Source organism: Shewanella sp. c952 (assembly GCF_019654975.1).
GTDB lineage: Bacteria > Pseudomonadota > Gammaproteobacteria > Enterobacterales > Shewanellaceae > Shewanella.
Genome location: NZ_BPEW01000006.1, coordinates 57,672 through 115,342, shown reverse-complemented (window position 1 = coordinate 115,342; position 57,671 = coordinate 57,672). Strand labels below are relative to the sequence as shown.

The following is a 57,671-nucleotide window of genomic DNA, read 5'->3' as shown; positions in this document are numbered from 1 at the left end:
TTATTGGCGCAGCCTTTTCACCCCTATACCGAAGCCCTAATTGAAAATGCGCCCGATTATTCTGGTGAGTTAGCCCATAAATCAATGATGCAAACATTGCCGGGCTCGGCGCCCGCTTTACAACACTTGCCCATAGGTTGTCGGTTAGGCCCTCGTTGCCCTCAAGCGCAGAAAAAGTGTGTGAGTCAACCTAGCCTATGTCATAAAAAAGATCGCTATTTCGCTTGCCATTTCCCATACCATAATGAGTCTTGTAATGACGACACCTCTTCTTAAAGTAACCAACCTGAGTAAAAGTTACTATACCGGTTATAAGCGTTTCAAGCGTCAGTATAACCAGGCATTGTCACCGATATCGTTTGAACTGAAAACCGGTGAAACACTGGCTATAGTCGGTGAAGCAGGCTCGGGTAAAAGTACCCTTGCGCGTATATTGGTTGGCGCAGAAATAAGAAGTGGTGGTGACATTTTCTTTGAAGGCGATTCACTTGATAAGCATGACTTAAAACAACGTTGTCGAATGATCAGGATGATTTTCCAAGATCCAAATACTTCATTAAATCCAAGACTAACCATTGGCGACTTGCTCGATGAGCCACTCAAGTTTAATACCGACCTCCCTGAAAGTGAAAGACGTGCATTAGTGGTCGATAAGCTTAGGAAAGTAGGTTTACTTTCAGAACATGTCGACTTTTATCCGCACATGATCTCCGAAGGACAAAAGCAACGAGTGGCGGTAGCTCGTGCATTAATGCTCGATCCGAAGATCATCATTGCTGATGAAGCACTCACCGCGTTAGATTTATCTGTTCGTGCACAGATATTAAATCTGCTACTCGAATTGCAAAAAGAGATGGGACTTTCTTACATATTTGTATCACACAATATGAATATTATTCGCCATGTCAGTGACAAAATTATGGTATTAAAAAAAGGCGAGCTCATTGAAAAAGCCACCACCGAACAACTGTTTAATGCGCCACAACACGAATACACCCAGCGCCTAATACAGGAACAAAGCCTATTTACCCGTAAGAAGTAATACCGACTAATTAAATATGCTTGTTTCTTTTAAAATCGATATTACGCATTCGTGGCCTTCTGAGAGATCCATACTGTGCATGATAAAACGCTAGATACGACTACATGCACGTAGATGCCGTCCGCTGATGCTTACAAGGCTTAGCCTCCACAGAACAATCAGATATTTGATCAGATTAGTATAACTGCTCCAACCACTGATAAAATCACACAAATTAGCGAAAATTAAGTGTCATTTGGTGTGGGTTTATTTATCCTAGATACAATTTTTTCAGAGAAATAGAAAATATGATTATCAAACCTAGAATCCGTGGCTTTATTTGTACAACAACTCACCCTGTTGGTTGTGAAGCCAATGTACTTGAACAGATCAACATTACCAAAGCTAAAGGCAAAATTGCTAATGGCCCAAAAAAGGTATTAGTTATTGGTTCTTCAAGTGGTTACGGTCTTTCTTCGCGGATCACTGCAGCATTCGGTAGTGACGCGGCCACCTTAGGTGTATTTTTTGAAAAACCAAGTTCAGAGAAAAAACCAGGAACAGCTGGTTGGTATAACTCTGCTGCATTCGACAAGTTCGCTAAAGCTGAAGGCCTATACTCAAAGAGTATTAACTGTGATGCCTTTAGCCATGAAGCTAAACAAAAGGCCATTGAACTAATTAAAGAAGACTTAGACCAAGTCGATATGGTTGTTTACTCGCTAGCTTCTCCTGTACGAAAACTTCCTGATAGCGGTGAGCTTATTCGCTCATCTTTAAAGCCAATCGGTGAGCCTTATAAAGCGACAGCTGTAGACACCAATAAAGATATCATTATTGAAGCAAGCGTTGAGCCTGCTACAGAACAAGAGATTAATGATACCGTTACAGTCATGGGCGGCGAAGATTGGGAATTATGGATGCAAGCACTCGCAGAAGCGGGCGTATTGGCTGATGGTTGTAAAACCGTTGCTTATAGCTATATTGGTACCGAACTTACATGGCCAATCTATTGGCACGGCGCACTAGGTAAAGCAAAAATGGACCTAGACCGTGCAGCACACGCATTAGATGATAAACTGTCAGCAACTGGCGGCAGCGCAAATGTAGCAGTACTGAAAAGTGTTGTTACCCAAGCAAGTTCAGCAATTCCAGTCATGCCACTGTATATTGCTATGGTATTTAAGAAGATGCGAGCTGAAGGCCTTCACGAAGGTTGTATTGAACAAATTAACCGTATGTTCAGTGAGCGTCTCTATAAAGCCGATGGTAGTGCTGCAGAAGTAGATGACAGCAATCGTCTACGTTTAGATGATTGGGAGCTTCGCGAAGAGATCCAGCAGCATTGCCGTGATATGTGGCCTCAAGTGACTTCAGAAAACCTTGCTGAACTAACAGATTACCGTGAATATAAAGAAGAGTTCTTGAAGCTGTTCGGCTTCGGTATTGAAGGCATCGATTACGAGCAAGATGTTGACCCTAATGTTGAGTTTGATGTGGTTTCTATCTAAATTTAGATAAATCCTATAGAACTGTCGAAACGTCGCTAAATGCGGCGTTTTTTTTTGCTTAAAATCAACAACACTATTTTGATCCTTCCCTACATACTGCTGTCAGATCAAAGTAAATGTTGGGGTTCACCTTCATACAACTAAGCTGACAACTACCTATAAAGGCACAGGAACAAGCCGTCATTGATCGCCCTCCCAAAAACTAGCCGCTGTATAACCTGTTCATTAAAAGTTGCTTTATATCCGCTCAGTTAAATCTAAGAATTAGTACTGATTAATACCAATTCCATTAAGGATATACTCAGTTCAGAGCTTTCTCAGAGTTTTCAATTAAAGGCGCGTTGTGGAAGAAAGGGTTACTCCCTTTTGAGACAAGTCCTGAGACGCTCACAACGTGCGGCTGATATTAAAGGCATGAGGAAATCACTTAATACAGCGCATGTGGCATTCCATATACGACTAAATGGTTTATTTTGTTCCATACAAAATAAGACATTGCGGCCCTCCTTGGCAGTCAGATTTAGGAGGTACGAGACCCAGCATGGTCGAAGATAGAATAATGCAGTAGCAATTATCGAGAGCGGAGCAGGATGCCAGAGCCGAGAATAACTATTAGCGATTACTTGTCTAAAGTGATTTTAACTGCCGCAAAATGAGCAACTCTTTAATGGAGTTGGTAGAACACCACAGACACACATCTCCTCGCTAATTGCTGTCAAATCAATAAAAGCCTTACACGGGTCAAATTTCAGGCACAAAAAAGCCGGCTATTGCCGGCTTTAATTATTGATGAAGTCGCTTATTGCTTATTCAACAACGGGGTAAAGTACTTCACCCTTAGCTTTTAAGCCTGCAATCACTGCACGGTAATCGTTTTCAGTGTATTGCGAGTTCAAACGCTGCTTTAATGCATCAATAAGGTTTGCATCGACGCCTTCAGCTGCGTTTACCTTATTGAGTACAACAACTGCGTAACCAGTAGCAAGTGCTACAGTATCAACGGTAGCTGTATCTGTAGGCTGCGTCATTGCAAATGCCTTGCTAACAACAGCGCCATCAATGTCTTGCTCAAAACGTGCTAACTTGTCTTTAACCAAGTAGCCTGCAGTTACGCCGTCAGCTTTAAATGCAGCCATTGCATCTTGTGCTTGTTGACGTGCATTTTCATTTGCTTGCTCTTGCTTTAAGCGTCCAGCAATACCGTCTCGAACTTCAGCAAGCTCCATAGTGCCAGCTGCTTTATGCGAGTTAACGCGGATAACAACAACATGATTAGCTTCAACTTCTAGCACGTCACTGTTCATGCCATCAAGTAACACATTTGAAGAGAACGCTTCTTTTAGGATAGCTGGCTTTGAAAACAGAGCTGGCGCGCTATTACGAGTGAATTCTGGCGTTGTTTTAACTTCAACACCCAGCTCTCTCGCCGCTTCAGACAAAGTATCTGGAACTTCATAGCTTGTATCTGCAAGCACTTGCTGTAACTCGTAGAACTTATCTACAGATTGTTGCTCTTGCAGTTGAGCAATGATTTTCTCTTTCACGTCAGCAAAAGGAGCTTCTGCACCAGCTTGAATATCTAGCGCCTTGATAATGTGGTAACCAAAGTTAGTCTTAACCACATTTGAGTAGCTACCTTTATCTAATGCAAATAGCGCAGCATCAAACTCAGGCTCCATGACGCCAGCTTCGAACCAATCTAGCTGTCCGCCCAGCTCGCCGCTAAATGTGTCTTGCGACTCAGCTTTAGCAAGTGCTGCGAAATCTTCACCATTTTGTAGCTTTTGGTAAATAGCTTCAGCTTTCTCTTCGGCATTATCATCGTCTAGACCAATAAGAATATGTGCAGCTAAACGCTTTTCAGGCTGTAAATATTGAACTTTGTTTTCGTCGTAGTACGCTTGAGCATCAGCTTCAGTCACTGTGACATCTGCTGCTAACTGCTTAGCATCAAGTTCAATATAGTTGAGACTTACTATCTCAGGTCTTACAAATTGACCAAGATTAGAGTTGTAATAAGTCTGGATCTGCTCGTCAGTCACACTCGCCGCAGCAAGGAACGGGGTAGAGTCGATAACCAAATAATTAATGTCGCGAGTTTGCCCTTGGATATTAGCCAAATATTCAGCTTCACCTGGTAACACAAATTCTGAGCCGACTAAAGTTGCGACTAACTGACGACGGGTCATATCAACACGCATCATGTCTCTGAATGAATTGGCTTGGTAACCCAATTGACGCAAAATAGCTTGATAACGATCGTTATCAAATCTACCGTCAGTTTGGAATGCAGGTTCCTGCATAATCGCAGTGCGGATCTGTTCATCAGATACACGAAGTCCAAGCTCAGCAGCATTTTGATCAAGTAACTTTTCAGCCACAAGACGCTCTAATACACTTTGCTTAACGCTTTGCATATAGTTGTCGTCGGCCGATAAAGTCGAGAACATGTCACCGAGCTGTTGCTCAAGACGACCACGTTCATTCTCATATGCTTGTTCTAACGCTGAGTTGCTGATCTCTTCACCATTTACGGTAGCAGCTGCAACCTCAGTTGAAGAACCTAAATAACTACTCACGCCCGTAAATGCAAATGAAAGTATCACTAAGACTAAAATGCTCTTTGCAATTACGCCTTGCGACCCTTCACGAATCTTTTCTAACATCAGACTTCTCGCTGGTTGCGATTAATAAAATAAAAAGGCGCATCACTCGTTGGATGCGCCTTTTTGTAATTTAATAGTAAAGAGACCTACGTCTCTTTACTCTTTTGACTATCACTAAGTAAATACTTAGCCATTGTCTTTTTATTCGTAAAAGCACTATCAAATAGTGCTTTATACAATAACCTTACAAAAGCTGCAGTTAACGAATTTCTTAGTTAACAGCGTCTTTGAGCGCTTTACCAGCTTTGAATGCTGGAATGTTTGCTGCAGCGATCTTGATCTCTTTACCCGTTTGAGGGTTACGACCAGTGCGCTCTGCACGTTGACGCACTTCGAAAGTACCGAAACCAACAAGAGCAATCTTATCGCCTTCTTTTAGGCCGTCAGTAACAGCGCCGATGAAAGAATCTAATGCACGGCCAGCAGCGGCTTTAGAAATGTCAGCACCAGAAGCGATTTTCTCGATTAGTTCAGATTTGTTCATGTCATCCCCTTGAATGTAATTTTTGTACCGCACCCAAATCCATGTCTAGAGCGGTCTGCGGAGGCTTTTTATAACAAGCTTGGAACCAAAGTTCAAGCCTTATAGGAAAACCAAATAAATATTTTAGGATACTGCTCAAAACCAGTCACTCCAAGGGCTGGAGCGACTGACTCTCCACTGACTTAGGCTACCACAGCTAGGGGCTTTGGTAAGCCCCTTTTTACACTTTTTTTGTGCAATACTGCAATTTATTGCGTTAGCCCACGTTTTCCACTACTTCGAAGCCTTCAACCGGGCGTTCTAACGCGTGTTTCAGGACTTCTTCAACCCATTTCACTGGATAAATTTTCAAGTCAGCGATTACATTTGCTGGGATCTCTTCCAAATCTCGTTCATTTTCCTTTGGAATTAGAACGACTTTGGTTCCACCACGATGGGCAGCAAGCAATTTTTCCTTTAAACCGCCGATAGGTAGCACTTCACCACGAAGTGTGATTTCACCGGTCATGGCTACATCGGCTCGAACAGGGTTACCCGTTAAACTAGACACTAGCGCCGTGCACATAGCAGCACCTGCAGAAGGCCCATCTTTTGGCGTCGCTCCTTCAGGAACATGCACATGAATGTCGCGCTTTTCATAAAAATCTGGGTTAATACCCATCTGCTCAGCACGAGCGCGAACAACCGTCATTGCCGCTTGAATCGACTCTTGCATTACATCACCAAGAGAACCGGTATAGGACAGCTTACCTTTACCCGGTACAGACGTTGCTTCAATCGTTAGCAAATCGCCACCAACCTCAGTCCATGCCAGACCTGTTACTTGGCCAATCTGGTTGTTTGACTCTGCTTTACCATAGTCACAACGCTGCACACCCAAGAATGACTTGAGGTTGTCTTGATTCACCTCAACATGCTTAATACTCTTATCAAGCAAGATCTGTTTAACAACTTTACGACAGATTTTTGAAAGTTCACGTTCAAGCGCACGCACACCCGCTTCACGTGTGTAGTAGCGAATAATGCCAATGATGGCGCTATCGTCAACTGTCACTTCTTTCGTTTTTAGTCCGTTACGTTCAATCTGCTTTGGCAACAAGTGCTGCTTGGCAATATTCAGTTTTTCATCTTCGGTATAACCCGACAAACGAATCACTTCCATACGGTCTAAAAGAGGCCCAGGTATGTTCATTGAATTCGATGTAGCAACAAACATTACATCAGACAGGTCATAATCGACCTCCATGTAATGGTCACTAAATGTCGCATTTTGCTCTGGATCAAGGACTTCAAGTAATGCCGATGCTGGATCGCCACGCATGTCGCTACTCATCTTGTCGATTTCATCAAGCAAGAACAGTGGATTTTTCACACCCACTTTTGACATTTTTTGAATCACTTTACCTGGCATTGAACCGATATAAGTACGGCGATGACCACGAATTTCAGCTTCATCTCTAACACCACCAAGAGCAACTCGCACGTACTTACGCCCTGTTGCTTTGGCGATAGATTGCCCTAAAGATGTTTTACCAACACCTGGAGGTCCAACTAAACAAAGAATTGGTCCTTTTAGCTGCTTAACTCGGCTTTGAACTGCTAGGTATTCTAAAATGCGTTCTTTAACTTTCTCAAGACCAAAATGGTCCGTATCAAGTACATCTTGCGCCTTGGCTAAATCACGTTTAATTTTTGAGCGCTTATGCCACGGGACGGATACCATCCACTCGACATAACTTCTTACCACTGTCGCCTCAGCTGACATTGGTGACATCATCTTTAACTTGTTGAGTTCAGCTTTCGCTTTTTCCTGAGCTTCCTCAGGCATCTTGGCTTCTTCTATCTTTTTCGCCAAGCTTTCAAACTCGTCGTGAGACTCGTCAATATCACCCAGTTCTTTTTGAATAGCTTTCATTTGCTCATTCAAATAGTACTCGCGCTGACTTTTTTCCATCTGTTTTTTAACGCGACCACGAATACGCTTCTCAACTTGTAATAAGTCGATTTCAGATTCCATCATCGCCATCAAATACTCGATGCGCTCTCCCACATCAACCATCTCAAGCACAGATTGTTTATCTTCTAGCTTGAGTGGCATATGCGCTGCCATAGTATCGGCTAGGCGTGCAGCCTCATCAATGCCAGACAAAGATGTCAGCACTTCAGGTGGGATCTTCTTGTTTAACTTGATATAACCTTCAAACTGACCCACTGCTGAGCGAACAAGCACCTCTTCCTCTTTTTCTGTAAGAGGCTCTGACTCTAGATAATGAGCCGTAGCTTGGAAGATATCATCCTGTTCAGAGTAGTTATCAATGCGCGCACGTTGACCCCCTTCGACCAGCACTTTTACGGTGCCGTCAGGGAGTTTTAAAAGTTGCAGGATTGAAGCTACTGTACCAACGTCGAAAATATCGTCGCTGCTTGGGTCATCGAGTTCAGCATCACGCTGAGCGACCAAAATAATTTGCTTGCCTTGATCCATTGCTTTTTCTAAGCAACGAATGGACTTTTCTCGTCCTACGAATAACGGAATTACCATATGAGGATAAACCACCACATCTCTCAGTGGCAGTACGGGTAGTTCGATTCGCGTATCACGCTCTTGAGTCATAGCTCGATTCCGTTTTATATGAATACTTAAGAGTATATTGGGATGATTCGATAGGTTTCAATGGCGAATAACAATTAAATAATAAACTGCACAAAAAAGGAGCCATAAAGGCTCCTTTTCGATACGCTGATGCTATTTAAGCAATGACTTATTCAGCCGTTGCCGTTTGAGCTTCATTTGTCGCGTAGATAAGTATAGGTGTTGATTCGCCTTTCACGACCGACTCATCGACAACCACTTTAACCACATCATCTGTTGACGGTAAGTCATACATGATATCGAGTAAAATGCCTTCAACGATAGAGCGTAAACCACGAGCACCGGTTTTACGGGTCTGTGCTTTAAGAGCAATCGCTTTAAGTGCATCTTCTCTAAACTCTAGCTCAACATCTTCCATTTCAAACAAAGCAGCAAACTGCTTTGTTATCGCATTTTTAGGCTCAGAAAGAATTTGAATAAGTGCAGCATCATCAAGTTCAGCTAACGTAGCTAGAACAGGAAGACGACCAATAAACTCTGGAATTAGACCAAACTTCACCAGATCTTCAGGCTCTACTTGCAATAACGTGTCTGAAATTGTCGCTTTGTCAGCTTCGCCTTTAACTTCAGCGCCAAAACCAATACCAGTACCCACATGAGAACGTTGTTCAATCACTTTCTCTAGGCCTGCAAAGGCACCACCACAGACGAACAGGATTTTAGAGGTATCTACCTGTAAAAACTCCTGCTGTGGATGCTTACGGCCGCCTTGAGGTGGAACCGCAGCAACAGTACCTTCGATAAGTTTAAGCAAAGCTTGTTGAACGCCTTCACCAGAAACATCACGAGTAATTGATGGATTGTCAGACTTACGACTGATTTTATCAATTTCATCGATATAGACGATTCCGCGCTGGGCTTTCTCTACATCGTAGTCGCACTTTTGCAATAATTTTTGAATGATGTTCTCGACATCTTCACCCACATAACCCGCTTCAGTTAGCGTAGTTGCATCGGCCATTGTAAACGGTACATTCAAGAAACGAGCAAGCGTCTCTGCAAGTAATGTTTTACCACTACCTGTTGGACCAATCAGCAAGATATTACTCTTACCCAGCTCAACCCCATCTTTAGGACTGGCATTTTTAAGACGTTTGTAATGGTTATATACCGCTACAGATAACACCTTTTTAGCTTTGTCTTGGCCAATAACATAATCGTCCAAGTGCGCTCGTAATTCATGCGGTGTTGGCAACTTGTCTTGATCTTGCTTAGGAGAGATCTCTTTGATCTCTTCTCTAATAATGTCGTTACAGAGTTCTACACATTCATCGCAAACATATACAGAAGGTCCAGCAATAAGTTTTCTTACTTCATGCTGGCTCTTTCCACAAAAAGAGCAGTACAGCAGTTTGCCGCCGTCACCTTTGTTCTCGCTCATTACCTTACCTCTGTTTGCAGCCTATCGGCTGCAGAATTCTTTATTTCACTACTTTACTCAGCATAGCTCAGCAGAAAGTAAAAATCAGCCTCGTTTTGCTAAAACTGAATCAACTAGCCCGTATTCAGCTGCTTCGTCAGCACTCATAAAGTTATCGCGGTCAGTATCACGCTCAATAACTTCAAGTGGCTGACCAGTATGTTCTGCCAACATAGTGTTTAATTTGTTCTTTATGCCTAAGATCTCTTGCGCATGAATGGCAATATCTGATGCTTGACCTTGGAACCCACCTAATGGTTGATGGATCATAACACGTGAATTAGGTAAACAATGACGTTTTCCTTCAGCTCCACCTGCTAGTAAGAATGCGCCCATGCTTGCCGCTTGGCCGATACAAACTGTACTTACGTTTGGCTTGATAAACTGCATAGTGTCGTAAATAGCCATACCCGCTGTAACTGAACCACCTGGCGAGTTGATGTATAGGTAGATATCCTTATCTGGGCTTTCAGACTCCAAAAACAGTAACTGAGCCACGATAAGGTTCGCCATATGCTCTTCAACTTGACCAACTAAAAAGATCACTCGCTCTTTTAAAAGACGAGAATAGATATCGTATGAGCGTTCACCTTTAGCTGTTTGTTCAACAACCATAGGCACAAGTGCATTAAGTACTGATTCTGGTGCTTTGTGCATGATTAACTTCCCTAAATAAAAATGGCTCGCATGAGGAACCTCATACGAGCCATTATAAATGGCTAATAGCCATTTAAGTCAAGCGATCGTTATGCGCGACCGGTAGCCTTGTTCATAAATTCTTCAAAATTGACTTCTTTTTCAGTCAAAGTTGCAGTTTTAAGTAACTCTTCTACTGCTTGCTCTTCAAGTGCAACGTTACGCATGTTTTGCATAAGCTCTTCGTTACCATTGTAGTAAGCAACAACTTCACTTGGATCTTCGTATGCAGACGCCATTGAAGCGATTAAACCTTGAACACGTTCGTCTTCAGCTTTAAGTTCGCTAGTCTTGATAACTTCACCAAGTAGCAAACCAACTTTAACGCGACGCTCAGCTTGTTCAGTGAACAAGTCAGCTGGCAGTTCAGGCATGCTTGCAGCTTGATCACCAAAACGTTGCATAGCTTGCTTACGCAATACTTCTACTTCGCCTTCGATCAATGCTTTTGGTAGTTCCAAAGCATTTTGCTCAACTAAGCCGTTAAGAACTTGCTCTTTAACATTCGCCTTAAGCGCTTGCTCAAGTTCACGACCCATGTTCTTGCTGATTTCAGCACGTAACGCGTCGATTCCGCCTTCGTTAACACCAAACAGTGTTGCGAACTCGTCATTAACTTCAGGAAGGTCAGCGCCTTGAACTTCAGTCAAAGTAATAACAAACTTAGCTGCTTTACCCTTCAAGTTCTCTGCGTGGTAATCTTCAGGGAAAGTCACTTCGATTTCGAACTCTTCACCGGCTTTATGGCCTTCAACACCAGATTCGAAACCTGGGATCATACGGCCGCTGCCTAGTTGTAGTTCGAAGTCATCAGCTTTTCCGCCTTCAAACTCTTCACCGTCAACTGAACCAACGAAGTTGATTTTAGCTTTGTCGCCTTCAGCGGCAGCGCGCTCAACAACTTCAAAAGAAGCGTGTTGGTTACGTAGCGTTTCAATCATTGCGTCAACATCAGCTTCAGTTACTTCAGCTTTAGGTTGCTCAACAGCAATTGACTCTAGACCTTTAAGCTCTACTTCTGGGTAGATTTCAAAAGTAGCTACAAACTCAAAGCTCTCGCCTTCAGCAGCACCAGGAGTTAAAGTTGGTGCACCCGCTGGGTTCAACTTTTCAGCAATGATAGCTTCAACAAAGTTGCGCTGCATCACTTCACCAGTGATATCTTGACGAATAGCTTTACCATAACGCTTATTAATAACGCTTACAGGTACTTTTCCTGGACGGAAACCTGGGATACGAGCACGCTTAGCTTCACTTTTTAATGCTTCTTTAACTGTATTTTCGATCTGCTCAGCAGGTACCGAAATAGTTAGGCGACGCTCTAGGCCTTGTGTGGTTTCTACAGAAACTTGCATTTTTTTACCTCGAAATATGTCTATCGTCCTTTGTAATAGTCGAAATTTCAACTATTAAGGTATTCGTTTCTTGACTCGTAAATTTAACCAAAATGCCCATAAACGCTGACGTTCGGCACTGGTCACTCTTAGTTGATAATGTTCAAGACGCGACATTATAGCTATCGAATGCGCTGGAGTCGAGCCTCAAAGCATGATTTACAGACGTAAAAAAAGCGACCTAGGGTCGCTTTTTGAACTTCTTTACAGAATGAGTGGGGTGACTGATGGGGCTCGAACCCACGACAACCGGAATCACAATCCGGGGCTCTACCAACTGAGCTACAATCACCACAAAAATGGTACGCCCGGCAGGATTCGAACCTGCGGCCACCCGCTTAGAAGGCGGGTGCTCTATCCAACTGAGCTACGGGCGCTCGGCAATGAAATAATTTCATTTCCTGAACTGGGCAACTAACGTTCCACGTTAGCTTAAAAATGTGGTCGGTGATAGAGGATTCGAACCTCTGACCCTCTGGTCCCAAACCAGATGCGCTACCGGGCTGCGCTAATCACCGAAATTGAAACTTAGTGAAAATACATATTTGGGAAATATTTTCAGTTTCTGTTTCCAACGAGCTGACTCGTTGAGAACGGAGCGCATAGTAGCCCCTAGCCTAAAAGTCGTCAACGACTTTTTTAAAAAAATCATTTGCCTGCCTATTTTACACGCTATAGAACCATTCGTTGATGTCTTCCTAAACAATGTGTTCAACATAACATCAATTCGCTCCACAAGTTAATATAGCGGTTTATCAAGCAGAGGCGACTTCTAATCCTTAAATTTATTTCAATTATGCTTTTAATTTGTGGCGTAACGATAAAACCATCGTCATCTAACGAGATTAGACCAATCAAGTCATCCTTGCGAAATAGGTCGACTCGTCTAAATATCAGCTCACTGTGGTCTCAATTAATCAATTAAAACCAACAATAACCATTAGTTTTACCAACTATCGCTTGGACCCCATTTTAATCAGCGGTGCAATTTTATTAGCTGCCTAAAAATGCATACTTTCTACAACTTACAACTAAGTCATTATCCGTATTTAAGAACTGATTGTTAGCAACCTAAATCAATGACACCTCGGACATGTCCTGTTAAAATGTCGCCGTTTTCCATTATCGTGCCGTATAAAGGACACCTTGCCCCATGACCGCTCAAAACATCGATGGTAAAGCTATCGCTCAAGCCATTCGAACTAAGCTCAAAGACAAAGTCACCGCCCGTAAAGAGGCTGGTCAAAGAGTACCAGGTTTAGCTGTAATTCTCGTTGGAGCGGATCCTGCTTCACAAGTGTACGTAGGCAGCAAACGCAGAGCATGTGAAGAGTTAGGCTTTATTTCACGCTCTTACGACTTAGACAGTTCAACCTCAGAAGACGCCCTGCTATCTCTCATTGATGAATGCAATGAAGATCAGAGTATTGATGGTATTTTGGTTCAGCTTCCACTGCCAGAGCATATTGAAGAGTCAAAGGTTATCGAGCGCATCCGCCCTGATAAAGATGTCGACGGCTTCCACCCATATAACGTCGGTCGACTCGCTCAACGTATTCCAGTACTGCGTTCATGCACACCAATGGGCATTATGACTCTTATTCAGTCGACAGGTGTCGATACCTATGGTTTAGATGCGGTGGTGGTTGGTGCATCAAATATCGTCGGTCGTCCTATGTCATTAGAGCTACTTCTCGCTGGTTGCACGACAACAACCTGTCATCGCTTCACTCGTAATCTTGAGCAAAAGGTAAGACAAGCAGATTTAGTTGTAGTTGCTGTCGGCAAGCCTGGATTTATTCCTGGTGAGTGGATTAAGCCTGGCGCGATTGTTATAGATGTGGGCATTAACCGTCTAGAAAACGGTAAGCTCGTTGGTGATATTCAATTTGAGAAAGCGGCAGAAAATGCAAGCTTCATCACGCCAGTACCAGGTGGTGTTGGTCCAATGACGATTGCTAGCTTGTTAGAGAATACACTTTACGCCTGTGAGCAATATCACGACCACGACTGATGCCTTGCTAGGTGTATAAATGTTCCAGACCTGATATCTCAAAAATGACCACACCTTTCCATCCATGGGGTGTGGCATAAATGTTCCAGACATAAAAAAGCCTGCATCAGCAGGCTTTTTTGTTTTCAATGCTTAATCGCAATAGATTTACTTCTTACGCCAAGTTGTGCCTTCTGGCCCATCTTCAAGAATAACCCCTAACGCATTAAGTCCATCTCGCGCCACATCTGCTGCAGGCCAATCTTTCTCTGTACGTGCTCGGTTACGTTCAACAATCAGCGCTTCAATCTCAGCCACTTCATCATCACTACCTTCGCCTTTAAAGAAAGTATCCACATCTTGGCCAAGGATCCCTAGCACATCAGCCAGTTGCTTTAACGCAACACCCAAAGCAGAAGCTTGCGCCATATCAGTCAATTTAAGACGGTTTATTTCACGTACCATTTCAAACAGTACTGAATAGGCTTCAGGTGTATTAAAGTCATCATCCATCGCACGTTTAAATTGCGCGACAAACTCTTCTGCTGTTGCGGCATCTACCGTAAGGTCTAGATCTTTAAGCGCGGTGTAAATACGCTCTAATCCAGATTTTGCCTGTTTTAGATTATCTTCAGAGTAATTAAGCTGACTACGATAGTGACCCGACAACAAGAAATAACGCACTGTCGCTGCATCATAATGATTTAATACGTCACGGATGGTGAAGAAGTTGTTCAACGATTTTGACATCTTCTCTTTATCGACCATCACCATACCGGTATGCATCCAATAGTTCACATACTGGGTATCGTGTGCACAGCAAGACTGAGCAATTTCATTCTCATGATGCGGGAACTGCAGATCAGAGCCTCCACCGTGAATATCAAAATGGTTACCCAGGTGCTTGCTATTCATTGCTGAACATTCAATATGCCAACCTGGACGGCCTGCTCCCCATGGAGAATCCCAAGTAGGCTCTCCTGGCTTAGACATTTTCCAAAGAACAAAGTCCATCGGATCGCGCTTAGCATCTTCAACTTCGACTCGAGCGCCAGCTTGTAACTGCTCTAGGTTTTGCCCTGATAAGCGACCATATTCAGGGAAAGAAGATACGCTAAATAAAACATCACCGTTGGATGCCACATACGCGTGATCACGGGCAATAAGCTTCTCAACCATATCGATGATTTCTGGCATATGCAGCGTAGCACGAGGTTCAAAATCTGGACGCGCCATATTAAGAGAATCAAAATCTCGGTGCATCTCACCAATTAGACGCTCTGTTAATGAGTCACAACTTTCATTGTTCTCGTTAGCACGCTTGATAATTTTGTCATCAACATCGGTGATATTACGCTGAAAATTAACGTCATAACCGCTATATCTCAAGTACCTTACAATCATGTCAAATGAAACAAAAGTACGACCATGACCGATATGACATAAATCATAAATGGTCACCCCACACACATACATGCCTATTTTTCCGGGCTGTATCGGTACAAACTGTTCTTTTTGGCGGGTAAGCGTATTGTAAAGCTTCAACATTGATTATTCTCTTCAACGGCTATATTCAGAAATAGGTCGTTCAGTCTACCATTGCAAAACTCGCGGTTCCAAGCAGTTTTCCTATACCAAGTACGCAAAATCATGCAGAACTGGTTAATATTGTCTATAAAGCGTTCTCAAGTAGGACTTCACCGCATAATTAGGGTTAATCAGTACCTTTTAGCAGTGTAATAAACGGCTTGCCAACGGTGCTTTTTACAGCGACAAATCACGCAACACTTTATGCTGCAGCGCAATTACGTTAGAATCCAGCCATTATTTACCATGTGTTAATTTGCGAGAGTAAAAATTATGATCACACTTCATACCAATCACGGCGAAATCAAGCTTTCTCTTGACGCTGAAAAAGCACCAAAAACTGCAGCTAACTTTGAAAAATACGTCAAAGAAGGTTTTTACGATGGAACCGTTTTTCACCGTGTTATTGACGGCTTTATGGTTCAAGGTGGTGGTTTTACTGAAGATATGGAGCAGAAGCGTAGTGGCGAGACCATTGAGAACGAAGCAAACAATGGCCTTTCGAATAAAGTAGGTACTATTGCTATGGCACGTACTTCAGATCCGCATTCAGCAACGGCTCAGTTTTTTATCAACATCAACGATAACACTTTCCTAGACTTCAAGTCTGAATCAGCACAAGGTTGGGGTTACTGTGTATTCGGTGAAGTTGCTGAAGGCATGGACGTTGTTAATAAAATTAAAGCGGTAAGCACAGGCAACCGTGGCATGCATCAAGATGTCCCTCTTGACGCTGTTATCATCGAAAAAGTGACTATCGAAGAGTAAAACTGACTCGATGCGCACACTTTTTGTGGGCGATCTGCACTTAAGTGCTGATCGTCCCGATATTACCCAAGCTTTTCTTACTTTCTTAGAGACTCAGCTTACCGATACCTCAGCACTCTATATCCTAGGCGATCTGTTTGAAGTTTGGGTGGGAGATGATATTGCAGAGCCATTTGCAAATCAGTTAGCCGACGCCATTAAATTAGCCTCAAAAAAGCTACCCATTTTCTTTATTCACGGCAACAGAGACTTTCTTATCGGCGGTGCATTTGCACAGCGCAGCGGCATGACCTTGTTACCCGAGGTTTATACAATCAATTTGTATGGCATTGAAACCGTTATTCTGCACGGTGACAGCCTCTGTACCCTAGATAAACCCTACCAGCGCTTTAGAAAGTTTCGCAATTTTGCATGGGCAAAGTGGTTATATGCACACCTACCAAAATCCAAAAGACTTGGGATTGCAGCAAAATTAAGAAGTAACAGCCAAAGTAGTAATCAACATAAAAGCTATAGCATTATGGATGTTGAACCCGATGCGGTGCTTGAGCTGCTTGATAGCACGAATACGCAGCAGATGATCCATGGTCATACGCACCGCCCCGCTATCCATCAGCTCACTAATGGAAAACGTCGGATCGTTGTCGGTGATTGGTATGAACAAGGCAGCATGCTATGTATTGACCAAGACAGTGTTGAGCTAATAGAACTGCCTTTCGGCAAGTAATCCTCTACTTGCCTCTCTGCTTTTTCGCCGCTTTTAAACAGCTTTAATGATCGATGGCGCACCACTGTGAAACTTAAAATCCTCATCTGCTGATGAGATAAGCTCAGCTTCTACTGCGGCAAAGTGGGCAACTCGGTCAGCAATGTCAGTGGTTGAAATAGCCTGTGCAAGTTTTAAATAGTCTTGGTAATGGCGAGCTTCAGAGCGCAATAGAGAGATATAGAACTTCTTCAACTCGTCATCTAAGTGAGGAGCAAGCTTGGCAAAGCGTTCACAAGAGCGAGCTTCAATAAATGCGCCAACAATGAGTTTATCGATTAGCGTGGCCGGCTCATGGGTTCTTACCTGTTTCATCATGCCCTTTGCATAACGACCTGCTCGGGCATTTCTATACTCTATGCCACGACTATGCATAATCTCTAACACTTGCTCAAAATGGTGGAACTCCTCTTTGATCAGGCGCACCATCTTCTGAATAAGATCATCACTATGAGCAAAGTCCTTACGAGCAACAAGCTCGCCTGCTAACTCATTTTTCTTGCTGTCTTTCGACAAAAACGCAGCCACATCTCGCTCTTTAATATAGACGAAATCTTCATAGGGCTTTGCCCAAGCCAATAAAATCTTCCCACTTGGTTTATCAATGGCATATTTACGCACCAAAAACATCGCAGTCTGCGCCGCTTTTAACTCACAGTTACAGTGGTCAATCAGCAAACCTTTTAGCTGTTCAGGCTTTTTTGCTTCTTCAATCCAACTATCGGGGGTTTCACATTTCAAAAATGAGTAAATAGGGGCAAGTAACTGCTGCATGCTAAGGCTCTTTGCGCTGTTCGTTAGGCCAACTATTTTATCAGTAATTTCCAGCACAATCCTAGCTTAACATCTATGCTTAAGATGATTGGCTTGACTCTTGGTTAGTTTTGTTCAATAAATAGCCTTAGAGCTGTAAAAAGTTCGTCTGCAGTTTGGCGAGCCAATTTAATCTAAAAGTTAAATGCTAAACAAGGATAACTATAATGATATTGAATCACTTAATGGGGCTATACACTCATCCAAAAGAAGAGTGGCAAACAATTGAAAAAAACCACGAAGCGCTTAGAAGTAGCCTGAGCCATATCTTAATCGTTGCGCTTATTCCTGCTATATGCACATTTTTTGCCACGTCACAAATTGGTTGGGATCTCGGTGTTGGCGAACGCCAATTCTTAACGGCTGAAAGCGCACTAATCATGTCTACGGGTATGTATTTCGGCCTCATCGCCGGTGTTTTCGCACTGGCTTACCTTGCTTTTTGGATGGCCAAAACCTTCGATGCAACTCCGAGTTACACCCAAGCATTAGAGTTAGCAGCATATACTGCAACCCCATTATTTATGGTGGGCTTAGCAACACTATATCCAACATTGTGGTTCATCATGGTAGTAGGCTTAGCTGGTTTAGCTTATTCGGTTTATCTGCTCTATACCGGCGTCCCCATCATCATGAATATTCCAGAAGAGAAAGGCTTCATCTATGCAAGTTCAGTTGTGACTGCAGGTCTAGTACTACTCGTCGGGTTGATGGCATCGAGTGTGATTTTATGGAGCGTTGGGTTCGGTCCTATGTACCAATAGAGTCGATATTTTCCGCTGACAAAAAAGCCGACATTCGTCGGCTTTTTTGATCATTGAGTTTATTAACTCAAACGAATACCTAGCAGTATAAAACGATTACGCGAAGGTATCACGTAGTGGTACTGTTAGGTTAAACACTAAAGCGTCTTTAGTAGAATCTTTATTGTCTGCACAGAAGTAACCTTCACGCTCAAACTGATAAGCTTTTTCCGCTTCAGCATTAACAAGTCCAGCTTCAACAAATCCATGCTTAACCGTTAACGATTGCGGATTGAGCACCTCATCTACAGATTCTGCAGCAGCTGGGTTAGCATCATTAAATAAACGCTCATACAAACGGAATTCAGCAGGTTTAGCAGTCGTTGCTTCAACCCAATGGATCACGCCTTTAACCTTACGACCGTCACTTGGGTTTTTGCCCAATGTTTCATCATCATAGGTACAGTAAATTGTTGTCACGTTGCCATCAGCATCTTTATCACAGCGTTCAGCTTTAATTACATAAGCATTACGTAAGCGAACTTCTTTGCCTTGCACTAAGCGTTTGAACTTCTTATTTGCTTCTTCGCGGAAATCATCTGCGTCGATGTAAAGTTCGCGCCCGAATGACAGTGGGCGCTTACCCATCTCTTCATTACTTGGGTGTATAGGTGCTTGAACTATTTCAACTTGGTTTTCAGGATAGTTTTCAATCACGACCTTAACTGGGTTAATAACAGCCATCGCGCGTGGAGCATGTTCATTTAGCTCTTCACGGATACAAGCATCTAGCATGGCAACTTCAATCATGTTCTCTTGCTTAGTCACGCCTATACGCTTACAAAATTCACGAATTGAAGCAGCGGTATAACCTCGACGTCTAAAGCCTGCAATCGTTGGCATACGAGCATCATCCCAACCAGAGACGATGTTTCGTACCACAAGGTCGTTCAGCTTACGCTTAGACATTAGCGTGTACTCAAGGTTTAATCTTGAGAACTCATACTGACGTGTGCGACTTGGAGACTGAAAATCATCTAAATGATCCAACACCCAATCATACAACCTGCGGTTATCTTGAAACTCTAGAGTACAAAGCGAGTGGCTAATGTCCTCAATCGCATCAGAGATACAGTGAGTAAAGTCGTACATAGGGTATATGCACCACTTATCACCCGTTTGATGATGATGTGCAAAGCGTACCCGATAAATAATCGGATCGCGCATACACATGAATGGCGACGCCATATCAATCTTTGCTCTTAACGCACATTCACCCTCTTTGAACTCACCATTACGCATTTTTTCAAATAGCGCTAAGTTCTCTTCTGGTGTTGTATCGCGGTAAGGACTATTTTTACCCGGCTCTTTTAACGTGCCGCGGTACTCTCGAGTTTGCTCTGCATTTAAAAAACAAACATAAGCTAAGCCCTTAGTGATCAATTCAACGGCATATTGATGCAACTGATCAAAGTAGTTTGAAGAGTAACGAATATCGCCACTCCACTGGAAACCGAGCCACTGCACATCATTCTGAATAGAGTGGACATAATCAATGTCCTCTTTTTCAGGATTGGTATCGTCAAAACGTAAGTTACATTGACCTTGGTAGTCTTGTGCGATGCCAAAGTTTAGGCAGATTGACTTGGCGTGGCCGATATGAAGAAAACCGTTTGGTTCTGGCGGAAAACGGGTATGCACAGCACTGTGCTTACCGCTGGCAAGATCTTCATCTATGATACTACGTATGAAGTTACTAGGACGTACTTCAGTGTCCACATGACTCATGGAATTCCTCTTTGCGAACGATGATTAATGGCGAAAAAGCATAATCCTACAGATCCCTAGTAGGGTCAACGGTTCACGCTTAAAAACACGGGTTAATGGTTACAGCATAGCCATTTAAAGGCAAAAAAGCAGCGAATCATCGCTGCTTTTATCTATACACTCAGATTATACGCTAATACTGCTATTCCGTAATCACTTTAATACCAGGAATAATGGTTTGCGTTTTTCGCCCTTTCCTCTTCAGCCATACATAAAATACAACTAACGCGATAGTAAAGAAGCCAATCCATAAACTTGATTGCAAAGGGTGCTGAGCAAACGTAGCGCCTTGGTAGAATACCGTCGCAGTGCCATATGCTAGACCAAAGGTCCACAGTCCTGCGAATGCAGCCCAGCGTCCGCCAAACTCGTTCACAAGTGCACCCATTGCAGCAACACACGGAGTGTAAAGCAATATAAACAATAAGTAGGCAAATGCTGCTATTACCCCAGAAAAACCAGCCTGCAGCGCACTAAAGGTTGAAGTATCAACTTCTAGTTCTTCTGACGCAGCTTCAACTGAAGAGACATCACCAACAGATATAGACAATGGATCTTCAGGTGAAATACCAAATAGATTCTCAGGGATAGTTGCAAAAGCTTCAGCAAAGGTCTCAGATAGCGGCGCTAAGTCTTCATCGCCTGCACTGTTGTCAGAGTAAAGACTATTCAAAGTCCCAACCACTGCCTCTTTTGCAAAGATACCGGTGATAATACCTACGGTTGCAGGCCAGTTATCTTGCTCTACACCCATAGGTGCAAATAACGGAGTAACTTTTTGGCTTGCAACACTGAGTACTGACTCAGAGCTATCTTCGTGACCAAATGTTCCATCAATACCAATAGCATTAACGAAGTTGAGCAAGGTGACAACGATAACAATCGTCTTACCCGCGCCCATAATAAAGCTCTTTGTTCGCTTACCTGTTCGCGCCATTACTGTTTTGAACTTAGGCTTTTCATAGCTAGGTAGCTCCATTACTACCGCACTGCTTGAGCCTGGCAGTAAAGTGGAACGTAGCAATAAGCCGGTGCCAATCGCAGCAAAAATACCAATCATATATAGCAAGAACACTAAATTCTGACCCGATTCAGGGAAGAAAGCAGCTGCAAATAATGCATATACAGGAAGGCGTGCACCACATGACATAAACGGCGCCATCATTCCAGTGACAATACGTTCACGCTCACTACCTAGCGTACGAGTTGCCATAATCGCTGGCACTGAACAACCAAAGCCAACAATCATAGGCACAAAAGCACGTCCAGGAAGACCAATGCGGCGCATCAACCCATCAACAACAAACGCTGCTCGCGCCATGTAACCAGAACCTTCAAGTACTGATAAGGCTAAAAATAGCGCCGCAATAACCGGAATAAACGTGGCAACCGTTTGAATACCTTGGCCAACACCACCGGCTACAATAGTCACTAACCATTCAGGTGAACCTAGGCTGGACATTAATGCGCCGAAATGGTCAACAAAAATAGCCCCTGCTGCGATATCAAAGAAGTCGATAAAAGAGCTACCAACATTGATACTGAACATAAACATTAAATACATCACAAACAAGAACACAGGGATCCCTGCAACTGGGTGAAGTACCACTTTATCTAGTTTATCGGTTAATGTTTCGGCATTGTCACTTTTGACTGAACCAGTAAACACCTGCTCAACGAAGTTGAAGCGTGTGGTGGCCACCATAATTTCAATATCTTTACCTTGAGCAGACAGTGCTTGAGAGTATTGCTCTACTTCACTAACCATTTGACTGTTTTTACACTTACCACAGCCTAATCCATTAGCGAGCATCGCAAGTGCACGCCCTCGACTCAACTTGTCATCGGCAGCAAGCAGGTTACTAACACCAGACTCAATTTCATTATCGTAATCAAGTACTAGAGGCGCTTCAGAAACTTTACCATCGAGTAAAGCAACAAATTGTTGTTTCACCTTCTCAATGTCTTGTTCATCGCGAGAGCACACGGCCACAACTGGACAACCTAGCTCTTTGCTCATCTGTGCGACATCAATATGAATACCACGACTAATCGCAGCATCTATTTTGTTCAGCACTACAACTAACGGAATACCAAGTTCACGCAGTTGTACGGTTAAGTACAAGTGACGTTCAATATTGGTCGCATCAACAAGGTTAATAATTCCGTCGATTGGCTGATCTGCAAGATATTGCTGCGCTATTTGTTCATCTAAAGAACAGTCGCAACTGTTACCAGCAGGTAATAAATCATAAATACCGGGAAGGTCAGTAAGAAAAACATCGGTACCTTGCAGCGCGAATTGCCCTGTTTTCTTTTCAACAGTAACTCCAGACCAGTTACCTACTTGTTGGTTAGAGCCAGTAAGAGCATTAAAAAGTGTCGACTTACCCGCGTTCGGGTTACCGACGGTGACGCAATTAAATTGCTTATCCATTCGCTTTTTCAACCTCTATAATATCTGCTAAATCGCGACGCATGCATAATTTACTGCCTCGGATATCTAATTCTACGCCCGAGCCCATTGGCGCTCTGCGGATCAAAGAAAATCGAGTGTTGGGAGTGATCCCCATCGATAGGAGTTTGCGTTTAACAACTGCTGGTAGGTCAATTTGCCCTACTTGAGAAATTCTGGCGAAATCGCCCGGATTTAGTTCACTTAACTTCATTGTGCATCCCACCTAATTACAGGCCTCAACTTTCTTTGAATTGATACTGATTCTAAAGGACTGTTGATCTCAATAACTTTACCTAGATCAACATTTCAGACTGTAAACGATAATAATTTTCAATTGTGTTCTCTATTATGTGACAAATCTCTCAACTAATAAATGACCTCATACCAGATAAATGAGTAATGGCTTATACCCCTTAAATAGTAATGGTTATTATTTACACTAAATTCAAATAAATGGAGGAACCCAAGGCGTGTGACCTAGCTCACACTTTAATGAATACACCTTAAAGATCAGCGTTAAAAACTGCATGAACCCACTTAAATGTTATGGGTTTGTCATGTTTATGTTCTATTATTTTATGTTAGTAATTTACACAATTACTAATGTAGCACTCTAAAAAAAGAACGCTTTAAAAGCGAATGGAATGGGAATGACATGATGAACAAGACCACAGGATGGTTCTCTACAAAGCTAGTGAACTTGCTAATGCTTACGACGATGGCATTTTGCTTTAATGTCATGTCAGCCCCATGGGACGATCAACCACCTAAAGAGGTTGAAGCTCTATTAGATAAAAAGTTTGCTGAAGGAAAGTATTCATCGAAGGGTGCTGATACCTGCCTAATGTGTCACAGAAAGAGCCCTAAAGTGATGGAACTATTCGACGGTGTTCACGGTAATGCCGATGTAAAAGGTTCGCCAATGGCAGATCTTCAATGCGAAGCATGTCACGGTCCACTAGGATCACATAACCGTGGTGGTAAAGAGCCAATGATTACATTTGGTTCAAATTCACCCGTTCCCGCTGAAAAACAAAACAGCGTTTGTATGAGTTGCCATAACGATGATGAACGCATGGCTTGGAGCGGCAATCATCACGACAATGCTGATGTCAGCTGTGCCAACTGTCATCAAGTCCATACTGGACACGACCCTATCGCAGATAGAGCAACTGAAGTTGCTGTATGCACCAATTGCCACACTCAGCAAAAAGCTGACATGAATAAACGTTCTTCTCACCCACTTAAATGGCAACAGATGGTATGTAGTGACTGCCACAACCCACATGGTTCGCTTGCAGATGCCAGCTTAAAGCAGATGAGCGTCAATGAAAATTGTTACTCATGCCATGCCGAAAAACGTGGACCAAAATTATGGGAACATGCGCCGGTTACAGAAGATTGTGCGTCTTGTCATAATCCACATGGCAGCGTCAACGAAGCGATGCTGATAAGTAAACCGCCTATGTTATGTCAACAATGTCACGCATCTGTTGGACACACCTCAAATGCCGTATTCGGTGGAAACCCCAACGCATTTAATGCGGGCCAAAGCTGTATGAACTGCCATTCACAAGTACATGGCTCTAACCATCCATCTGGCAAGCTGCTACAGCGCTAACAAGGAGTGGCAATGATGAAAAGTATACAGTTCCATATCAATAAGCCGTTGCAGCTTTCTCTAATAGCGTTGGCTGTCAGCGCATCTATAACATCGGTGCATGCAACAGGTTACGGCGTCCAGAATGCCAACCGCGACAAAGCAAAAGTCGAAAAGTGGGAGTGCAAACGCTGCGTAACAACCTCAGGCTTTAATGGCAGTGTGGGCATAGGCGCCGCCTATAATGATGCTGGTGACATTCATTTTGGTAATACGACCGGAACAGATACAGACGGTGCAGTTGGGCATATAGAGGCTGACCTTAATTATCAATCAGAAAATGGTTATCAAACCAAAATAACAGCAGACAAACTGGGGTATGACACTGGCAGCGCGGCAATAGAGACTGGCCGTAAAGGCCAATATTCCATCGCTTTAGGTTATCGAGGACTAGCGAACTACGACACCAATGCGGCGCTAACACCCTATATGAATAGTGGCGATCAGCTTTTTCTGCCCGATGATTGGCAAGCAGGTGCAACCACGGGGCAAATGTCGAACCTAAATGACGACATTTCCGATACAGCGTTAAAAACTCAACGTGATAGGTTTTTATTAGAAGCTGACTATAAAGGTAGCTTCTACAAGGCTGATATTAATTACCAGCATGAAAAGCGTGAAGGTAAACGTACTTTTTCCGGTAATTTACTCACCAATAGTGCCATGCTAGCCCAGCCTATTGAAGATACAACCGATGAATTTGGTGCAAAAATCTACTTTAACGGTAAAGGTTGGTTAGTCGGCATAGACTCTTCTTTTAGCCAGTACAAGAATGATCATCAAGCCGTTAGTTGGGAGTCAGCCTTTACACCCACATTTGGTGCAGCCTATGCAGGACAAAGTGCTGCGGCACCTGATAATAAAGCCTATCGAGTTGGCGCAAATGCACAACTGAATGGCAACGGTCATCAAGTGTTCATGAACTTAAGTGTTGCCAGCTTTACTCAAGATCAAGCTTTCCTACCCGCAACGATAAATGGTCCCTCCCCCGCACTGCCAACCAGTAGCCTTGACGGTCAGGTTGATACCACCGACATGAAACTTAAATACTCTGGCCGACCTTTACGAGGCTTAAGCGTAAGAGCGCGTTATGACTACTCAGATCGAGACAATAAAACAGCACTGAATGCCTATCCACAAGTCATCACCGATAGTTATTATGCAGGCACCGCTGTTAACCCAGAGTATGATCGTACTAAGCAGTTAGTCGATGTTGGCGCGAAATACCGTTTCAACCGCAGTATATACGTAGATGGCGGCTATCGTTATGACCATAACGACTATAGCGATTTAGACCGAGACTCTCTGCAGCAAAATAGCCTCTATGCAAAGCTAAACTACCGAATCTCTCCCGCTTGGTCTGCTTGGTTAAAAGCCGAAGCGAGTGATAGAACAGGAAGTACCTATAAAGCTGTAACGACGACATCAAGTCCGAGTAATCCATATTTAAGAAAGTCATACCTTGCAGATAGACAGCGTCAAGAATATAAACTTAACGTGGCCTACAGTGGCTCAACAGCATTTTCTGCTAGTGCCAACTTGCATGCTAGCTATGACGATTATAACGATACAGAAATTGGTTTAACTCGGGTTGATACCCAAGGCTACGATATATCAGCCAATTACATGATAAGCGAGAATTTCAATCTTAACGCCTACCTCAACCAAGATTGGCGTGACAGTGACCAAGCTGGTAGCTCAAACTTTGGCTTAGCTAATTGGTATGCCAACACCGATGAGCAATCCACATTAGTCGGTGCAGGGTTAACTTACCAAAACTTGTTAGATAGCAAACTCAATCTTGGCCTAGATTACTCATACGCCGACGGGCAAAGCGATACCAATGTTATTCAAGGGATCACTTCTCCTTACGGTGATTACTTCTCCGAAAAACACAATATTAATGCCTTCGCTAAGTATCAGCTCGCTGAGAAAATGGCGTTACGCTTTGATTGGATTTTCGAGAACTATAAAGACTCTGATTGGTTGAACCAAGGTTTATCCGTCGACTCAATCCCCAACGTGCTGACTTTTGGCGATTTAAGCCACGACTATAACGCTCACTATTTTGGCCTGACATTTAGCTACCAAATGTAGCTCTGTCAATAAAAGGAATTCAAGGAAATAAAAATGAAACTGATCACCCAATCACGACTTCATAAAAGTATTCCTCTAGGTCTAATCGCCATATTAGCCGCTTGTGGCGGCGACGACGGTTCACCCGGCAACCCAGGAGAACCGGGAGGACCGCCCGCGTCAGTGATTACCGAGCTAAATATCACAGTCAAAGACGTAGCTTTCGATGCTGGTATTGCCACGGTTAATTACCGCATCACGAATGAGGAAGATGAGCCAGTAGTCGGTATCCCTTCTGCAACTTACCTTGCGGCACAACTGCTACCTATGGGCTACACCAATGCAGGTAATGCGAGTCAATGGCAGTACTTTACCTCGGAGTCTTGTTCAGACGTTTGTGACGGCGAATTTGTCGACCATAAAAACGGTCAATATAGCTACACCTTCAGTGGTGCATTTGACGGCATGAATGACGTCAGCTTTATGCCAGGCGGCACCCAACGTGTGGTCATAAAAATTGGCGGCGATTCTCTACCCGATGGTACAGCACTGCCAATAACCAACCAACATTATGATTGGCAAGATAAAGGTGACACCCCTGCCTACACGCGAAACCTCATCGAGATGGAAACTTGTAACAGCTGTCACAGTGATCTCGCTTTCCATGGTAGTAAATACAACGAGGTTGAAACCTGCGTAACTTGTCATAACACCGATAAGGTCAGTAACCCAGATAATGTTTTTGCTCCTATGGTTCACGGCAAGCATTTAACTGGATTTCCAGGCTCACTAGCAGATTGTCAAACATGTCATGTCGCTGATGAAGCATTAACTGAAAACATGAACTGGGCGCGTGTTCCTACAATGGAAGCATGTGGTAGCTGTCACACTAATATTGACTTCCCTGCTGGGCAGGGTCACCCAACTCAGCAAGACAACAGCAATTGTGTCGCTTGTCATAACTCAGGTTGGACCATGAGTGCCCATAGCCAAGCAGATACTGATGCCGTTCTTGGCCAATTTAATGTTGAAATTGTCAGCGCTTCTTTAAATAGCACCACGGTTGATTTAGCGGTGAGGTTATCTAATCCAGCCACTAACGAGATCTATAGCGATAGCGCCGACAAGCTTAACTTTGTCAATGACCTTAGGGTTTATGCCAACTGGGGCGTAAGTGTTGATTATACAACTCGAAGCGCTAAGTCTATTAAGTTACAAGATATAACGCCTATCTCTGGTAGTGATGGCATCTTTAATTATCAGATAATGGGCTTAACTGTTCCAGCTGAACTTGCGGATGACAAAGGTACCTTAGCTATTCAAGGTAAATTATGTAGTGATGACGATATGCTGGCAAATTGTGCAGAGACAGACAACACAACCAACCTTAAATCTAGCCATCAATTCTTTAGTGCCACTGCAATTACAGATGTTGGTCGCCGAGTTGTTGTGACTAACGAGACGTGCTCAAGCTGTCATCTGCTCTCTGCCTTAAAAATACATAATGGAGAGAGAAACGATGCAGAGGGTCAATGTCAGCTCTGTCACAACAACTTTAAGATAGCTGATGAAACCGCTAAGAATCCGCAAGCAACAACAAGCGACTACAAACATTTAGCTCACACTCTGCATGCAGGGTCACGTGAAAGCTACCCAGATATTAACTACCCAGCCAACATAGGTAACTGCGCCCAATGCCACACCGAAGATGCTGCAGGCGTGCTTACGGCAGCGCTGCCACTTAATAGTGCAGTGCAGCCATTAGCCTTTGACGACGGCAGTTTTACTAGCCCTACATCAGCCATCTGTAGCGCCTGTCATACCAGCGACACATCTAAGAGTCATATGACCCAGCAAGGAGGTGTGTTTAACGGCACAGAAGCTGATGCAACATCTGGAACTGAAAGTTGTGCCACTTGTCATGGCCAAGGTGCTTCAGTCGATGTGTTAGCTGTTCACCCAATAAAATAATAATCATTAGCCCAATAACTTCGGTTGTTGGGCTTTCAATGTTTAGTGATGAGAAATGGAACGCAAAATTATGGAAATCAAAACTAGAAGCTCAAAACTCAGTTTGATTGCTCTCGCGAGTGCCGCTTTGTTATTTGGTTGTAGCGACGGCAATGACGGTGAAGATGGTAAAGATGGTGAAGTTGGTTTTTCAATTGCTCAAGCCAACGAACTAAAAGCTTCCATCTCATCGGCCTCTGTGACTGAAGGTGTGATTGCAGTAGAGTTCACTCTCGAAAATGCCAACGGCGTAGCAATAACCGATCTCGACACCTACCAAGCTGTCGACTGGATAGGTATGGGGGTCGCAAAATTAATCCCGACTGAAGGCAAAGGTTATAAAACACCACAATGGGTAAACTACATTAATAGTGCTGTAGAACCCGTCGCTGCTAACGTCCCACCAGGATACGAAGACAAAGCGGGTACACAGTTCCAGCCAGGGCTTGAATCTAGCTGTGCTCAGGAGTGTATAGAAAACCTAAGCAGTGGCATGTACCGCTATACCTTCCAACTGAATTTAAATGACGTGCCTGAACTTGAGGGACTCGACTTAACCTTTGATGATAGTTTAACTCACCGAGTTACCATGGAGCTGAGAGCTGATGGTACGGCCAATAAACTCATCAATGCACATTACGACTTTTTACCCTCATCGGGTGAAATGGTCGCTGCAGATGCGACTCGTACAGTAGAGTTTTTAGAACAATCATGTTTACGTTGTCATAGCGACGATTATGACCACCCTTGGGCCTCAAAACTGTTATTCCACGGCGGAAGACGTTTCGATATCGCTAATTGCCAAATGTGTCACACCAGTTACGCTGGTGATCCTGAAACAGGCGCACCAATTGACATGGGCTATATGGTACATAAAATCCATAAGAGTGATTACTTGATGGTAGGTTATGGTGGCAGTATCCACGATTACTCCGAAGTGACCTTCCCTGCTGACATGTACGACTGTCGCGCATGCCACCAAGAAGGCGACACTAGTCCTGTTGATGCATTTAACTTTAAGCACCATCGCGCATTAGCATGTGGGTCATGTCACTCAGATTCAACCGATCCAGCGCAGATAAAAACCGATATGCACGACAGGTATATTGAAACAACCGACTGTAGCACCTGTCATGCAGAAAAAGGTGAACAAGGCGCTGCGCATCACTTCACCGATGCCGTCGCTAAAGATAATGCTAAAGACAGCTATTCCGCAACGTTAGTACCAGGTTCAGTGTCAGTCGCGACGGGCATGATTACATTTGATGTGCAATTTGCAGATTCTTCTTTAACGACTCCAGTGATGAGTCCAGATGTCGATAAGCGTATTACATTAAGCGCAATCTATTTTGGCTTTGGTAATGACATTGACTTTGGTTCAGGAACACAAAAAGTTGATCTAGTTGCTCTAACACCATCAGCTGTGAGTGATGGCGTTTATCGATACACTACCACGACGACATTAATGGCTGATGCTAGCGAAGCCGCAACAGGCGTAATTTCAACCAAAATGTGTGTTGATAGAGATACGCTGATGGGAGTGGTTTGTGGCACAGGTACTGACGAGTCGAATAATCCTGCGGTGATCACCGGTGAGTTGGTAGCATTTAACCTTAATGGTGATGACAGCGTGATGGCTAGACGAGTCGTGGTGAGTAACGATACTTGTGCAAATTGTCACGACGAAAAGTTCATCGGAAAATTTGGTATAGGTTTCAAACACGGGGGCAATTACAGTAACTTTGAAGGTGAGTGTCAGATGTGTCATAACCCGACTCGTTCAGGGGCTGACTCTAAGTCGATTCAAGACCATATTGACTTTAAAGTACGTATACATGCGCATCATGCCAATAAGCGTTCTACGCAAGATCCAATCACCTTCCCAGAGCACTATGGTAACTGTGCTGTCTGTCATGATAAAGGCCAGCTTAAAATGGATGGACTTGGTGCGATGGTCGCTACACCCTCTACCGATGCAGTCTTAGGTATGGTTGAGTTCTCTCCTATCGCATCAACATGTGTGAGTTGTCATGGTACAAAAGACTCATTAATCTCACATATCCGCAGCAATGGCGGTACGGCAAATGACACTCGTGGCACTTATGTTCCAGGAAGTGAATCTTGTGCAACCTGTCATGCTGAAGGGAAAACCAACGGAGTAGATTCGGTTCACCCTGTAGAATGGTAATAGTTAAGCTATTTTTCTAAAAAAAAGCGGCGTTAACACGCCGCTTTTATTATATATTTAGCTGATAAAACGCAAACAAATCATTCGCGCACCACTCCCAGAACAATTCATTAACAACCAAAAAACCTTTACGCCACCCTTGCTCAATTAGATGTTACTAAACAGTATAAATACGTAATAACCACAGTAACTCAGCTTGATTTAAATCAACTTTACCCTTAAAAATAATCACTTCATTAAGACTACTTTAAGATAACCATCCTCAGCCTTAACTCAAACTTAAACCCCTACAACCATACACCCTAACCAACTGTTTAAATTGATATCTAACAATTTCGTAGCATTTTAAAAAATCACAGCAGGGTTACATCACATTTGCCTAGTCCATATTATTGCCAACCACCTCTTTTGGGTAAGATCGTGTTGAGGAAGCTCCTCACGCTTAAGAGGTAAAAACCTCACAGCAGATAAAACCTATGCAGGGAATAAAATGATGATAAATCGATATAAACTCGCAACCGCTGTAAAATCAGCAATCGGCATTGGCGCACTTTCTTTTGCGCTTGTAGGTTGTGGCAGTGATGGCAAAGACGGTGAAGATGGCAACAATGGCGATATCGGCGTTGATATCCAACAAGCAACAAGTCTAAACGCCAATATTTTACATGCCACAATTACAGACGGCATTGTAGCTGTAGATTTCGAACTCGAAACAGCCAATGGTGTAGTAGTTTCAGGCTTAGATACATTTGAGAATATTAATGCCTTAGGCTTTGGTATTGCCAAACTAGACAGCCTACAGAAGCGTGACCGTCCATTACCTGGTTTTGACAGCCCTGAACCAGAGGCTACACCGATGAAAGGTGAGAAGTCATCACAATGGGTTAGCTATATCAACAGCATGAAATTGCCTGGTGACATCGCTGAAGGTCAAGACTTGCCTGAAGGATGGGATAAACACCAAGGACCACAGATTCAAGCTAATATCGAAACTAGCTGTAAAACAGCATGTGTTGAAGCATTAGGCCACGGACAGTATCGTTATACTTTCTCTAAAGCACTCAACGAGTACGAACAAATTGAAGGCTTAGATACCGAATTCAAAGGTGAACTCACTCACCGTATTACGCTAGAGTTAAAACCGACAAACGTAGTCAGTAACGCTACTTTAATCAACACACATTACGATTTCATCCCAGCACTTGATCGAGCAGCTGAAGCCGATGAAACCCGTAATCTTGTCGATCTACAAGAATCTTGTATACGTTGTCACAATGATGACTACGAACATGCGTGGGCACCAAAGCTTTCAATGCATGGTGGCAAACGTATTGAAATTGAAAACTGTGTAGTTTGTCATACCACCTACTCTGGCGATCCAGAAACAGGGGCAACTATCGACATGGGCTCTATGCTTCACCAAATCCATAAAGGCCAGTACTTCATGATTGGTTATGGCGGAAAAGCATACGACTACAGTGAAGTCACTTTCCCTGCAGACGCTAAAGCATGCCAATCATGTCACATCGAAGGTGAAACTGCGCCAGCGCAAGCTAATCAGTTCCACTTCCATAGACAAGAAGCTTGCTTAAGCTGTCATGAGAAATTTGCAACACCTGAATGGGATGGAACCGCCCGCGGTTTATTTCACTCTGAGCAATTCCCACAATATGCGCAAGGCGATTGTGCAGCTTGTCACGCCGATGACAGTAACCCAATGGGCGCAGCAAAGTTCCATTTAAACAAAGAACTCACCATTAAATCTGCTAAAGAGGCTTACGAGTTTTCAGTTAGTAATGGTACTTATAACGAACAGAATGATAGCTTAAGCTTTATCGTCAACTTTGAAAATGATTCAGCAACAGCTCCTCACGAAGATCCTTCGGTAAGTGCGCTTAACGTGCAAATAGTTGAAAATCACCACAATGACTTTGCAGATGTCTGGAAAATGACACGAGGCAACTTAACTGCTACCCACAAAATGATTAACCTTGCTGATGCAGATGCAATTACTGCAGGTGATATTACAGTAGAGCAGACCTCAGAAGGATATCAGTACACGATCAATGAACTTGGTGTTGAACTGCTATCAGGGGCTATGATGAGTCACCTAAATATCTGTGCTTCACGCGTCACTGAAACAACTGTTGCTTGCTCTGATGAAGAACATGTTATTGCGACTTTGACCGCCGAAGCAGCAGCCTTTGCAACTATTGGTGAAACTGCAACAGTAAGAATGAACAGCGCATCAGAAAAGGCTTGTCAAGCTTGTCATGATGACAGCATTGACCTGTCCTTCCACACTAGACCATCGTGTGGTTCATGTCATATGCCTGATAACAAAGAGCAACCTCTAGCACTTACTGATGGTAGCTGTGTAAGCTGCCATAAAGGTCAAGCACTACATGCTGTAGCAGATGGTTCTTTCAAAGGTGGTCGCGTTGGACTTGAAAACTCACTTGATTATAAAGTGATGATCCATACCCTGCATGCTAACAAACGCACTAAGGTAAACAGTAATCGTAATGAAGACATTACCTTCACTAAACACTACGGCGACTGTGCCTCGTGTCATGAAAAAGGTCAGCTAACTCTTGCAAACACAGGCTCACTACCTGCAACCTTGAACGAAGGTGCAGAAAAGGCAATTCTAGAATATTCTCCTATTGCTGCAGCATGTGGTTCGTGCCACACCAAAGAAAGCTTCGGTGCTCACGTTGAGTCTAACGGCGGCGTATTTGGTGCACCTCTAGGCACTTACGACGGCACAGAAAGTTGTGCAACTTGTCATGCCGAAGGTAAGTCTTTTGGGGTTGATAAAGTTCACCCAACTAATTACAAGTAATGTAAATATTAACGCTTAAAGCAAGCATGCTTTAAAAGGCAAAACAAAAGGCGAGAAGAATAACTTCTCGCCTTTTTTATATCTAGATATCGCTGAAATCAAATTCCAAACAGACAATAAGCATATTCCCACTATAAATTGGCAACACAACCACTTATGAAAAAACAGTGCCACTCAAGAGTCGTAACAAACCTGCCACATATAGCAGTGATGAGCGAGGAAACACTTAAGTGAGAATTAAAATAGTCCTAAAAACACACTTTTCTCTCTACCCCTAAAGAAATAGTCTGACCTTAATCACATAAAGCATCTAAAACACCTGCTAAAAATTACGCTGTTCGTTAGCCTAGAGGTGGAAATAAAATTCCACACACTAAATAAGGGTAAATGAGATTTGTTCTCAAATTGAATCCCTTTTTAGTGATGATTAAAAAACTATTGCAGGGACAAAAATGATGAAATTTTTCAACTTAAGCGCAACTTCAAAAGCGCTACTTACAGCAGGGGTGCTTTCATTAGCAGTTTCTGGCTGTAGTGGCGATGATGGTAAAGATGGCGAAAATGGTGAGAATGGCGTTGTCGGGGTTAATATTGACGCAGCAAAAAGCGTTAATGCTATTTTCACAGATGCCACTGTAGATGCTGGAACAGTAACAGTTAATTTTAAGCTTCAGAATGACAACGGTGTCGCTGTTCTTGGTTTAACAAAGGATCACGATTTACGCTTTGGTATTGCCCAGCTAGCTCAAGAAACTCGTATGTTTGGTGAAGGTGACGATGCTGTAGAGTTTAATCGTGGGTTTCAGTGGCAAGCTTACATAAATGCAGAGAAAACACCAAATCCGGACTGGGTACCTGAAGGTGAGTCCGATATCAATCCTTCTAATCAATTCCAAGCTAATGTAGAAAAAGCATCTAGCTGTGATACTTGTTTTGTAGACAACGGTGATGGTAGTTATACGTATACTTTCCAACAAAACATTGCGGAAGTAACTGCACCTATAGCAGTAGCTTACAACGCAGACAATACGCAACGCGCAACGCTTGAATTAGAACTTCCAAGTTTTGCCGCCAATGGACACTTTGATTGGCAGCCATCTACTGGTATGACTGACGGAATCCAAACGCGTGACGTTGTAGCCATCGAAACATGCTATACCTGTCATCAGCCTGAAAGTTTAGAGTTCCATGGCGGCCGTCGTATCGATCTAGAAAATTGTGCATCTTGCCATACATCAACATCTGGTGACCCAGAAAGTGGCAACAGCGTCGACTTTACTTATATGATCCATGCAATTCATAAGGGTGATGCCCGCACAACTTATGCTCCAGATGCTCCAGGCGCAGATGAGGATGGTAATATTCCTGCACCATATAAAGTTATTGGCTATGGTGGTGGCGTACATAACTATGGAAAAGTAATGTATCCACAAAAGCCGGCTGCAGATTGTACTGCTTGTCACGTTACAGGCGATGATGCACCAGCGAATTCAGATCTATTCCTTGCTAACCAAAGTAATACTGCGTGTATAGCGTGTCATACTACTATGCCAAAAGCATATCATAACCCAAGCAATGAAAATTGCATGTCTTGCCACGTCGAAGATGGATCTGCACGAAGCGGTGCTGAAGCTCACGGTGATGCAACCAAGAGCTACAAAGTTAGTCAGGATTATTCTGCTAAGTTTAGTAAAATAGAGGTAACTGACGGTGTACTCACTTTCGATGTACAAATCTTAGATGAAAAGAGTGAGGCAGTAGCTAAAGAATTTATTGCTAATCCAAGCAAATATACTAAGTCCAGCATCTATTTCTCTTGGGATACTGATAAGGATTACCCTGCATACACAAGTGGCACTAAATACAGTGCCCGAGGGTTTGCACTGACAAATTCTCAAGTGTCTACCTATGATGAAGCAACTAAAACTTTCACTATTAACAGTACAAACAGTGCACTTGAACTTCCAGCTGACTTGAATAGTAAGAGTGTTGAGTTGTTCGCAGGTGTTGCAACTTGTTTCAAAGCAGGAGGTCATGGTCGCCCAGTTGTTGAACCTCGCGCTTGTGATTCTGTTGATAGCAAAGGTAATTCAGATGTAACATCAGCTTATATCCAAGATGCGCCACTAAGCTTTACATGGAATGATACTGATACAAGTGAGCCGGCTATCGCTCGTCGCGATATTATCGATAGCAGCAAGTGTATGGGGTGTCATAATCAAGAAATCGTTCACTTTGACAACGGTGTTAACTGCCAGACATGTCATACAGCGGATAAAGGACTATCAGAAACTGTATGGGGATCAGGTGTTTTTGTGCCAACAAGCTTTGCTTATAAAGCTCACCATGCATCAGGACATGACATGAATGCCTATTGGGGCAGCGGCTTGCAGTCTGGAACGGTTATGAAGACTGACTGCTTGACTTGCCACACTGCTGAAGATAGCAAAAACAAAATCGAAAATGGTATTACGTTAGGCAGATCTCCTGAACGTGTATGGAACTATCCAAATCTTGATACTAAAGATAAAGTGGGTATCTTCGTTTCTTCTGATGCGGGTGCATGTTTAAGCTGTCACCAGTCTCACTTGAGTGAAGCAGGTAATTCTCATATCGAAACAAACGGTGGTATCTTGGATGGTACAAGTACCACTGATGTTCTTAATAGAGCAAAAGAAGCTTGTGCGACTTGTCACTCTCCTGAGCAAATAATGGAATTACACGGTCACTAATACAGTCATCATGTAACTAAAAAGGGAGGCTTGGCCTCCCTTTTTTAATGAGAGTTATTCCCAAGTCATGAATACAAATTTTCTTACATATTTTGTACATTTAACGTTATTTTAAGCTTCCAAAACGTTGTTTGCCTACCCTTACCAATACCTCTTTAGAAATAGAAAGATCCGCATCACACATTAGCACCTAGGCTGCTGATTTTAGCCCTACATTACGTTAGCCTTTCTTTGGGGAATCTTATTTCCAGCATTGACTTAAGCGGCAATCAAAAAATTACAGTCGGTCTACTAAATCGGGCCACACGTTTAAGACAGTGCCAAACCTATGCAGGGAAAAAATGATGAACGTAAAAAAATCTAAAATTGCACTGCTGCTAGCAGCAGGCGCTGTATCAATGGCCTTAACCGGCTGTGGTGGCGATGATGGTACTGATGGCAATCCAGGTAACCCTGGTGGCCCAGCAGCTGATTACATCAATACGCTGAATCTTAAAGTGACTGACGTGACTTACATTGATGGTCAACCCACTATTAAAGTGTTTGCCACTAACGAAGAAGACCTTCCTGTTATTGGTCTACAAGACCTAGGTGTTGTTGCCGCTCAATTAACACCACAAGGTGCTACTGGTGCTGGTAATAGTGCACAGTGGACCCGTACTGCTCGCGCTTCTGGCGTTGACAGCTACACAGATAACAAAGACGGTTCATACTCATTTTCGCTTGAACTTGATGAATACAATGCGGACATGACTCAGCGTTTTAACGTATACGCAGGTGGCAAAGGTTCAACACTTGCCGACGGCGCAACAACGGTTCCACGCCGTGAAATCGTTGCAGACTTTGACGGTCAAGGCTATGAAGCCAAGTACACTAAAGACATCGTGTCTCATGAAACTTGTACTAACTGTCATGCTGAAGGTGAGCCACTCACCACTCGCCATAGCAGCTACTACACACAAGAAACCTGTGCAACTTGTCACAGCAGTTCAATGTCGACTGAATCTCAGTGGAACCACTTAATCCACAATATTCATAACACAGCGAAGACATTCGAAGACAAGTACGGTAAAGAGTATACTGGTGAAGCAGCCGAAGCACTTATTCAGAACAACTGTAAATCTTGTCACGTTGAGCCAGAAGCTGATAGCGGTGAGCTAGCAGAATGGGGCAACTGGTCACGTATTCCAACAATGGAAACTTGTACTAGCTGTCACACTGGTATCGATTTTGAAGCTGGCAAAGGTCACTCTCAGCAAGCTGATAACTCCAACTGTATTGCATGTCATAACTCAAGCTGGACAGAAGAGCTACACACAAGCAGCCTCGGTGATACTAAAGCGCTTATCGACACTTATGGCATGAATACCACATTAGCCGTTAATGCTGATAAGACTGCAACCGTTACCGTTGCCTTCGTTGATGCTAATGACGCAGCAGTTAATGCAGCCACTTTATTACCGCAAATCCAGCGCCTTGAAGCGACCACCACTGTTGGTCCAAACAATGTGCAAGGCGGTTACAACGGCCACGATAGTTCACACCTAGTGTTAAACGGTGAGCTTAATACTGAAACGACAGCAACAATTACCGAAGCAGGTAATATTAGCTACATCACTAAAGCACTAGCGTTCCCAGATGCTGTTGCAGCCGGTGCTGATGCAGATACTGCATTTACCTTTACTGGTTTATCGCTTTGTTCTGAAGATGGTGCGTTTGTTAATTGTGACACAGTAGCAATTGATGAGAACATGGATACGGATTACAAAGGTAATAAAACCTTAAATGCTAATTACTACACTGGCATGAAAGCAGACCTGACTTTTGATACCTTATCTGATGAAGCTGCGAGTATGCGTCATGTAGACTCGGTGAACTTCAACACCTGTGCGTCATGTCACAGTGCTGAGTTCCAAGTACACAAAAATTCACACCATCCTGGTTTCGTTATGTCTGAGCAAGTTTCTCATACAACTGATGCAAACGATCAACCAATTATTGGTGTAGATGGTTGTGTGGCTTGTCATACCCCAGACGGCACATATGCTGGCGGTGAGAACCTAGGCGCATTAGAGCTAAAACTTCACTTTAGACATGGTACAGAGCAGGTCATCAAAGATTGCCAACAATGCCATAACGCATTTGACCTTGATGCGTTCAAAGTTAAAGGTGCACTAGCAACCTCGGCTGGCAAATATACAACTCCGATTGCTGCTACATGTGGATCTTGCCATAACCAACCTGGTAACCCTGACAAAGATCAACCAGCTAACCCAGCCTATTCTGAGTCATTTGTTACTCATGTTTTAGGTCAAGGAGCACTAGTCGATGATCTAGACAAAGCTGCAGTCAATGACGCCGCTCAACTAGAAACATGTTTCTACTGCCACGCACCAACTCCAGCGGATCACACTGCGGTTAAGATGTAATTTGTGCAGCTCTTCTCAATGACTTAGGTCATTAAGAGTGTTGAAAATAGGGGGAGTCCTCTCCCCCGCTTTCACAAAAATTGTGCAAATTTAGGAAATCGATTATGAAGATCACCAAGAAATTAAAAACCTTACTTCCAGCGCTAGTCGCCTCGGCAGTACTTTCACTTGGCTTTGCTCAAACAGCAGTAGCGTCAAAGTGGGATGCCAAGATGAGCCCTGATGAAGTTGAAGCCACACTAGATAAGAAATTCGCCGAAGGACAATATTCTCCTAAAGGTGCTGATTCTTGCCTTATGTGTCACCGTAAATCAGAAAAAGTAATGGACATCTTCAACGGTGTTCACGGTTCTGTTGACTCAAGCAAGAGCCCAATGGCAGGCCTTCAATGTGAAGCATGTCATGGCCCAATGGGTAAACATAACCGCGGCGGCAATGAGCCAATGATTGCCTTTGGTCCAGACTCTACACTGGCTGCTGAAAAGCAAAATAGTGTATGTATGAGCTGTCACAAAGATGACAAGCGTATGGATTGGAATGGCGGACACCATGACAATGCAGATATCGCTTGTGCTTCTTGTCACTCAGTTCATACAGCCAAAGATCCAGTGTTATCTAAAAACACTGAAATGGAAGTCTGTACTAGCTGTCATACCAAACAAAAAGCTGACATGAACAAGCGCTCTAGCCACCCAATGAAATGGGCTCAAATGGTATGTAGCGATTGTCATAACCCACATGGAACAATGAGCGACTCAGATCTTGTTAAGCCTAGCGTTAACGATACCTGTTACTCATGCCACGCAGAGAAACGTGGCCCAAAATTGTGGGAGCATGCACCCGTCACTGAGAATTGTGTTACTTGTCACAACCCTCATGGCAGCGTGAATGAAGGCATGCTAAAAACTCGTGCTCCGCAATTGTGTCAGCAGTGTCATGCCTCGCCTCATAGCGGTCAGCCTCAGTTTGGTAACACAGATCAAGGATCGACTGTCGGCGGTAACGCCTTTACAGGTGGTCGTAGCTGTCTAAATTGCCATAACCAGATCCATGGTTCAAACCATCCATCTGGCAAGCTGTTCCAGCGCTAAGGAGACGAGAAGATGAAATTCAAACTAAATTTGGTCACCATCGCCCTTCTTGCGAGTGCCGGTGCAGTTCTACCCGGCGCTGCTATGGCAGCTGATGGCTACGGTATTCAAAATGCGAATACCGATAAAGTAAAGTTCGAAAAATGGGATTGTAAGCGTTGTGCTGTTGAAACAGGTTACAGCGGCTCTATTGGTGTCGGCGTTGGTTACAACGACAGCAACGATATTCATTCGGCAAATGCTTTTGCTGCAGAAGACGAGTTCGCAGGTAAAGTTGACGCTGACCTAAAATACGCAGGTAAAAGCGGCTACCAAGCTTCTATTGAGGCTGATAATTTAGGTATGGAAAATGGCCGCGCTGACATCAATGTCGGTAAAGCAGGTCAATACAACCTAAACCTTAACTATCGCCAAATCGCTACCTACAAAACAGATAGCGCCATGAGTCCATACCAAGGGGTTGGGAGTGATGACCTTACCCTTCCTGGTGATTGGGTTCATGCTGGCAGCACCCAAGATATGACCAACTTAAACGCCAGCCTTAATCCACTTGAGCTTTCGCTTAAGCGTAAAAGAGCGGGTTTAGGTATTGAGTATCAAGGTGAGTCTTTATGGAGCACGCATATCAACTATATGCGTGAAGATAAAACAGGCCTTAAGCAAGCTTCTGGTAGCTTCTACAATCAATCAATGATGATTGCAGAACCTGTTGACTACACGACTGATACTTTAGATGCCGGCGTTCGTTTTAGCGGTGACAACTGGTTTACCGCCCTAAACTACAACGGTTCAATGTTTAAAAATGCTTATAGCGAATTGTCTTACGACAACGCGTTTAGCCCAACCTTTGGTGCGCAAACCACAGGTTATATGTCACTTGATCCAGACAACGAAGCCCACACGGTATCGTTAATGGGTCAGTATGTGGCTGGCAAAACCATCATGAACGGTCGCGTTCATTATGGTCAAATGACCCAAGACCAAGATTTCAATACTTCTGGTTACGGTTATCAAATGCCTTCTGAATCGCTTGACGGTAAAGTTGAAACCACGGGTGCAACCCTTAAGGTTGTGTCTCGTATCAATCGCCAGCTCCGCTTAAATGCCAGCTACGATTACAACGATCGTGACAACCAAACCAACGTTCAAGAGTGGACGCAGATCAGCATCGACTCAACAACGGGTCAAGCGGCTTACAACACGCCTTACGACATCACCACAAACAAAGCTAAACTAGGTGCAGACTACCGCCTTGCACGTGGCCATAAACTTGAAGGTGGATTTGACTACCGTAAAGATGAGCGCAGCTATCAAGACCGCGAAACCACTGAAGAAAGCACTGTATGGGCTAAGTACCGTATCAGCGCATTCGACAAGTGGGACATGTGGGTTAAAGGTAGCTACGGCGAACGTGACGGTTCTGAGTACCAAGCATCAGAATGGACTTCTGGTGAGTCAAATGACTTACTACGCAAGTACAACCTAGCCGACAGAAAGCGTACTCAAGTTGAAGCTCGTGTTACTCACAGCCCAATTGAAACGTTAACCATCGACTTTGGTGCTCGCTATGCACTTGATGACTACAGCGAAACTGAAATTGGTTTAACTGAATCGAAAGATATCAGCTACGATGCAAGTGTTAGCTACCTACTCACTGAAGACATGACTTTGACAGCGTTCTACAACCGTCAAAACATCGATTCAGAGCAAGCTGGCAGCAGCAACCTCTCTACGCCAAACTGGTTTGGTGTAGTAGAAGATCAAGTTGACGTCATAGGCGCAGGGTATAGCTATAACAACCTGATGGAAAAGAAACTGCGCTTAGGCGTTGATTACACTTACTCAGATTCTAATAGTAATACCCAAGTTACCCAGGGGATCACTGGCGACTACGGCGACTACTATGCCAAAGTTCATAACGTCAATGTTTACGCACTTTACCGCGCAACAGACAAAATGGACGTACGCATAGACTACAAGATGGAAAAATACAAAGATAACGACGCTGGCAATGATATTGCACCAGACGGGATCTGGAACGTGTTAAGTTTTGGCAGCAACAGCCATGACTACAACGCGCACCTAATCATGCTAAGCATGAGCTACCGTTTGTAATTGTTCGCTTCTCTAAAAAACCCGCCTAGTGCGGGTTTTTTTTATGTGTACAGTATTGTACGACAACCTGTTTATATCCCTTTCAAAAACGCTCTACACAGCAATATGCTTCGCTTTACTAGCAAACTACCAACAATACTTCTGATTAAAAACTCCACCGTAAACAACATTAAAAATACTCACTTTCACGCATTTAACATATTGTATACATTTATCATCCTTATTAAATTAAACACAAGGATGTTCCTTTGAAAACCTCGTTATTCAAACTCTCGCTTATCACGCTTGCCTTAACGGGCCTAACAGGTTGTGATGACGAAAATAAAGCCCCTACGGTCAGTTCAAATGCACCAGTAAGTATTGATGAAAGAACTTCAACCTCTCTTTCTGTCACAGCAAAAGATGCCGATGGTTCAATAAAATCATACAAGTGGTCACAAGACTCTGGACCTGAATTAAGCTTTACTGACAGCGGGTCAAGTATCGAGTTTGACGTTCCAGAAGTGACAGAAGACACCACGATTGGTTTCACGGTCACTGTTATGGATAACGACGGTGATACAGCGAGTACTAGCTTTAGTACATTAATAAAGCATGTCAATCGGGCTCCAATAACTGAAGATATCGAGCTAGACATTGAATTTAACGATATATTGCAATTTTCTCTGCCTGTTAGTGACTTAGATGGTGATACCTTAACCGCGAGCTTCCCAGAACAGCAAAGCATCGGCAGCATTGAGCTACTTGATGCTGATGAACATCAATATCAGTACACATCTGCAAGCGACAACATTAGTCCAGACACAATCAATATCGAGATCTCTGATGGTGTAGATACTGCAGTTGCAATCGTGAGCTTAAACATTGTTGATAACAGCTCGCCAAATGCGGTATCTGTGACACCAGCAGTAGATAGTGAAAGGGTTGAAGTTAATACTCAGGTAATAGTGGAGTTTGATGATGTTATGTCTGCAATTGCAGACGTAGATGCCAATACCTGTATGGGACCAATACAAATATCTCTTGATAACTTCCAAACCTGCAGTCCTTATTCAGTTGTCAGTGCAAACCAAAAGCTATTCACTTTAACCCCCAATACACTAGAATTTGGCAGAACTTATCAAGTTAAAGTTACCGCTGATGCAAGCAACTTTCATAGTGTGGCAGCTGAAGAAGCGACTCTAACAACCTTTAGAACAGCTAATAACGATCTTCAAATAACCGAAATATCGTCTTCTAAATATTGGGATGACAATCGCTGGCTCGAAATATTTAACGGAACAAACCGGGAAATAAATTTAAGCAATTATGCTGTACACACTGAGACGATTGATCTTGATACATATACAGAACTTGGTCTGCAAACTTTCTCATTACCAGAGAAAGTCATAGAACCCGGTAACTATATCGTTGTTCAGGGACGTTTTGGCAATGGTTACTGGCAATCGAGTGTTGAAGAATCATCGCAACTGGTGTTAATAGGTAATGATAGCGACAACATAAGACCATATTGGGATGAATCAGGCTTTGTGGAATTACTCAATAAAGATGAAACAGAAACGGTAGACTTTTATCGTTTTGGTGAGGATGCTCAAGAGCCAGTTACCGCTGCGCAATGGGATACTCGCAGCTCTGGACCAGGGATCCACAATACGTTAGGAATGAGCATAATTCGAACAATGGGTGCGAGTGATACAAACTCTAGTAATGATTGGCGAGTAGCGCAGTTCATGACACCTGGCGGACAAAATGATGTTACCTGTACTGAAGATTTAGATGCCGATGGTATACCAGACTGCGCAGAAACAGAAGGTAGTACATTTGCAGGCCTCCCTCTATACGACTGGGGCGCTAGAGTAGGCGTGAAAGATATATTCGTCGAAGTTGATTATATGCAAAGTGATGACCCAGGAATCACTCCTCATCAAGAGGCTTTGCAAAAAGTAGTCGATGTTTTCGCACAACAAGAAGTGGCACACGCTATACATTTCGATGTGGGCGATCTTTACCATCAAGAGGAAGGAACCTCAACGGAGTATTTTGACTTAGGTGGCGGTAATGAAGTCGATTTTTATCTACAGGCTTCATTTGAATCTAGTGACACAACACCTAGTATTGTAGACCTTAAAGTTAAACATTCTGATATAAGACGTAAACCGATTTTCCATTATCTACTGATGGCCAATAGCCAAAAAGCAGACGGCTCAGGCGGATCTTCAGGTTACGCTGAAATGTTTGGTAATGATCTAATTGTTAGTATAGGGAGCTGGGGCTTAGAGATGGAGACTGAAACTGGTCGAAATCAGACAATTAACTATCAATCATCAACCATTCTGCATGAACTAGGGCATAATTTAGGCCTTAGGCATGGTGGTGATGAAAACAGGAACTGGAAACCAAACCACATAAGTAGCATGAACTACCTTTATCAACTAAACGGCTTACCTACAATAGGCGAACGTGAAGGTGATAGGTACTACAAGGCTTACTTCTGGGGAGATCTAGAATGTAACCTAGAAGATAATGAACTTGTCAACGGACCAACAGCTTCACCTGAAGATTTTAAGCTTAATTACTCTTCAGGAACCAGCGCTAACATTGATAAAACCTCAATAGATGAAAGCTTAGGTTTCCAATATGCAAACTCTGTAGCGGTCGACTTCAACTGTAATGGTAACGCTAATGACGTTCTCAATAACTTCGATCTCGACTGGTCAGGAAGTAGCACCGATACCATTAGAGATGTCGATGAGTGGGCAATGTTAGACCTCCAGTTTACCAAGTATTGGAGCGGTAATGTCAGTGGTGCAGATAATTCAACTAAATCTGATGACTCACCACAAAACGTGATGAACAATGACAAGCAAGTGACGATCAAAGAAGAGGCCCCGAGTGAGCAGTTCTTCCGCGAAGTACAAATGCTAAATAGTTTGTAGTGATGAAAGTATCATCCTTAATAGCTTGTATAGTTTGTTTTTTATCACTGCTGCTTGGGTGTAGCCCAAGCAGCAGTGAGCAAGCCAACTGGCAAATAAAGCACGGAAGCCTTTGGCTTGGCTCTGAAACCGTGGACTGGCAATCAACTACAGCATTTGAGATGTGCAATACCTGTAATATTAAGCAGATTGCTGATTTTCACCCGTCAGGGCCATCAGTAACTTATCAATTATTCATAACTGATAAGTGGAAAGCATCGAAAGTCGACGAATTTCGAAACTGGATTCTAATTTGGCAAAATAACCATCCCGTTAAGATCTTTGTTAAAGCTTTTTCTGATACGAAGTTATTGCTTAGCTTACCCAATGGCGAGATTGAGATGGATATTCAATCTAAAACAAATTTCAGCTATAACGGTAAACATTATCAACTTTGGGTTGAATCCTATCGGAGTCCTGTTATTGCAGCGCATTTTGCAAATGAGCTCGACTCCCACCATATAGATTATTTGCTGCTATCTCTTGAATAGGTAATTACAGCTTTAATCAATCAAAAGCGGTAACAACCAGTTACCGCTTTTTTATTTGCGAACTGGCTACTTTTCGACTTGGGCAAGAATTAAACAGCTCTTAGCTTTGATAGCCGACCAAGTTCTAAATCTAATAATATTGTCTGTTTACATGTTGCAGTCAGGCCCACTTTAAGCGATTGTAGCTAACATTCTCAATGACTAATCTTTGCTTATGAATCACACACAATATCGCTTAAGGTCAACATTACCTCTACTTTTAGGCACTATATTCGCTCCGATGCCAGCACTGGCTTTTCAATCGGATACCACCAATATTTTAATGTTGGCGATTTCGTTAGGCGGCTTTTGCTTTTTCAATTTATTACTAACTGGCTTGTTTTACTTTACCGGTAAATATCAAAGTAGCCGTTTTGCTAAATTGCACACAATTATCTCGCTTATCCCTGCAGTCATTACCTTTGTTGTAGCCATGGTTTATATCAAAGGTGCTGGTGCTATTTCGCTTAATGTTGGGGTTATCATTGTGAGCATTGCGCTGAGCTTACTACCGATACAGCTGAGCCATCATGCCAAAGCTCCCACAGAGAAGACCCCATTAATATTGGCTACAGTGGCGTTATTGATGATGTTTGCCGGCTATTACGCTGCGCCGCTAACCTTATTTGCTATCGCCATCGCCCATGTTGCCGTGCTGAGCCGTGGCAGTATTAGCGTAAAATTACTGAGCTACGCTACACTCATTGCAGGATACAGCTACTTAGGATACTGGGCTTATCAAATTGCGCTACACAGCTAAATGCAGCCAAACTAAGCTGAAAGTGAATAATGCCAAAAGACAACCGTCTCGATAATTTGCTTAATCAAGTACAGCAATGTCAGCTGTGCAGTGAACATTTGCCGTTTGCGGCCAAGCCAATAGTACAACTTGCCTGCAATGCAAAAATATTGATTGCTGGACAAGCTCCTGGGCAAAAAACACATCACAAAGGACACCCTTTTGACGATGCCAGCGGAGAGCGCCTCAGGGGTTGGCTAGGGGTCACTCGCGAACAGTTCTATAGCCCTGAACTGTTTGCCATTCTGCCTATGGGTTTCTGTTTTCCAGGAAGTTACTCAACAGCTGACAAAAAAAGTGGCGATAAGCCGCCGCGTCCAGAGTGTGCAGCCACTTGGCGCAAGCCAATTCTCAATGAACTTAAGCATGTAGAGCTCACTTTACTAGTCGGCCAATATGCCATTGAATGGCATCTAAAACAAAAGCTAACCGTCACTAAAGCTGTTGAACAGTGGCAAGAGTTATGGCCAGAAATATTGGTTATGCCCCACCCTAGCCCAAGAAACAATATCTGGCTAAAACGACACCCAGAGTTTGAAAGGCTGATCATTCCTAAATTGCAGCAACGTGTTTCCGAGCTCATAGATAGATAACTAGTAAGCAGGTCAGCCTCCAGCGACAACAAGGAAAATCATGTACTTTTTAGATGGCGCACTTGCCAAGCAAATAGTCAACCGAACCATGAAGATTATTGGTCATAATATCAATGTGATGAATAAGCATGGCGTAATCCTTGGTTCAGGAGAACCCCAGCGTATTGGTGAAGTACATGAGGGTGCGCTGCTGGCAATTAGCCAGCAGAGAACCGTTGAAATAAGCCATGAGAGTGAAGGAACGTTACAAGGTGTTAAAGCTGGCATAAACCTGCCACTGCACTATAAAGGTGACATCATAGGCGTTATTGGTATCACCGGTGAGCCTACCGAACTTGGTCATTATGGTGAGTTATTAAAAATGACCGCCGAGATCATTGTTGAACAAGCAAACTCAATTGAGCAAGCACAGTGGCAGTATCGCCAAAAAGAGGAGCTCATTATTGATCTCATCAAATCTGACGGCCCTTTTAGTGCTCACCAACAAAACTGGGCATCTCAGTTAAATATCAATCTCGACACTCCGCGGGTTGCAGCCATTATTCAAGTACAGACTGATGATGAAGAAACCTCAGCGAACTCAATGTTAAAACAAATTCTTCACTTGTTAGAAAACCCATCCCGCGGCAACTTAGTCGCCATGACCTCAATGACCGAACTGGTGATCTTAAAGCCTGCATTTCTTGACGGTAAGGCGTGGGATGCTGAACTTGAAAGCCAGCGTATAGATCAACTGATAGCACGTTTACCGATTGAGTTAAGAAGCAGGCTTAAAATATCGCTTGGGCATTTTTTTCCAAAACCACAAGAGATTAACCGCTCTTATCAAACAGCGTTAGAAACCCTGTCTATAGGTAGCCAAATGCAACCTGAGTTGAGTAAATACCTTTATGAAGATTTTTCGCTATTGGTACTTTTGTCATCACTAAAGGGCAACTGGCGTGGAAAGGAGTTAATCAGCCCCTATCAATCTTTAATTGATGCCGATAAAAACGGTCAACTCACCAAAACCTTAAGCTGTTATTTGCAGCATTTTGGTGATCAGCAGCAATGTGCCAATGCGCTATTTATTCATCGTAATACACTGCGCTATCGTCTTGATAAAATTGAGACGGTTACCGGAGTCAACATGCAACAACTGGATGGATTACTGCAACTATACTTAGGTCAGGTATTGTTAACACAGTAATAAAAAGAAACTTTCGTTAAAGTCAGCCACTTCAATACAATACGATGTAGTGCTTGAAAGTACACGGGGTAACATATGGCTCATTATCGGCTAGAAAAAGGTTTCACACTGATTGAATTAGTGACGGTTATTATCGTACTTGGCATTATCTCGGTTATCGCAGCACCTAAATTTTTAAACTTTCGAACAGATGCCAAAATAGCTGATTTACAAGCTATTGAAGGAGCCATGAAAAGTGCACTTTCTCTGGTTTATAGTAAAGCAGCAATTGAAGGGGAGGAGGTCGAAACTGGCAGCATCACTCATGCAGGAGTAGATATACCACTTCATAACGGTTATCCCGCCGTAAATGGTGGCGATAGTTTCGATGAGCTTAATGAGCAAGTACAAGCTTGGCTAGACATTGACTCGGTTTCTCTAACAACAATCAAAAATGACAACAGCGCAGCGCCGCTATTTATTGATAAATCATCGGCTAATAACCAAATCTATATCTTTTTTTCCGAAGATTTAGCCGATAAAAGTGTGAGTTTTAACTGCCATATTCTCTATCAGAACAAAGTAACAAATAGCCAGTATGAAGTATTTGTCAAAACTGATGATTGTTAAATAGACTTGTCCAACAGCCATCCTCAAACACAATTTTGTGCTTAAGCACAATTAATTACTGACATTAGCGCAATATTTAGTGCTTTACACCAAAGCAATATCTGCGACTGATCCCCATAATAATCTAGCCTGAAATTCTATGACCTCTAATTAATAAGAGCGATTGTTATATTTGGCTTAAAACCCTACACCTAACTAAAAATACCCCTACAGGGAAACGCTATGAGCCTCATACTGATCTTATTGGCAGTGATTGCATTTATTGTAATTGCTACCTCAAAATTCAAGCTCCACCCCTTCTTAACGCTAATTCTCGCCTCCTTTATGGCGGCATTTGCCTATGGCCTTCCAAGTGCCGATATTGCAAAAACCATCACCTCCGGTTTTGGTGGCATATTAGGTTACATCGGTCTGGTAATTGTACTTGGTACTATCATAGGCACTATTCTTGAGAAAAGCGGCGCCGCTATCACTATGGCCGATGTGGTCATCAAGGTACTGGGCAAGCGTTTTCCAACCTTAACCATGTCTATTATCGGTTATATCGTTTCGATTCCGGTGTTTTGTGACTCAGGCTTTGTGATTTTGAACTCACTGAAGCAATCGATGGCCAACCGCATGAAAGTTTCGAGTGTCTCGATGAGTGTGGCGTTAGCAACCGGCCTTTATGCCACTCACACCTTTGTACCACCAACGCCTGGGCCTATTGCGGCGGCGGGCAACTTAGGTCTTGAATCGAACCTTGGGTTAGTCATTTTTGTTGGTGTATTTGTAGCCGCTATTGCAGCGCTAGCAGGTACGCTGTGGGCAAACCGCTTTGCTAACGTTCAACCAGACGGCGAAGGCGCTGAAGAGCTGCTTAATCAAACTGAAGATTATGAAAAACTAAAGCAAACCTATGGCAAACTGCCTAGCCCTACCCGCGCATTTGCACCAATTTTTGTGCCGATTTTACTTATCTGTTTTGGCTCAATTGCTAACTTCCCATCGGCGCCGTTAGGTAACGGCGTACTATTTGATGTATTGGCATTTCTTGGTCAGCCGGTTAATGCTCTGATGATTGGTCTTTTCCTATCATTGTCTCTACTTAAAAGCAGCGACAAAGTTAAAGAGTTTAGTGAGCGCATTAGCCAAGGGCTAGTTGTTGCGGCACCGATTCTACTGATTACTGGTGCTGGTGGTGCATTTGGCGCAGTCCTTAAAGCAACAGAAATTGGCGCGTTCCTAGGGACTTCGCTATCGGCACTCGGAATAGGCATCTTTATGCCGTTTATCGTCGCTGCAGCGCTCAAATCTGCGCAAGGTTCCTCGACGGTAGCGCTAGTGGCGACTTCAGCACTTGTTGCGCCAATGCTAGGCGATATCGGGCTTGCAAGCGACATGGGCCGCGTACTGACGGTTATGGCTATTGGTGCAGGTGCTATGACAGTCTCACACGCGAACGACAGTTTCTTCTGGGTGGTGACTCAGTTTAGCCGCATGAGCGTTAAACAAGCCTATAAAGCACAAACAATGGCAACACTGGTCCAAGGCCTTACCGCCATGACTGTGGTGTACATATTGAGCTTAGTCTTGCTATAAGCAGATAGTTAACGGCGAGCACTCCCGCTCGCCTTTACCCTGCACATACCACTCATTAAGATTACCTTTACAACGCTAAGCTTTATCTCACCAGTTTCAGCGATGAGTTAAAAATAGGAACACTGCATGAAAATTGTGATTGCCCCCGATTCATTTAAAGAGAGCCTAACCGCAATGGAAGTGGCTAACGAAATTGAGCGAGGATTTCGCACAGTATTACCTAATGCTGAATATGTAAAAATGCCTGTAGCCGATGGCGGTGAAGGCACGGTACAGTCAATGATTGATGCCACAAACGGCAGTTTGATTTGGACAACGGTAACGGGACCTGCTGGCGACAAAGTGAATGCCTTTTATGGCATTTTAGGCGACAGTTATCACGGCAGTGAGAAAACTGCAGTCATCGAAATGGCGGCCGCTTCAGGCTTGCATTTAGTCACTGGTGAGCAGCGTAATCCACAGTTTACCACCAGCTACGGAACCGGAGAGTTGATTGTTGATGCGCTTAATCGTGGTATCAAACATATCATCATTGGACTGGGCGGCAGCGCAACCAACGACGGCGGCGCAGGAATGGCGCAGGCACTAGGGGCGCACCTTTTAGATGTCGATGATAAGCCTATCGCACCCGGCGGTGCGGCGCTGGCAACTTTGCAGCAGATTAACCTAACAGACCTGCACCCTTTACTTACACAATGTCGCTTTGAAGTCGCTTGCGACGTCAACAACCCACTTTGTGGCGACCATGGCGCTTCGGCGATCTTTGGTCCACAAAAAGGGGCAACTAGCGAGATGGTTGAGCAACTCGACACTGCGCTAAATCACTACGCTGATGTTATTGCAAAAGCGGGGATTAAAGATAACCGTAACTTAAGCGGCGTTGGTGCTGCTGGCGGTATGGGCTTAGGTGTGATGGCATTTCTTGATGCCCAACTAAAACCTGGAATAGACATCGTGATGCACACCGTTGATCTTGCAAGCCATATTAAAGGAGCGAGTTTAGTTATCACAGGTGAAGGTCGACTAGACAGCCAAACTTTGCATGGTAAAACGCCAATGGGAGTTGCTGGCGTTGCCAATAGTCTCAACGTGCCAGTAGTTGCGATAGCGGGTTGTGTCAGTGACGACGCCAATATATTGCTAGAACATGGTTTTAGCGCACTATTTTCAATAACGCCACGAGCTCTACCGTTAGCCGAAGTGCTGGCGAATGCTAAAAGCAATCTATACACCTGCAGTAGAAACGTGGCTGCACTATACAGCCTATCGGCTAGAAACTAGTATTACCGCCTTAAGCTTGTAATCAATTCAAAAACTAAAGGCGCATAAGCGCCTTTTTCTTTATTACAACGCCATTTGAACAAGCTACAAGAGTCGCAGTTCATTTTTCTACTTGATGCGTTATAAAGCTTACAGTAAAGTGAGCCTCCAACTTAAAGACTGATCCAACGCACAAAAGTAGTGTGATAAGTAGAGATAGTTAGCCGATGACACCAAGACGAGCCACCGCTTCTGAAGAGGCACTACTGAGAATTTTTACCGTTCCAGAAGCCCCAGATTCAACCCTTAGTGTTATTGAGCAAAATATTTCACAGAACTTAATGGGCTTTTTGCAGGAAAGTGTAGTGGCGGTTGAGAAACCTCTCACCGAGATTGAACTAGACTTCCAGCAACACCAAATTCCAGCCGCGCCGCAATTTGTCTCTGATTATGCCGACGACATGATGCAAACGCTTGTCGCCCACTCTGTGCATACCTCAGCGCCAAGCTTTATTGGCCACATGACATCAGCGCTGCCCTACTTTGTACTGCCACTGTCTAAAATGATGGTCGGTTTAAACCAAAATCTGGTCAAAATAGAAACGTCAAAAGCCTTTACACCGTTAGAGCGCCAAGTGTTAGGCATGATGCATCACCTCATTTATGCTGAAAATGACGACTTCTATCAAAGCTGGATGCACAGCGCTAATGTCTCTTTAGGCGCATTTTGCTCTGGTGGCACCGTTGCTAACATTACTGCTCTTTGGACTGCCCGTAACCAACTGTTAAAAGCTGATGGCAGTTATCGCGGCGTTGCAGCACAAGGAGTACTGAAAGGCTTGCGTCATTATGGTTATGACGACTTAGCCATTCTAGTGTCTGAGCGCGGTCACTACTCTTTAGGCAAAACAGCCGACCTACTGGGCATTGGCCGCGAAAATATCATCCAAGTACCCACAGCAGAAGACAACAAAGTCGACGTATCAGAAATGCGGGACTTAGCCAATCAATTGGCCGCAGACAACATCAAAGTGATGGCAATTGTAGGCGTTGCAGGCACCACCGAAACCGGCAATATCGACCCACTAAATGAGCTCGCTGACTTAGCGGGCGAGCTTAATTGCCATTTTCATGTTGATGCAGCATGGGGCGGCGCCAGCCTGTTATCTGAAAAATATCGTCACCTACTTGCAGGCATAGAACGCGCAGATTCAGTCACCATTGATGCTCACAAACAGATGTATGTACCTATGGGCGCAGGCATGGTGATCTTTAAAGATCCCACTTTCGCTAATGCGATTAAACACCACGCCGAGTATATTCTCAGAAAAGGCTCGAAAGATTTAGGCAGCCAAACCTTAGAGGGCTCTCGCCCCGGCATGGCAATGCTAGTCCATGCATGCTTAAAAGTGATTGGTCGTGACGGCTATGAAATACTGATCAATAACAGTTTGGAAAAAGCCCGTTATTTTGCTGATTTGATCAATCAACATCAAGAGTTTGAACTGGTGTCAAAACCAGAGCTTTGCCTGTTAACCTACCGCTATGTGCCGCAGACCGTGCAAATCGCAATGGCCAATGCACGAGCAAATAATGACGTAGAAAAACTAACAGAGTTTAACGCACTACTGGATGGATTAACGAAGTTTGTGCAGAAACGTCAGCGAGAACAAGGCACATCTTTTGTTTCTCGCACGCGGATTAACCCTGAAAACGCACAAATGATGGACATCAAAGCGGTGGTATTTAGAGTGGTACTAGCCAATCCACTAACGACGCCAGAGATCTTGCAGCAAGTGCTTGCTGAGCAAACCGTTATTGCTTCTCAAGAGCAGCGATTTTTACCGCAACTTTTGACGCTAGCAGCGCAGTAGCGCTTAAACTAAATAACACACTTCACGTGCATTTTAGTCAGCATCTAGCCTAGCGGTGATAAATAGATCCGTCACCTCACCAATCGGGCTTAACTGCTGTTTACGCTTTAGTGCCAATAGCTTAAAACCACGTCGACTCAAGGCCGGCACTAACTGCTCTGCATGGTGAAAATAGGTATAAACCTTATCACCATCACTTGAAGTGTCCTCGCGTACTTTTGGGCATTCCCCTTCCATTGTACTTAAATACAAAACCCCCTGAGGATTCAGCCTTTCAGCCGCGGCATCGATAAGTGCAATCGCCTCATCTCTATCAAGGTAAGGCAAACAAAAGCCACACATTATTGCATCGAACCTTTCTGTAACCTTGCTTAAGTGGCGACTGTCTAACTGCAACACTTCAATTTTAGGGTTGTTTTTCTTAGCAAGCAGCAACATATTGGGCGCGAGATCCGTCGCCAATATCGACAAATTTGGCTTCTCAGATAACAGCATTTTGGTGATATTCCCTGGCCCACAAGCCAGCTCTAACACACGGGCATCATCAGTTGGCAGATGGTTGATGAAAGAATCAAAAGTATCAGCATACATCGCAAGATCCATGTATTTGTCTTCATACCTTTGCGCTAATTTATCAAAAGTATTTACCGATATTTGATTATTATCCATTGCCTATCCCCTAGCACTTGGTGCTTTAAATGAATTCCAATATTGATGTTGTTGATTATTTAATCATCTACACTAGCGTTCAATTAGCTGTTCTACAACAGCTAATTTTATAAGTTGCGTGCAAATGAGAGAAGTAACATTGACCTAGTAAATGCTCTTTCCCATGTTCTGGATGAACACATCTTAACAATACAAAAAGCATACAACTCAGTCATTTTACACAAATAGTTTACACAAATGATTTGCATTGATATGTTGAGCGTAAATAATAGGCAAGGATTTGCCCAAGACGTTGGATAAAAAGCGATTAGAATGTCAATGGAGTGTTACTTATGGATAGAGTGAAAGATTGGACCTTAGTCATTTTTCTAAGCATATTATACCTATACTTAATTGTATATATAACTGGGATTGGTGCAGGGGTTATGTTTAATATTATGGACCTCCTACCATTGGCAGGAGAGTATCTAATTTTAAAAAGTGTCATTATCGAGCATGTTGTTATGACTATACCTTTCATTGTTCTTTTTTGGCTATTTACCCGCATAGTGACGTCTTTCACTTTAAATAATTATAGTTATTTTTATTGGGCATTATTAATCCCGTACTTCATTGTATCCCACCCTTTTCCTTTACCTACCGAAATGACTTTTTTAGCAATAGTTATTCCTAGAGACATCGCTTTGTTTGCATGTGTACTTTATGTGCTGAATCAACGGCGTAGTGTCAGAGAAGCCTAACAAGAGCTCATCGTGTCAATTTCAACCTTTTAATGGATTGGATGCCTAACTCATTTCTATCAAAAAATGAGTTAAGCATTTAAGTTTAAAGCAGCCATAGAGCCGGCTGATATAAGCCATCCCTTCAATAAAAAGCCACCTTGCGGTGGCTTCTCAATTTTAAAATGGCAATTAAGCTATTTAGGCAAATCTGCTTGATGAGCGTTAATAAATGCGTCCATATTGGCCTGTGCTCTTTGTTGTGCACTGGCTAGCGTGTCGTTTGCATTCATAGTCTCGACCACTTCGTAGTAGCACTTAATCTTTGGTTCAGTGCCTGATGGCCTTACAATCACTCTGGCATGGTTATCGAGGCGGTAGATAAGCACATCGCTGGTAGGCAAATTAATGGCTTCTTCACTGCCATCGGCAAAAAGGCGTTTGCCTATACTGATGTCATCGGTTGATACCACTTTATGCCCCGCGATTGCTTGCGGCGGGTTATCGCGCAGATAAGCACCAATATTCGGTGTTGTCGGTTTTAATGCAATACTCACTTGGTTATTAAGATGGAAACCATGCTGCCGATAGATTAGCTCCAATCTGTCCCAAATCGTTTGCCCTTGACAGGCAAGTTCTGCCGTGAGCTGCGCGAATCCAACCAACGCCGATAAACCATCTTTATCCCACACCATAGTGCCAAGGGTGTACCCGAGTGCTTCTTCATAGGCAAACAAGAACTGATTAGCATCTGTTTGCTCGCTCATACCCACATTGGTTAACCATTTAAAGCCGGTGAGCGTGGTGGTGCAAGTCGCATCCATACTGGCGGCCACTTTTGATAATAGGCTTGATGACACAATCGTTGTGCAAGTTAAACGCTGGTTGTCACTGGCATGTGATAGCAAGTAATGACCAAATAAGACGCCAACTTGATCGCCTGTGAGCATTTGATAGTTGATTTGATCATTGTCATCAGCGGTGCGCACAGCAACCGCGAATCGGTCGGCATCCGGATCGTTAGCACAGGCCAACATCGCGTTGTGTTTTTTCGCCTCTGCAATAACTAAATCCATCGCCCCTTTCTCTTCAGGGTTTGGAAAGTTCACCGTGGGAAAGTCACCATCGGGCTGTGACTGCGCCGCTACCGAGTATACGTTGTCAAAGCCAGCATCTTGCAGCACGTTTAACGCCATCTCATTACCCACGCCATGCATAGCTGTGTAAGCGAGGCTGACTTGTGCGGGCTCAGTATTATTTTGTAACACTGGTGACTGATGCACGCCATCACGATAAGCTTGGTAAAAGTCATCCCCTAAGATCTGTAAATGCCCAGCCATTAAGGCTTCATCTAACGTGGGCAGCTTTATCTGCTCGGTGGCCGCTTTTTCAATACATGCAGCAATCCCGCTATCATGAGGGGGAATAATTTGCGCGCCATTACCCCAATACACTTTATAACCGTTATATTGCGGTGGATTATGGCTCGCGGTCACCACTATGCCCGCTCCAGCACCAAGGTGCAGCACACCAAATGCCACCAGCGGCGTGGCTGCTATCTGTTTGGTCAGGTACACTTTAATACCCAGTCCACACAATACACTGGCTGCATCTTCAGCAAACTGTTGTGAGTCGTGGCGGCCATCATAACCAATGACTACGCCGCGAGTGGCAATATCACTCACTTGTGCCTGTAGATATGCGCCGAGACCTGCAGAAGTTTGCTGCACCACTAAACGATTCATTCGAGTTGGCCCTGCGCCAACTACACCACGAAGGCCTGCGGTACCAAATGCCAAACGCCCAGCAAAGCGCGCGGCTATGGCTTCATTGTCATTAGCGTCAAGCAAAGCCTTTAGCTCTGCGCGCATTAATGGGTCGGGATCATTGTTGAGCCAGTTTTGCACTCTAAACTTTAACTGCGTATCCATGATTCACTCCAGTTTTTACCCGCTAAGTAGCCGCACTGATTAATATCAATGTCGGTTACTGCAATTGAAAACGATTAAGATCCACATTAAGCCTAGCTCATAGCGAGAACAAGATAATTTGCATTAAAATTTTTACATCTAGCCAAACGCCTTAATCCTGTATGTTCAGCTGTCAACGTTCTTTACAAACCCCTTGCCTCGACACGCTCGTATTAAACACATTGATAGATAGAGGTCGCAGCGCTTGCAGTAGTTAGTGTAAAATAGCTGGCCAATCTTTAAAGACTACGTAATCAAGCCATGAGCCTGCAAAAAACTGAATGCCATATCAAAGTCATCGATCCTCAAATTGATGCTGTCAGCCTGTTAGCTAAGCAAACAGGTCTGAGCAAACAGTTAATCAAACAGGCGATGCAAAAAGGCGCAGTTTGGCTCACTCACGGTAAACAAACCAACCGCTTAAGACGAGCAAAAAAAGCGCTTAATCAAGGTGATGAGTTGCATCTTTATTACAATCAAGCAGTATTAGATGAGCAAATTGAAGCAGCTGAGTTACTATTTGATGAAGGACAATATAGCGTCTGGTATAAGCCATTTGGTATGCGCTGCCAAGGGTCAAAATGGAGCGACCACACCACGATTAATCGTTTTGCTGAGACACGTCTAACGCCGGCTCGTAGTGCTTATATTATCCACAGGCTTGATCTCGCTGCCACCGGATTGATTGTGCTGGGTCATAGCAAAAAGATCACTGCGGCTATTGCCAAATTGTTTGAAACTCGCGCTTTAGATAAATACTATCAAGTGATCGTCGAGGGTGAATTTCCAGATTCAAAAATCACTATCAATAGTGATGTAGATGGCAAGTCAGCGTTATCTCACGCCCACAGGCTTGAATACAATAGCGAATTAAATCAGTCTAAAGTGCAAGTGAAAATCGAGTCAGGTCGTAAACATCAAATACGGGTGCATATGGCAAGTGTTGGTCATCCTGTT

The 57,671-nt window shown here is 43.5% G+C and carries 39 protein-coding genes and 3 tRNA genes (2 of these 42 cut by a window edge); 26 read left to right on the top strand and 16 right to left on the bottom strand.

The features are described from left to right. The 3 genes from K5R16_RS06635 to fabV form a co-directional block, all read left to right on the top strand. Positions 1-276: the 3' end of an oligopeptide/dipeptide ABC transporter ATP-binding protein gene (locus K5R16_RS06635; RefSeq protein ID WP_220736745.1), read on the top strand. 732 nt of this gene lie to the left of the window's left edge; the window shows 276 of its 1,008 coding nt (coding positions 733-1,008); the start codon falls outside the window, past its left edge; it ends in the stop codon at positions 274-276. Further along, the gene (locus tag K5R16_RS06630; protein ID WP_220736744.1) at positions 257-1,042 is read left to right on the top strand and encodes an ATP-binding cassette domain-containing protein; all 786 of its coding nucleotides are present in this window, start codon (positions 257-259) and stop codon (positions 1,040-1,042) included. Before K5R16_RS06635 ends, K5R16_RS06630 begins: the two co-directional genes overlap by 20 nt. 287 nt (positions 1,043-1,329) lie before the next feature. Further along, positions 1,330-2,532, top strand: a complete 1,203-nt coding sequence (gene fabV, locus K5R16_RS06625) for an enoyl-ACP reductase FabV (RefSeq protein WP_220736743.1) — start codon at positions 1,330-1,332, stop codon at positions 2,530-2,532. Between the two features lie 806 nt (positions 2,533-3,338). On the opposite strand, the gene K5R16_RS06620 is transcribed toward fabV, so the two are convergent. The 9 genes from K5R16_RS06620 to K5R16_RS06580 form a co-directional block, all read right to left on the bottom strand. Continuing rightward, positions 3,339-5,198, bottom strand: coding sequence for a SurA N-terminal domain-containing protein (locus tag K5R16_RS06620; protein ID WP_220736742.1), 1,860 nt, complete (start codon positions 5,196-5,198; stop codon positions 3,339-3,341). Positions 5,199-5,409: 211 nt separating this feature from the next. After that, positions 5,410-5,697, bottom strand: a complete 288-nt coding sequence (gene hupB, locus K5R16_RS06615) for a nucleoid-associated protein HU-beta (RefSeq protein ID WP_220736800.1) — start codon at positions 5,695-5,697, stop codon at positions 5,410-5,412. A gap of 241 nt (positions 5,698-5,938) precedes the next feature. After that, complete coding sequence (gene lon, locus K5R16_RS06610; protein ID WP_220736741.1) at positions 5,939-8,296, bottom strand: endopeptidase La; 2,358 nt, start codon at positions 8,294-8,296, stop codon at positions 5,939-5,941. 148 nt (positions 8,297-8,444) lie between these two features. Continuing rightward, positions 8,445-9,716, bottom strand: coding sequence for an ATP-dependent protease ATP-binding subunit ClpX (clpX, locus tag K5R16_RS06605; RefSeq protein ID WP_020913314.1), 1,272 nt, complete (start codon positions 9,714-9,716; stop codon positions 8,445-8,447). Between the two features lie 84 nt (positions 9,717-9,800). Further along, positions 9,801-10,412: an ATP-dependent Clp endopeptidase proteolytic subunit ClpP gene (clpP, locus tag K5R16_RS06600; protein ID WP_220736740.1), complete on the bottom strand. Its 612-nt coding sequence runs from the start codon at positions 10,410-10,412 to the stop codon at positions 9,801-9,803. An 89-nt stretch (positions 10,413-10,501) separates the two neighbouring features. Next, entirely contained in the window at positions 10,502-11,806 is a 1,305-nt protein-coding gene (gene tig, locus K5R16_RS06595; protein WP_220736739.1) for a trigger factor, read from the bottom strand. Between the two features lie 255 nt (positions 11,807-12,061). After that, positions 12,062-12,137 (bottom strand) — tRNA-His (locus K5R16_RS06590). An 8-nt stretch (positions 12,138-12,145) separates the two neighbouring features. Continuing rightward, positions 12,146-12,222: transfer RNA gene (locus tag K5R16_RS06585), tRNA-Arg, on the bottom strand. Between the two features lie 64 nt (positions 12,223-12,286). Further along, positions 12,287-12,363: transfer RNA gene (locus tag K5R16_RS06580), tRNA-Pro, on the bottom strand. Between the two features lie 635 nt (positions 12,364-12,998). Between K5R16_RS06580 and folD the strand changes: the two genes are divergently transcribed. Beyond that, entirely contained in the window at positions 12,999-13,859 is an 861-nt protein-coding gene (folD, locus tag K5R16_RS06575) for a bifunctional methylenetetrahydrofolate dehydrogenase/methenyltetrahydrofolate cyclohydrolase FolD (protein WP_220736738.1), read from the top strand. Between the two features lie 147 nt (positions 13,860-14,006). Here the strand turns inward: folD and cysS are convergent, their stop codons facing one another. Beyond that, positions 14,007-15,386, bottom strand: coding sequence for a cysteine--tRNA ligase (cysS, locus tag K5R16_RS06570; RefSeq protein WP_220736737.1), 1,380 nt, complete (start codon positions 15,384-15,386; stop codon positions 14,007-14,009). Between the two features lie 312 nt (positions 15,387-15,698). On the opposite strand from cysS, the gene K5R16_RS06565 reads away from it, so the two are divergent. Together K5R16_RS06565 and K5R16_RS06560 are read left to right on the top strand one after the other, a co-directional pair. Continuing rightward, positions 15,699-16,193, top strand: coding sequence for a peptidylprolyl isomerase (locus tag K5R16_RS06565; protein ID WP_220736736.1), 495 nt, complete (start codon positions 15,699-15,701; stop codon positions 16,191-16,193). Between the two features lie 10 nt (positions 16,194-16,203). Continuing rightward, positions 16,204-16,920, top strand: a complete 717-nt coding sequence (locus K5R16_RS06560) for a UDP-2,3-diacylglucosamine diphosphatase (RefSeq protein WP_220736735.1) — start codon at positions 16,204-16,206, stop codon at positions 16,918-16,920. 33 nt (positions 16,921-16,953) lie between these two features. On the opposite strand, the gene miaE is transcribed toward K5R16_RS06560, so the two are convergent. Further along, entirely contained in the window at positions 16,954-17,733 is a 780-nt protein-coding gene (gene miaE, locus K5R16_RS06555) for a tRNA isopentenyl-2-thiomethyl-A-37 hydroxylase MiaE (RefSeq protein ID WP_220736734.1), read from the bottom strand. Positions 17,734-17,939: 206 nt separating this feature from the next. Here miaE and K5R16_RS06550 point away from each other — a divergent pair, with 206 nt between their 5' ends. After that, positions 17,940-18,536 (top strand): Yip1 family protein, encoded by a 597-nt coding sequence (locus tag K5R16_RS06550; RefSeq protein ID WP_220736733.1) that lies wholly within the window; start codon positions 17,940-17,942, stop codon positions 18,534-18,536. Between the two features lie 96 nt (positions 18,537-18,632). Here the strand turns inward: K5R16_RS06550 and glnS are convergent, their stop codons facing one another. The 3 genes from glnS to K5R16_RS06535 all read right to left on the bottom strand — a co-directional run bounded on the left by glnS (position 18,633) and on the right by K5R16_RS06535 (position 23,011). Further along, complete coding sequence (gene glnS, locus K5R16_RS06545) at positions 18,633-20,303, bottom strand: glutamine--tRNA ligase (RefSeq protein ID WP_220736732.1); 1,671 nt, start codon at positions 20,301-20,303, stop codon at positions 18,633-18,635. Positions 20,304-20,484: 181 nt separating this feature from the next. Beyond that, positions 20,485-22,779: a Fe(2+) transporter permease subunit FeoB gene (gene feoB / locus K5R16_RS06540; RefSeq protein WP_220736731.1), complete on the bottom strand. Its 2,295-nt coding sequence runs from the start codon at positions 22,777-22,779 to the stop codon at positions 20,485-20,487. Further along, positions 22,772-23,011 (bottom strand): FeoA family protein, encoded by a 240-nt coding sequence (locus tag K5R16_RS06535; protein WP_020913325.1) that lies wholly within the window; start codon positions 23,009-23,011, stop codon positions 22,772-22,774. The genes feoB and K5R16_RS06535 overlap by 8 nt, the downstream gene beginning before the upstream one ends. A gap of 495 nt (positions 23,012-23,506) precedes the next feature. On the opposite strand from K5R16_RS06535, the gene K5R16_RS06530 reads away from it, so the two are divergent. The 18 genes from K5R16_RS06530 to panP all read left to right on the top strand — a co-directional run bounded on the left by K5R16_RS06530 (position 23,507) and on the right by panP (position 53,356). Further along, on the top strand, positions 23,507-24,421 hold the full coding sequence (locus K5R16_RS06530) for a DmsE family decaheme c-type cytochrome (RefSeq protein WP_259649787.1): 915 nt from the start codon (positions 23,507-23,509) through the stop codon (positions 24,419-24,421). Between the two features lie 12 nt (positions 24,422-24,433). After that, positions 24,434-26,557 (top strand): MtrB/PioB family decaheme-associated outer membrane protein, encoded by a 2,124-nt coding sequence (locus K5R16_RS06525; protein ID WP_259649783.1) that lies wholly within the window; start codon positions 24,434-24,436, stop codon positions 26,555-26,557. Positions 26,558-26,590: 33 nt separating this feature from the next. Continuing rightward, positions 26,591-28,507: an OmcA/MtrC family decaheme c-type cytochrome gene (locus tag K5R16_RS06520; RefSeq protein ID WP_220736729.1), complete on the top strand. Its 1,917-nt coding sequence runs from the start codon at positions 26,591-26,593 to the stop codon at positions 28,505-28,507. Between the two features lie 70 nt (positions 28,508-28,577). Next, positions 28,578-30,734: an OmcA/MtrC family decaheme c-type cytochrome gene (locus K5R16_RS06515; protein WP_220736728.1), complete on the top strand. Its 2,157-nt coding sequence runs from the start codon at positions 28,578-28,580 to the stop codon at positions 30,732-30,734. A 490-nt stretch (positions 30,735-31,224) separates the two neighbouring features. Beyond that, positions 31,225-33,579, top strand: a complete 2,355-nt coding sequence (locus tag K5R16_RS06510; RefSeq protein WP_220736727.1) for an OmcA/MtrC family decaheme c-type cytochrome — start codon at positions 31,225-31,227, stop codon at positions 33,577-33,579. A 452-nt stretch (positions 33,580-34,031) separates the two neighbouring features. After that, positions 34,032-36,311 (top strand): OmcA/MtrC family decaheme c-type cytochrome, encoded by a 2,280-nt coding sequence (locus K5R16_RS06505; protein ID WP_220736726.1) that lies wholly within the window; start codon positions 34,032-34,034, stop codon positions 36,309-36,311. Positions 36,312-36,652: 341 nt separating this feature from the next. After that, positions 36,653-38,740, top strand: coding sequence for an OmcA/MtrC family decaheme c-type cytochrome (locus K5R16_RS06500; protein WP_220736725.1), 2,088 nt, complete (start codon positions 36,653-36,655; stop codon positions 38,738-38,740). Between the two features lie 104 nt (positions 38,741-38,844). Next, on the top strand, positions 38,845-39,831 hold the full coding sequence (locus K5R16_RS06495) for a DmsE family decaheme c-type cytochrome (protein WP_220736724.1): 987 nt from the start codon (positions 38,845-38,847) through the stop codon (positions 39,829-39,831). A 12-nt stretch (positions 39,832-39,843) separates the two neighbouring features. Beyond that, positions 39,844-41,946 (top strand): MtrB/PioB family decaheme-associated outer membrane protein, encoded by a 2,103-nt coding sequence (locus K5R16_RS06490; RefSeq protein ID WP_220736723.1) that lies wholly within the window; start codon positions 39,844-39,846, stop codon positions 41,944-41,946. Positions 41,947-42,194: 248 nt separating this feature from the next. Beyond that, a complete protein-coding gene (locus tag K5R16_RS06485) occupies positions 42,195-44,882 on the top strand; it encodes a lamin tail domain-containing protein (protein ID WP_220736722.1) in 2,688 nt (895 codons plus the stop codon). A gap of 2 nt (positions 44,883-44,884) precedes the next feature. After that, on the top strand, positions 44,885-45,412 hold the full coding sequence (locus K5R16_RS06480) for a hypothetical protein (RefSeq protein ID WP_220736721.1): 528 nt from the start codon (positions 44,885-44,887) through the stop codon (positions 45,410-45,412). Positions 45,413-45,626: 214 nt separating this feature from the next. Beyond that, positions 45,627-46,211: a hypothetical protein gene (locus tag K5R16_RS06475; RefSeq protein ID WP_220736720.1), complete on the top strand. Its 585-nt coding sequence runs from the start codon at positions 45,627-45,629 to the stop codon at positions 46,209-46,211. Positions 46,212-46,240: 29 nt separating this feature from the next. Further along, positions 46,241-46,843 (top strand): uracil-DNA glycosylase family protein, encoded by a 603-nt coding sequence (locus K5R16_RS06470; RefSeq protein ID WP_220736719.1) that lies wholly within the window; start codon positions 46,241-46,243, stop codon positions 46,841-46,843. A 40-nt stretch (positions 46,844-46,883) separates the two neighbouring features. Continuing rightward, positions 46,884-48,032 carry a sugar diacid recognition domain-containing protein gene (locus K5R16_RS06465; protein WP_220736718.1) on the top strand — a complete coding sequence of 383 codons (1,149 nt, stop codon included), beginning with the start codon at positions 46,884-46,886 and terminating at the stop codon, positions 48,030-48,032. Positions 48,033-48,107: 75 nt separating this feature from the next. Next, positions 48,108-48,641 (top strand): type II secretion system protein, encoded by a 534-nt coding sequence (locus K5R16_RS06460; RefSeq protein ID WP_220736717.1) that lies wholly within the window; start codon positions 48,108-48,110, stop codon positions 48,639-48,641. A gap of 222 nt (positions 48,642-48,863) precedes the next feature. Beyond that, on the top strand, positions 48,864-50,222 hold the full coding sequence (locus K5R16_RS06455) for a GntP family permease (protein ID WP_220736716.1): 1,359 nt from the start codon (positions 48,864-48,866) through the stop codon (positions 50,220-50,222). 126 nt (positions 50,223-50,348) lie between these two features. Further along, positions 50,349-51,503: a glycerate kinase gene (locus K5R16_RS06450; RefSeq protein WP_220736715.1), complete on the top strand. Its 1,155-nt coding sequence runs from the start codon at positions 50,349-50,351 to the stop codon at positions 51,501-51,503. Between the two features lie 206 nt (positions 51,504-51,709). Beyond that, positions 51,710-53,356 (top strand): pyridoxal-dependent aspartate 1-decarboxylase PanP, encoded by a 1,647-nt coding sequence (gene panP / locus K5R16_RS06445; RefSeq protein ID WP_220736714.1) that lies wholly within the window; start codon positions 51,710-51,712, stop codon positions 53,354-53,356. A 33-nt stretch (positions 53,357-53,389) separates the two neighbouring features. On the opposite strand, the gene K5R16_RS06440 is transcribed toward panP, so the two are convergent. Together K5R16_RS06440 and K5R16_RS06435 are read right to left on the bottom strand one after the other, a co-directional pair. Next, a complete protein-coding gene (locus tag K5R16_RS06440; RefSeq protein ID WP_220736713.1) occupies positions 53,390-54,025 on the bottom strand; it encodes a trans-aconitate 2-methyltransferase in 636 nt (211 codons plus the stop codon). Positions 54,026-54,941: 916 nt separating this feature from the next. Then, entirely contained in the window at positions 54,942-56,675 is a 1,734-nt protein-coding gene (locus K5R16_RS06435; protein WP_220736712.1) for a phospho-sugar mutase, read from the bottom strand. Between the two features lie 300 nt (positions 56,676-56,975). Here K5R16_RS06435 and K5R16_RS06430 point away from each other — a divergent pair, with 300 nt between their 5' ends. Further along, positions 56,976-57,671: the 5' portion of a pseudouridine synthase gene (locus K5R16_RS06430; protein ID WP_220736711.1), read on the top strand. 150 nt of this gene lie beyond the right edge of the window; 696 of the gene's 846 nt are visible here — the first part of the coding sequence; the start codon lies at positions 56,976-56,978; its stop codon lies beyond the right edge, outside the window.

Excerpts from the sequence above, each read along its gene's own strand:
- K5R16_RS06505 (WP_220736726.1), top strand. The coding sequence starts at position 34,032 with ATGATGAAATTTTTCAACTTAAGCGCAACTTCAAAAGCGCTACTTACA.
- fabV (WP_220736743.1), top strand. The coding sequence starts at position 1,330 with ATGATTATCAAACCTAGAATCCGTGGCTTTATTTGTACAACAACTCAC.
- K5R16_RS06490 (WP_220736723.1), top strand. The coding sequence starts at position 39,844 with ATGAAATTCAAACTAAATTTGGTCACCATCGCCCTTCTTGCGAGTGCC.
- K5R16_RS06515 (WP_220736728.1), top strand. The coding sequence starts at position 28,578 with ATGGAAATCAAAACTAGAAGCTCAAAACTCAGTTTGATTGCTCTCGCG.
- K5R16_RS06520 (WP_220736729.1), top strand. The coding sequence starts at position 26,591 with ATGAAACTGATCACCCAATCACGACTTCATAAAAGTATTCCTCTAGGT.
- K5R16_RS06495 (WP_220736724.1), top strand. The coding sequence starts at position 38,845 with ATGAAGATCACCAAGAAATTAAAAACCTTACTTCCAGCGCTAGTCGCC.
- K5R16_RS06525 (WP_259649783.1), top strand. The coding sequence starts at position 24,434 with ATGATGAAAAGTATACAGTTCCATATCAATAAGCCGTTGCAGCTTTCT.
- clpP (WP_220736740.1), bottom strand. The coding sequence starts at position 10,412 with ATGCACAAAGCACCAGAATCAGTACTTAATGCACTTGTGCCTATGGTT.
- K5R16_RS06535 (WP_020913325.1), bottom strand. The coding sequence starts at position 23,011 with ATGAAGTTAAGTGAACTAAATCCGGGCGATTTCGCCAGAATTTCTCAA.
- K5R16_RS06620 (WP_220736742.1), bottom strand. The coding sequence starts at position 5,198 with ATGTTAGAAAAGATTCGTGAAGGGTCGCAAGGCGTAATTGCAAAGAGC.
- K5R16_RS06550 (WP_220736733.1), top strand. The coding sequence starts at position 17,940 with ATGATATTGAATCACTTAATGGGGCTATACACTCATCCAAAAGAAGAG.
- K5R16_RS06470 (WP_220736719.1), top strand. The coding sequence starts at position 46,241 with ATGCCAAAAGACAACCGTCTCGATAATTTGCTTAATCAAGTACAGCAA.
- glnS (WP_220736732.1), bottom strand. The coding sequence starts at position 20,303 with ATGAGTCATGTGGACACTGAAGTACGTCCTAGTAACTTCATACGTAGT.
- K5R16_RS06560 (WP_220736735.1), top strand. The coding sequence starts at position 16,204 with ATGCGCACACTTTTTGTGGGCGATCTGCACTTAAGTGCTGATCGTCCC.
- K5R16_RS06565 (WP_220736736.1), top strand. The coding sequence starts at position 15,699 with ATGATCACACTTCATACCAATCACGGCGAAATCAAGCTTTCTCTTGAC.
- panP (WP_220736714.1), top strand. The coding sequence starts at position 51,710 with ATGACACCAAGACGAGCCACCGCTTCTGAAGAGGCACTACTGAGAATT.
- K5R16_RS06630 (WP_220736744.1), top strand. The coding sequence starts at position 257 with ATGACGACACCTCTTCTTAAAGTAACCAACCTGAGTAAAAGTTACTAT.
- K5R16_RS06440 (WP_220736713.1), bottom strand. The coding sequence starts at position 54,025 with ATGGATAATAATCAAATATCGGTAAATACTTTTGATAAATTAGCGCAA.
- K5R16_RS06500 (WP_220736725.1), top strand. The coding sequence starts at position 36,653 with ATGATGAACGTAAAAAAATCTAAAATTGCACTGCTGCTAGCAGCAGGC.
- K5R16_RS06480 (WP_220736721.1), top strand. The coding sequence starts at position 44,885 with ATGAAAGTATCATCCTTAATAGCTTGTATAGTTTGTTTTTTATCACTG.
- cysS (WP_220736737.1), bottom strand. The coding sequence starts at position 15,386 with ATGTTGAAGCTTTACAATACGCTTACCCGCCAAAAAGAACAGTTTGTA.
- K5R16_RS06450 (WP_220736715.1), top strand. The coding sequence starts at position 50,349 with ATGAAAATTGTGATTGCCCCCGATTCATTTAAAGAGAGCCTAACCGCA.
- K5R16_RS06460 (WP_220736717.1), top strand. The coding sequence starts at position 48,108 with ATGGCTCATTATCGGCTAGAAAAAGGTTTCACACTGATTGAATTAGTG.
- K5R16_RS06435 (WP_220736712.1), bottom strand. The coding sequence starts at position 56,675 with ATGGATACGCAGTTAAAGTTTAGAGTGCAAAACTGGCTCAACAATGAT.
- clpX (WP_020913314.1), bottom strand. The coding sequence starts at position 9,716 with ATGAGCGAGAACAAAGGTGACGGCGGCAAACTGCTGTACTGCTCTTTT.
- K5R16_RS06475 (WP_220736720.1), top strand. The coding sequence starts at position 45,627 with ATGAATCACACACAATATCGCTTAAGGTCAACATTACCTCTACTTTTA.
- miaE (WP_220736734.1), bottom strand. The coding sequence starts at position 17,733 with ATGCAGCAGTTACTTGCCCCTATTTACTCATTTTTGAAATGTGAAACC.
- folD (WP_220736738.1), top strand. The coding sequence starts at position 12,999 with ATGACCGCTCAAAACATCGATGGTAAAGCTATCGCTCAAGCCATTCGA.
- K5R16_RS06465 (WP_220736718.1), top strand. The coding sequence starts at position 46,884 with ATGTACTTTTTAGATGGCGCACTTGCCAAGCAAATAGTCAACCGAACC.
- K5R16_RS06455 (WP_220736716.1), top strand. The coding sequence starts at position 48,864 with ATGAGCCTCATACTGATCTTATTGGCAGTGATTGCATTTATTGTAATT.
- K5R16_RS06530 (WP_259649787.1), top strand. The coding sequence starts at position 23,507 with ATGCTTACGACGATGGCATTTTGCTTTAATGTCATGTCAGCCCCATGG.
- tig (WP_220736739.1), bottom strand. The coding sequence starts at position 11,806 with ATGCAAGTTTCTGTAGAAACCACACAAGGCCTAGAGCGTCGCCTAACT.
- feoB (WP_220736731.1), bottom strand. The coding sequence starts at position 22,779 with ATGGATAAGCAATTTAATTGCGTCACCGTCGGTAACCCGAACGCGGGT.
- lon (WP_220736741.1), bottom strand. The coding sequence starts at position 8,296 with ATGACTCAAGAGCGTGATACGCGAATCGAACTACCCGTACTGCCACTG.
- K5R16_RS06510 (WP_220736727.1), top strand. The coding sequence starts at position 31,225 with ATGATGATAAATCGATATAAACTCGCAACCGCTGTAAAATCAGCAATC.